Below are 55463 nucleotides of genomic sequence, written 5' to 3'. Positions count from 1 at the left end.
CGATATCCGGGCGGCGCTGCAGGCGGGTGCACAGGCCGTGCAGATGGGCACGGCTTTCCTTGCCTGCGCTGAAGCCGGGACATCGGCACCCTATCGTAAAAAGCTGCTCGAAACGCCGGAGCGAAAGACGCGGACGACACGCGCCTTTTCGGGCCGCTTTGCGCGCGGGATCGAGAACCGCTTCATGGAAGAAATGGATGGGAGGCCTGACGCCATTCTTCCCTTTCCGGCGCAGAACAAATTCACGCGGGACATGCGTGGTGCATCGACGGCAAAGGGATTGCCGGATTTCCTGTCTCTCTGGTCGGGAACCGGCAAGGGCGAGCTGTGGCAGGGGAGTACGGCTGAATTGATCCATCGCCTTTTCGCCGAATGACACTCAAAAAGAAAGGAGCCGGCAAGCCGGCTCCAGATCGTTCTGCGAGGCTCAGAAGCCTCGATTATTCCATGCCGAGTGCGGCCATGTAGGTCTGCAGGATGGATTCTTCTTCCAGGCGTTCGTTCGCGTCCTTCTTGCGGAGGCGGATGATGGTGCGGATCGCCTTGGTGTCGTAGCCGCGGCCTTTGGCTTCGCCCATGACATCCTTGATGTCGGACTGGATGGCGGCCTTTTCTTCTTCGAGGCGCTCGATGCGCTCGATGAATTGACGCAGTTCCGCCGCGGCCACGTTCTCGACGCTGTTCTCTTCCATGCAATTCTCCTAAAGGGTCTCAAAGGGGTCGCTTGCAGCCCGTCGCAGATGAGATCGGTCGGTCACCGATACGGCACATCGCTTCATGGCTTGCGCGGGATTTCGAATTCGATCGGGCAGTTGACCTGCCGCGAATGGCGCGCAAGGTCAAGCCGAATTGGTGAAGGGAGCGTTAATCTTTCGGCTTGTTCTGCTCGAAAGCGGCTTTTTGCACAGGAGAGGCTTCTTTCTGGTGCAGGTTCTTCCAATCCTCATAGGGCATGCCGTAGATCACCTCGCGCGACTCATCCTTGCTGACCGGCAGCCCGGCCTCTTCGGCCGCTTCGCGATACCAGTTGGAAAGGCAGTTGCGGCAGAAGCCGGCAAGATTCATCAGGTCGATATTCTGAACATCGCTGCGTTCGCGCAAATGCGCAACGAGACGGCGGAAGGCGGCAGCCTCGAGCTCGATCTCTTGTTCCTTGGTGAGCGTCGTCATCTCTTTCTCCTCAATTCGCTTGCCGGCTCATGCCTCATAAGGGCCAGTGCGCGAAGGATGGCGCTTATATTCATGGAGCGCGGCATCGGCATTGATCTCTGCGAAGATCGGCGCGAGGCGATCGGCCCATTCGGCAATGCCGGCCTCGTCGCCGATCAGATCCTGCCGAACCTCCAGCAGCGCATGCGCAATGCCTTTCATCATGCAATGGCGGAACATGGTGTCGTTGCGCAGCGCACCGTCATAAGGCTCGTTGTCTCCGATAACGAGATCGGTATCGGCGCCGAGCTTTGCAAGGAGCGGCACGACGGCGCGGTCGTCGCTATCCCACAGCACGCTGGCATGCCAGGGTCGCGGCACGCCTTTCCATGCCGGTGTGAAGGAGTGCATCGAGAAAACCAGGGGCGCCTTGCCCGTCGCCTCGGTTACGGCGGAAATCGTCTCGTCCACCGCCTTGTGATAGGGCCGGTGGAAGGCTTCTATGCGGTAATTCCATTCCTCGTCCGTAATCCGATGATTGCCCGGAATGATGGCTCCATCCGAGATCTTCATGATGAGCGTCGGGTCATCCTCGCCGCGGTTCGGATCGATCAGCAGACGGGAAAAGCCGCCCAGCACGCCGGGCACGCCCAGCCGCGCGCAGAGATGGCGGCATAGCCCTTCGATACCGATGTCATAGGCGATGTGGCGGGAAAGAGCGGTCTCCGGCAGGCCAAGGCTGCCGTAACGCTCGGGCAGGCGCCGCATGGCGTGGTCGCCGAGAATGACCATGCCTTTGTCACGATTGCCGGGTATGAATTCAAACGGTCTGAAATCGGTCATGCGGATTGTCGATTATTGAAATTTTCAACTCTTTGTTTGATTGCATGTGCGGATGGAAGGTGCAAGGTTTGCAGCTTCGATCGGATGGAGAGCGGCGCATGGTGCCGTCACCATCCCGTGAAGAAAATATAATCGATTAGAGTTGCGTTGACATTCATGGGATGGCGGCGCAAGAAGACGCAACAACGAATAACCGGGAGCCAATTGGAAGCCGTGTCCAGCCAAGTCGCGCCACGTTTCGTTAAGCGGTCAGGCCCGCTCGCCCGAATCGCCTTCCTCATCCTTGCTGCGGCCGCGCCGTTCTTCTTCATGCCGAATGCCGCCCATGCCGATTTCCGAACGTGCAACGGTACGCAGAACCTTGTTGGCGTGGCGATCGGCTATCGCGCGAAGGATGGCTGGGTGACGGAGGGCTGGTGGCAGATTCCGGCCAACACCTGCGCGACTTTGATCGAGGGGCCGCTTCAATCCCGCTATTATTACCTCTACGCAGAAGACGCGGCCCGCGGCGGCCGCTGGACGGGCGACGTCGAAATGTGCGTGGCGGAAAACGAATTCAAAATCCCAGGCGTCAAGGATTGCTACGCGCGTGGCTATCAGAAGATGGGATTCAAGGAATACGACACCGGGCGCCAGGCGAGCTGGATGGTTCAGCTTTCCGAGCCCTCGGGCAGCCAAGAAAGCCAGAATTGATGAGACGAAACCGAAAAGTCAAAATCCTCGCAACGCTCGGTCCGGCCTCCTCTTCGGAGGAAATGATCCAGAAGCTTCATGAGGCCGGCGCGGACCTGTTCCGCATCAATATGAGCCATGCCAGCCATGATGTGATGCGCACGCTGATCCAGCGTATTCGCGCCGTCGAAGCTCGCTGTGGTCGCCCGATCGGCATTCTCGCTGACTTGCAGGGTCCCAAGCTGCGCGTCGGCAAGTTTGCGGAAACCAAGGTCGATCTCAAGCCCGGCCAGACCTTTACGCTCGACAATCAGGATATCCCCGGCGACAACACGCGTGTCTACCTGCCGCACCCGGAAATCCTGGAATCGGTTCAGCCCGGCCACCGCCTGCTGATCGATGACGGCAAGCTGGCGCTGCGTGCCGAAAAGTGCGACGGCAAGAGCATCGTGACAACGGTCATTTCGGGCACCAAGATTTCCGACCGCAAGGGCGTCAGCCTGCCCGATACGCTGCTCGGCGTCGGCGCGTTGACCGATAAGGACCGCGCCGACCTCGACGCCGTTCTCGCGACCAATGAAGTCGACTGGGTTGCGCTCTCCTTCATCCAGCGCCCGGAAGATCTGACGGAAGTCCGCAAGATCTCCCACGGCCGCGTCGGCTTGATGTCGAAGATCGAAAAGCCGCAGGCTGTCGAGCGCATCGAGGAAATCATTGAGCTTTCCGACGCACTGATGGTGGCCCGCGGCGACCTTGGCGTGGAAATGCCGCTGGAAGCCGTTCCCGGCATTCAGAAGCAGCTGATCCGCGCCTGCCGCCGCTCCGGCAAGCCGGTGGTCGTTGCCACGCAAATGCTGGAATCGATGATCTCCGCGCCGGTCCCGACCCGCGCCGAAGTCTCAGACGTCGCGACTGCCGTCTTCGAAGGCGCCGATGCCGTTATGCTTTCTGCAGAATCTGCATCCGGCGACTATCCGGTCGAAGCCGTTTCCATGATGGCCTCGATTGCCGGCACCATCGAGCGCGAGCCGCATTATCCGGGCATCATCTATGCCCAGCGCGCGCTGCCTGAGGCAACTGGCGCCGATGCGATCTCGCTCGCCGCCCGCCAGATCGCCGAGACGCTGAAGCTTGCCGCCATCGTCTGCTACACGTCATCCGGCACCACCGGTCTGCGCGCTTCGCGCGAGCGTCCGCAAGTTCCGATCCTGGCGCTGTCGCCGATCATCCAAACGGCTCGCCGCCTGTCCGTGGTCTGGGGCATGCACTGTGTGGTCACTCATGATGCCACCGACCTCGACGACATGGTCAACAATGCCTGCCGTATCGTTGCCGAAGAAGGCTTCGGCAAGCCGGGCGACCGCATCATCATTTCGGCCGGCGTTCCGCTCGGCACGCCGGGCGCCACTAACATGCTTCGCATTGCCTATATCGGTTCGGACGGCCAGTCCGGCGTGTGATTGCCGACATCCGATTGCGGCAGCACCTGAAACATCCGAAACCCGCTGTCGAAAGACGGCGGGTTTTTTCTTGAAGCCGAAGCGCCTGCGATCCTCAAGCAGGCGGATTGAGAAGGAGATATGCCAATGAAAGTCGGATTTATCGGATTGGGTCAGATGGGCAGCGCCATGGCCGTCAATCTCATCAAGGCCGGGCATGAGGTGACCGTCTACAATCGTTCGCGCGACAAGGCCGAGGCTCTGGCCGGCGAGGGCGCCAAGGTTGCGGCGACCGTAGCGGATGCGTGCGGCGGCGAGGCTGTCTTCACCATGCTCGCTCATGACGATGCGCTATCGGCCGTCGTCCATGGCGATGGCGGCGTTCTGGCAAGCCTTGGCAAGGGTGCGGTTCATATTTCCGCCAGCACGATCAGCGTGGCGATGTCCGAGCGGCTCACTAAAGAGCACACCGCGGCGGGCCAGCGCTTCGTTGCCGCGCCCGTCTTCGGTCGCCCGGAAGCTGCTGCCGCGGCGAAGCTTTTCGTTGCCGCCGCGGGTGCGCCAGACGCCATCCAGTCGGTTACGCCGCTCTTCGACGCCATCGGTCAACGCACCTTCGTCCTCGGCGAGGAGCCGAAGTCTGCCAATCTCGTCAAGCTCAGCGGCAATTTCCTCATTGCTTCGGTCATCGAGTCGCTCGGCGAAGCCATGGCGCTGGTCGAGAAGGGTGGCGTCGACCGGCATGCCTATCTCGATCTCTTGACCTCGACGCTGTTCAACGCGCCTGTCTACAAGACCTATGGCGGGCTGATTGCGGATCGCAAGTTTCAGCCGGCGGGTTTCACCGCGCCACTCGGCCAGAAGGATATCCGGCTGGCATTGGCTGCCGGCGAGGCGCTGAACGTGCCGCTGCCGTTGGCGAGCCTGCTGCGTGATCGGTTCCTCAACCTGCTGGCGCATGGCGGCGAAGAGCTGGACTGGTCGGCGATTGGCGCGTTGGCGGCGAAGGATGCGGGGTTGGTGGGGTAATTGGCGGGCCTTGGAGGTGTCACCGTCGGCGATTGAGTTCGTGGAGGGTGTGCACCCCCCTCTGTCACTTCGTGACATCTCCCCCACAAGGGGGGAGATCGTTGGGAGCTTGCTGCTCTTCCTTTCGAACCGACGAATTGCAGTTTCTGCAGATACGATGTGCCTTGGGGCTCATGGGTGCCGCCCCAATCTCCCCCCTTGTGGGGGAGATGTCCCGACAGGGACAGAGGGGGGTATCACAGGTGCGGCAAACTGGTGGAAGCCAGGCGAACGGAGCGACCCCTTGCTAACCACCTTCCCACATGCAACCTTCCTCTCTTCAAGAGGAGGGACACCATGCATCTCACCACGTTGCTCGCCTTCGCCGCCGTTTCCTTCATCGGTATCGCAACGCCGGGGCCGACCGTGCTTCTGGCGCTGACCAATGGTTCGCGCTTCGGAGTCAGGCGGGCCCTGCCGGGCATGATCGGTGCCGTTCTTTCCGATGCCGTACTGATCAGCGCTGTTGCCATCGGCCTTGGCGCCCTGCTGGCGGCTTCTGAATTCTGGTTTTCGGCCCTGAAATGGGTGGGTGCAGCCTATCTTGCCTTTCTCGGCATCATGATGCTGCGCTCCAAGGGAAGCATCGACGGCGCGTTGCAGGCGAGCGCGGGCCAGACGAAAGGAACCGCGTTCTCGATTGGGCTGAAGAGCTTCATGGTCGCCGTCACCAATCCGAAGGGCTATCTCTTCTTTTCGGCCTTTCTGCCGCAGTTCATCGATCCCTCGGCGCCGCAGCTGCAGCAATATATCGTCCTCGGTGCGATCTTCGCCGCGCTCGATTTCATGATCATGTTCGGCTATGCGGTCTTCGGTTCGCAGGCCGTGCGTGTGCTGAAGTCGGAAGGGGCGAAATGGCTCGAGCGCGCCTGTGGCGGCGCGCTGCTGGCTCTTGCCGGATCACTGGCGCTCTATCGTCGCGCCGTGAATTAAAGGCCTAGTGACGGCTTAAGGCCGCCTCGAAGACTTCCCTGTCGACATTGCCGCCTGAGGTGACCGCGATCACGGTATCGCCGTCGATGTGCTTGCCGTGGAAAAGTGCCGCAGCAAGCGCGACGGCGCCGCCCGGCTCCACCACGATCTTCAAACGGGTGAAGGCGAGCGCCATGGCCTTCTGTGCTTCCTCATCCGTGACGACGAGACCAGGGCCGCAGAGGCGCTTCAGGATCGGGAAGGTGATGTTGCCCGGTTGTGGCGTGATGATGGCGTCGCAGATCGAGCCCTGTAGGGCGGCATTACGCTCGATCTTGCCCGAGGCCAGCGAGCGGGCAGTGTCGTCAAAATTTTCCGGCTCGCATGGATGCACCTTCAGGCCCGGAGCGCGGGATTCGAGCGCCAGTGCAATCCCCGAAGTCAGGCCTCCTCCGCCGCAGGGAACAAGGACGCTGGCCGTCTCGATGCCTTCCTCGGCGGCCTGTTCGGCAATTTCCAGCCCGGTCGTTCCCTGGCCAGCGATCACCTGCGGCTCGTCGAAAGGCTTGATGAGTGTCAGACCGCGCTCGCTGGAAATACGTGCGCCGATCTCATCGCGATCTTCCTTTACGCGATCGTAGAGCACGACCTCGGCACCGAAGGCACGGGTATTGGCGATCTTCAGCTTCGGCGCGTCGGTCGGCATGATGATGACGGCGGGGATGCCATGAAGCTTTGCGGCCAGCGCCACGCCCTGGGCATGGTTGCCGGAGGAGAAGGCGATCACGCCTCTGGCCCGCACGTTTGGCTCCAGCGCTGAAACAGCCGACCAGCCGCCGCGAAACTTGAAGGAGCCGGAGTGCTGCAGGCATTCGGCTTTCACGAACAAGCGGCGCCCGGCGATTTCATCGAGAAAGGGCGAGGAGAGCAGCGGCGTGCGGCGCGCCCGGACGCCGAGGCGAGTGCGGGCTGCTTCGATCATTGCGATATCGACCATGGAGGGATCACTCTTCTGATTTAGAAAGGCTTTCCATCCATAAAGCGCCGGACCTTCCTTTAAAATAGAGAGATTGTCTCCGTGACACTTCAGGCGATGCCAGGCAGCGAAAGATGCCCGACATTGTAGGTTTGGACACCCGGCCTGGCCGCATCTTTCGGCGGTTCGGCCAGGAGGCGGAAGCGCACCAGCGTCCAGTGCGTCGGCTCGAAGGCGGCGACCGATGCGAGCGCTTCGCCGTTCGAGATGACTTGCGCTGCTGCTTCGATCTCCTTCGCGCGGAGTTCGCCGAGCGATGTCTCGGCATCGATTGTGACCACCTCGCGTGTCGCGAATTTGGTGCGGCGGATACCCGCAGATGCCTCGGCGTGCCAGGCGATCCAGGTATTGACCTGGGGGCGACCGAAATTCTCCGTCAAGGCTTGGAAGCCTGGGCCGCAAACGAAATCGCTGAGACCTTCCTCCTGCTGCCAGACATAGAAGGGCGAGTAGAAATTCTGCCGGCTCCCCGTGATGGCATCGCCCTTTCTCGCCGTCAGGTAGGCCTTGAATTTCAAGCCTGGAAGATTGTCGAGCAGGGGACCTTTTTTGCGGATACGGCGATCGATGATCGCCATGTCGTAATCCGCGGGAAGGGGGAAATTATATTGCATGGCGATCATCGGTCATTCCTCCAGCCAGGTCACGGCGCTTCCATTCTCTGTCGCCTGGATGCTGATATAGGAGAAGGCGTTCTCCGGCCCCGCGCCGTGCCGGTGGCGCTCGTTCGGGGCGAAAGTGATGCAATCGCCGGCGCGCAGCTCTTCGGGCGGGCCGCCGAAACGCTCGGCAAGTCCGAGGCCGGATAGAACGTAGAGGATCTGTCCGTGCGGATGCGTATGCCAGCGTGTCATGATGCCGGCTTCGAGTTCGCAGCGCATGGCCGTGAAGCCGCCGTTTTCGGCGTTCTCCACCAGCGACTCCACCAGAAAGGAGGCCGTCGCGATGCCTTCGGGCGACGGTCGCATGTTCGTGCCGGCGCGATGGATGGCGGGCGATGGGGTAGATGTGGTCTGAGGCATCGCTCTTAGACCTGCTCGATCATCTGCGCGCGGCCGTCAGAGAAGGACCAATCCTCGCGCGTCGCAGTGGTGATGGTAATCATGATGTCTTCGGGACGGACGCCAGGCGCATCGCCAAGGAGTTCAGCGACGCGTCGATAGAAGGCTTTCTTGACCTGCGTGCTGCGCGGCTTGCCGATCGTGACATCGAAAAAGACGTAATCATCCGAGCGCGGCTTGCTGGCGAAATAGGTCCGATCGAAGACGAGTTCATGCGGCTCCAGCTGATGAATGGACTGAAAGCGGTCGGTCGGCGGTACATCAAAGGCCTCGACCAGAGCGCGGTGGAAATTATCCGAAAGTGCCTTGAGATATTCCGGCGACTTGCCGCGCAGAAGGGTGATGCGGGTGAATGGCATGGGGATCGCTCCTGTTCCGTGTCACTTGACGATCATAGAATGCCAGCGGATAATCATCCTGAAAATCAGATAATTCCAAATATATAGTCCCAAAAATATGGATGGTTATCCATGCGAAAAGTCATCTTCGATCTCGATGTGCTGCGCAGCTTCGTTACCGGCATGGATCTCGGCAGTTATGCCAAGGCGGCCGACAGGCTAGGGCGTTCGACCTCGGCGATCAGTGCCCAGCTGAAGAAGCTGGAAGAGCAGGCGGGTATGCCGATTTTCCGAAAGGCGGGGCGGGGGTTGGCGTTGACGGAAGCCGGCGAGACGATGCTTGGCTATGCCCGGCGGCTGCTTGATCTCAACGACGAGGCGGCCACGGCGCTGCATGGGACGGAGCTTGAGGGCTGGGTGCGGCTCGGCTTGCAGGAGGATTTCGGCGAGACGCTGCTGCCGGACGTATTGGGGCGCTTCGCCCGTGCTCATCCGAAAGTGCGCATCGAGGCGCGTGTCGTGCGCAATGCCGAGCTTGTGGAGCGGGTAACGTCAGGCAAGCTCGACTTGGCGCTTGCCTGGAGCGACGGCTTTCGCACGGCCTACACAGACCGTATCGCCGAAGTGCCACTGTGCTGGGTCGGTCCGGCCAATGGCATGATGCACTGGCATGCCGACAGCGGTGAGGTCATGCCGTTGGCTTCGCTTGAGGCGCCATGCCTGCTGCGCAACATCGCCACGAAGACGCTCGATCGCGCCGGCATCGGCTGGCGGATATCCTTTGTCAGCCCGAGCCTCGGCGGGCTCTGGGCCGCGACGGCGGCGGGTCTCGGTCTGACACTGCGCACGCCGCTCGGCTTGCCGCCAAAGGTACGGCAATTGACGCCTGGCGAGGCGGGCCTGCCGGCGTTGCCGACGCTCGATCTCGTTCTGCATCGTGCCGAGGCGGAGGGAAGCCCGGCGACGGAGCGGCTGGCATCCATCATGTTGCAGACAGTGCGGCAGACAATCGAGACCGTGCCGCAGAGCCGCATATTCGAGGATGCGCCCAGTCACGATGTCGTCATGGCCTGAGATATGGCAGAGGATTCCGCAGATTCCTCCGTCAGGCTGGCGATGCGGATTTCAGCCTGGGCGGCAAGCACTTGCAGATCGCGCGGCTGGCCCGCCAGCCTTTCCATGGCGGCGATCGCGACATCCGTCGTTACATAATCCGGCTTGTGGCCGAGATTGCGGATGGTGATGAGTTCGGCGCCTGCGATATCGCGGGCGAGCCCGCGCGAATGCAATTCCTCCAGCACGACATCATCACTGTCGCCGGTGATGATGATGGTGGGCGCCTTGATCTCGCTGTAGCGCGGCGCGTGAGCGGAGACATAGGCAAAGAGATTGACCACGTCGATTGCGTTGTTGCGGAAGGTCTGGGGCCGCAACACCAGTTCCGGTGCCGTCTTCATGATGTAGTCCGCTGGTCGCGCATTTGGGCGGAAGATGCTGAGCGTGCCGGTCTCGACCCGGCGCAAGCCGAGCGGGATGACGAAAAGCTGAGTGAAGAGCCAGCCGAAGACGGGGGTGGCGGCAAGCGTATAGTACCAGTCGACGCCGCCCGACCAGGGGTGCGTCGCCGGGGAGAGCGACTGTCTTGGATGTCAAGCGTTTTGCCATGGTTTGTTGTCTCGGATGATGGCGTTGAGGATTGTGATCAGTTTTCGCATGGTTGCGACGATGGCGACGATCTTCGGCTTGCCTGATGCGACCAGCTTGTCCCTGAAGGCCTTGAGGCCTGGGTTATGACGGCTGGCGACGAGAGCTGCCATGAAGAGGACGGCGCGCACCTTGCCGCGGCCGCCGCCGATGAAGCTCTTGCCCTTCCATTTTCCCGATTGCCGCGTCCAGGGCGCAAGGCCTGCCAGCGCGGCGATCTGGCGGCGGTCGAGACTGCCAAGTTCCGGCAGTTCGGCTAACAGCGTGCGCGCCGTTGTCGGCCCGACGCCCGGCACGGAGGTCAAGAGTGCCTCGCGCACCCGCCAGACCGGTGATTTACGGATATGATCGTCGAGATCCGCATCAAGGCTTTCGAGCTCGCGGCGCAGGGCCGCAAGCAGGCGCTTGACGCTTTTCTGCGCCTGCTTTGCCAGCACCATGCGCAACCGGTTCTCTTCGGCCACGATCATCTGCACGATCTGGCGCCTGCGCGCCACCAGTTCGGACAAAGCCTGGGTCTCGGCATCGCGTAACGGCCGCACCTCCGGCTTCGTCGCCAGCACGAAGGCAGCGATGACGGCGGCATCGATCGGATCGGTCTTGGCCCTGCGGCCAATGGCATGGGCATAGGCGCGCACTTGCGCCGGATTGACGACGAGGACCGTCAAGCCCGCCGATGACAGCCCGGCCACCGCCAGGGTCTCGAAACCACCTGTCGCCTCAAGCGCGATCGCATCGGCGCCGATGGCTTTCAGCCGAACAATCAGATCATCAATGCCGGCATGGTCATTGCCGACGGCAAAAACCTCACCCTGCGGTGCGACAGCCACATCGAGCCGGTCCTTCGAAACATCGATGCCAACAATCTTCTCCATCTGATCCCATCCTTGCCTAAGCGGGCTTTGCTTGCGCAAGCGGCCCTGGCGACTGTTCGGGTTCAATGGAACGGCGGATGAAGACCCTCGCTCTCCCACGGGCTTCGTGTCCCAAAGGTGCATCGGTCTTCCATCCGCCACCGCAACAGGCATTACAGCCTCAATCGCGGATAAAGGGAAGTTACAAGGAAGAGCAGCCCCTCGGTCTTCTCCGGATGGCGCATGCCGAAGGCGGCCGCGATCGCACCGCCGAAGGAGTGGCCGATGATGATGGCGCTCCTGATGCCGCGCTTCTCCATGAGCTTGGCAATGGCATCGGCCTGACCTGAGGGAAGGGCGTTTTCGGCAGGCCCGCGTTCGGAATAGCCATGACCTGGACGGTCGACGAACAGCATTTCAGCGCGGCCGGCCAAAGGTGCGGCAAAGGCTTCGAACTGATCTCGCAGATTGCCGCTCGCCCCATGGATAAAGACCAAGGCCGGCAGATCAGCTGTTGCCGGGCGCGACAGATGCACGGCGTTGAGGCGATAGCCGCCGATATCGGTAAGCTCGCCAATATTGGGATGGGCCTGCTCGATGGCACGGGTTTTGTAGGCGGAAAAGCCTGCGGCGAAAACGATAAGGATAACGGTGACGGCGAACAAAGAATCGATCATTGCGGCACGGATCAAATATCTTAAGACGCTAATCTAGCGCGATATTGCGGCTTTTCATCCCTCCAAATGCGATTTCCGCCGGGAGACCGCCGCATGCAATCAGGTGCGGCTGCCGGCAAGTTTTTCCGAGAGCTTGCCCGCTTCTTCCTGGGCCGATCGATTCGCCGGGTAGACCTCCAGAAAGCGGTCCCAGATCTTCAGAGCCTGTGCGTCGTTGCCGCGCTCGGTCAGCATCGCCGCCATGCCGGCCAGCGCGCCGAAATGACGCGGCTCGATGCGCAGCACCTGATTGATGTCTTCCATCGACTTGCGATAGTCGCCGATCGCAAAATTGAGCGTGGCGCGTCGGTTCCAGCCTTCGACATAGTCGGGCTTCAGCGAGATCACCTGATCGAGATAATCCATCGCGGCGGCATTACGCTTTTCCTGAATGGCCTTGTCGGCCCATTGCATCAGGAGATTGATGGTGGCGCTGCCGGAATCGCTGAGCTCGGCACTGATCTGGTCCGCAATCAGGCTTGCCTGGTCGGGATCACGCTGCCGCCTGAGCGCTGTGAACAGATTGTCGAGCTGCTGCTTGGGTGACAGGGTGCCGGAGGAGGAGCCGGAATTCTGCTTTTCCACAGGGTTCGGCTCATCAGCCAGCGCCGCATGGGGCGCAGAGGCAGCCAGGGCAAGGAGAATCGGCAGGGCCAGATATGACAAAGCAAAAACGCGCATGGCGGGCATAGTAGCCCGCCAATGTCGAAGATCAAAACAAATTTGATGCGATCAACTAAAACTGAGGCCCGATCCATGGGATCTGAGCCGCGCGCTATATCAGCCCTGACGAGCCTTGTAGCGCGGGTTCAGCTTGTTGATGATGTAGATGCGGCCCTTGCGGCGGACGAGACGGTTGTCACGATGGCGCGCCTTGAGCGACTTGAGCGAATTCTTGATCTTCATTTTTCTGATCCGCGATCTCTGAGGGGGAATGTCACATTCGCCCGGGTCTTTTAACAATCAAAAGCGCGCTCGGGGCGCGCTCTTTAGGGTGGGGAGCAAATACCCTGTCATACCGGGCCTGTCAACCATGTCAGGGCTTTTTCCCGCTGCTCTTAGCGGAGAAGCTGTGTGACATGGCCCATCTTGCGGCCCGGCCGGGCTTCGGTCTTGCCGTAGAGATGCACGAGCGTGTCGTCAAGGCGCAGCCATTGCGGCAGTGCCAGGATGTCGTCGCCGATCAGATTCGTCATGACACAGTCCGAATGGCGCTGGGGATTTCCGAGTGGCAGGCCGGCGACGGCGCGGATATGCTGCTCGAATTGCGAGATGACGCAGGCGGCTTCCGTCCAGTGGCCGGAATTATGGACGCGCGGCGCCATTTCATTGGCGATCAGGCTGCCGTCGGCCAGCACGAAGAACTCAATACCGATGACGCCGACATAACCAAGCGCCGTCAATATCTTCTCCGCAGCGTCGCGCGCAGCCGCGGCCGTCTCCCGCGAAATGCTCGCCGGCAGCGTCGAGGTGTGGAGAATGCCGTTGTGATGAACGTTCTCCGCCGGATCGTAGCAGGCGACTTTCCCGTCGCTGCCGCGAGCAGCGATGATCGAGATTTCGCGCTCGAAGGATACGAAGCTTTCCAGAATCAGCGGCACGCTGCCCAAGGCTGCATAGCCGCCTTCGGCGCTGTCGGCGGCGGAGCGATAAACGCGCTGGCCTTTGCCGTCATAGCCGAGACGGCGCGTCTTCAGCACGCCCTGACCGCCGAAATCGGCGAGCGCCTTTTCGAGATCGTCCTGGCTATCGACGGCATGAAAACGGGCCGTCGGAATGCCGCAACCATTGATGAAGCTCTTTTCGGTCAGCCGGTCCTGCGCCATTTCCAGTGCCTTGGGCGGCGGATAGACCTTTACCTGCAAGGCAAGATCCTCGGCGGCGGTCACGGGCACATTCTCGAATTCATAGGTCACGACATCGCAGCGCTTCGCCAGCTCGGCAAGCGCGGCCGCATCGTCATAGGCGGCCGCTATCTGCGCGTTGGCGACATGGGCGGCCGGGCAATCCGCCTGCGGCTCGAGGATGACGGTGCGAAAATTCAGGCGTGCGGCCGCCATGGCCAGCATGCGGCCGAGCTGGCCGCCGCCGATGATGCCGATCGTCTTCGCGTTCATAGGTCGTCCATCGGATATTCGGCGACTGCCGCGCTCTGGCGTGCCCGCCATTCGTCGAGCCGGTCGGCGATCTCTTCATCGCCGAGCGCCAGCACGGCGGCGGCAAGAAGGGCGGCATTGACGGCGCCGGCCTTGCCGATCGCAAGCGTGCCGACAGGAATGCCGGCTGGCATCTGCACGATCGAGAGAAGACTGTCCTGGCCGGAGAGCGCGCGGGATTGCACCGGCACGCCGAAGACGGGCAGCGGCGTCATGGAAGCCGCCATGCCCGGCAGGTGTGCTGCGCCGCCGGCGCCGGCGATGATGACCTTGAAGCCCTCGTCCTTTGCGCCCTTGGCGAAGTTCACCAGCCTGTCCGGCGTACGATGAGCGGAAATGATGCGCGCATCATAGGTGATTTCAAGCGCTTCCAAGGTGTCCGCGGCATTCTTCATGGTTTCCCAGTCGGACTGGCTTCCCATGATGATGGCGACAGGCGGTCTTTCGGTCAGCATCGTTGCGTTGTGCTCCTCAGGCGATGATATCGGGTATAATCTGGTCTTCCAGCTTGGTCAGCTTGTCCTTGATGACGAGCTTCTTTTTCTTCATGCGCTGGATACGAAGGGCGTCGCAGCCCGTCTCGATCATGGCATTGATTGCGGCATCATAATCCTCGTGTTCCTGGCGCAAACGCGCCACGATCAGCCTGATTTCCGCCTGTTCCTGATCGGCCATGTTCATTTCCCCAGCATATTGCGGAATCGCATTCGTTCCGCCTCCTGAATTCCGCAAGCTCCTATCACCAAATGACGATAACGGGAAGTTATCCTTCATCACGAATTTGCCGCCTATAGGCCACGTTTTCGCCTTCGACAAAGGCTCGATCTTATGGCACAGTGGCCGGGTTGACACCTAGAGCCTTGGCGAATGGATGGTCAGGGCTCTTAAGAGGAAGGAAGGGTCATATGACTGTTCAAGCTCATCTTGAATCGCTCGAAAAGAAACATGTCGCGCTTGAGGAGGCGCTGCATGCGGCAATGTCATCTCCCTCTAGCAATGATACGGAAATAGCCGACATCAAACGCAGGAAACTGCGCGTCAAGGACGAAATCCAACGTCTGCGTTCCTCCGTTCACTGAGGCAACGTTCCAAAGTTCAAAAACCATCGATCTTGAGGGCAGAGAGGCGGATCGAAAGGTCTTAAGGCAAATTCCCCGTCAGGATCGATGAGCATTTCCGTCTAACGGATGCGCCAACTTCATAGCGTCGGAGGTAGGGGTTGGCGCAATTTTCCTGAAACAACGTCTTCAGGACCAGAACTGATCCAGCCACAAATTCAGCTTGTCGAAGCCGCGGCTGTTGACCGCATAGATGCGTTTCGTGCCTTCGTTGGTGACGGAAACGAGGTTGCTGTCGAGCAGCGCCTTGAGATGCTGTGAGACGGCCGGGCGGCTGATCGGCAGGCCTTGCGCCAGTTCGTTGACCGTCTTGGGTGCGCGGCGCAATTCCTCCAGCAGATGACGCCGGTTCGGATCCGCGATGGCTGCGAAAGGGTCCATGGTCGACATGGGCGAAAGCTACGTCAAACACCAAAGGGCGGCAAGTTAATTGTGCGCTGCATGATATATTGTGAGAATGGTCGCTTGCGAAGGTTCGCGTCGTAAGTGTCCTCTGCTGCGAATTGCCGGTTTCGGCCGCTGCCCCTTGTCAGAGAGAGCTAACGGATTTACTCACGATTGTCGAACCGGTGCGCCGTCGCTGACGATGGAAGCCGAAACCATGGAAGCTCGCATGACCGTGCCCGAAGATCGTTGCCGCCTCGTTCTCATCGTTCCCGATATTGCCGATATCGAGCAGCGGGCGAAGGCGGTGGCCGATGCCTTGAGGGGCGGAGACGTCGCCTCGGTGATCATTCCTCAATATGGTCTCGATGACAGCACCTTCCAGAAACATGCGGAAAAGCTGGTGCCGGTCATCCAGGCCGCAGGTGCGGCGGCACTCATTGCCGGGGACAGCCGCATCGCGGGTCGTGCCAAGGCCGACGGGCTGCATATCGCCGGCAATATTGCCGAGCTTACGGAAGCCGTCGAAAAATTCGTGCCGAAGCTGATCGTCGGCGGTGGCAGCGCGGCCGACAGACATAGCGCGCTGGAGGTCGGCGAGCTCAGGCCGGACTATATCTTCTTCGGCAAGCTTGACGGCGACATCAAGCCGGAGGCGCATCCGAAAAACCTGGCGCTTGGCGAATGGTGGGCCTCCATGATCGAAATTCCCTGCATCGTCATGGGTGGCACCGATCCGAAGTCGGCACTGGACGTAGCCCTGACGGGTGCGGAGTTCGTCGCGCTGCATCAGGCGGTTTTTGCCGACCCTGCGGCAGCCCCCTCCGTCGTCGCCGAAGTGAATGCGCTTCTGGACGAAAAAGCGCCACGGTTTGAGGATTGATAGCGATTCATGTCGTCAGCGCCTCGATTCCGCCATCGATCCTTCCTTGCCGTGCTTGCAGCCGGGCTCGCGGCATTTCCGTTGCTGGCCGCAGCGCAATCAGGCAACAGTGATACGTCGCTGCCCGGTGTTTCGCAGCCGGCGGAGAAGGGCGCGCGTCCCGATGACAATGCACAATCCGACGACGATACCACCGTGCCGGCTGCACCGCGGCACAACGACAATGTCATGACGCGGCCTTTGGGCGCCGATGCAGGCACCTTCAAGACCGAAAAGATTCAGCCGGGCGCGGAGCCGAAAGCTGACAGCGAGATCAAGCCATCCCAGGGTGTCGGGGTTTTCGAGCGCATGGGGGCAAACTTGCCCGACCTGCCGCCGGAAAAGCCCTTCACCGGCAAGGTGGACGATGCTTATGGCGCCTTCCAGCGCGGCTATTACCTGACCGCCTTCCAAAAAGCATTGCCGCGGGCGCAGCTTGGCGATCCGGCCGCACAGACCTTGATCGCGGAGCTGATGGCACAGGGCCTGGGCGTCAAACGCGACACGAAGGACGCCGCCTTCTGGTACGGCAAGGCGGCCGAGGGTGGCGATCCCACGGCGATGTTCAAATACGCGCTGATCCTGATGGAAGGGCGCGATGTGCCCCGCGATCAGAACAAGGCCGACGACTGGATGAAGAAGGCGGCCGATGCGGGTCAACCTTCGGCGGAATTCAACGTAGCCCAGATGCTGACGGCCGAAAATCCAGGCCCCAAGGGACTGCAGATGGCGCTTCCCTATTATGAGAAATCCGCCGAGCAGGGCATCGCCGACGCGCAATATGCCGTGTCGCAGCTCTATCTCAACCTTCCCGACCTGCCGCCGGAAAAGAAAGCGCGTGCGCGGGAATGGCTGTCGCGTGCCGCCAATGCAGGCTTCGATACCGCACAGCTCGACATGGGCATCTGGCTGATCAACGGCACAGGCGGCGCACAGGATCTCGAAAACGGCTTCAACTGGATGCGGGTTGCAGCCTATCGCGGCAACGTCGTTGCGCAAAACAAGCTGGCGCATCTTTATATCAACGCCATCGGCACGAAGCAGGATCCGGTGGCTGCCGCCACCTGGTATGTCATTTCCCGCCGTGCCGGCCTGAAAGACCCGGAGCTCGAGGATTTCTATCAAGGCATCGAGGACTATCAACAGAAGGCAGCTATCGACGCAGCCAACAAGTATCGGCGCGCGCGATAATCGCGATAATTAAGTGTCGGATTGAGCCCTGGCGGAGCTGATCTGAGGTCAGTTTGTGTCTGCCATGGTCTCGCCACTTGAAATTCCCCCGATTTTATGGTCTTGAGGCCGCCAATCTTTATTTCCGCTGACGCTCCCGCTCCGTCGGGGCCTGCTTTCAGGCCCGATCAGCGCTTTCTGCATTACCCAAGGAAACCCGATGGCCCGTTCTGCTCTTCTCAATGTCATGGTTCAGGCTGCCCTCAAGGCAGGCAAGTCGCTCAGCCGGGATTTCGGCGAAGTGCAGAACCTGCAGGTTTCGGTGAAGGGACCGGGCGATTTTGTCAGCCAGGCGGATCTGAAGGCGCAGAAGATCATCCGCGACGAGCTGATGAAGGCCCGTCCGACGTATGGTTTCCTCGGCGAGGAAAGCGAAGAGGTCAAGGGCACGGATGGTGCTCATCGCTGGATCGTCGATCCGCTCGACGGTACCACCAATTTCCTGCACGGCATTCCGATGTTTGCCGTCTCGATCGCGCTTGAGCGCAACGACGAGATCGTCGCCGGCGTCATCTTCAATCCGGCGACCGACGAACTCTATACGACCGAACGCGGCGGCGGCGCATTCCTCAACGATCGTCGCCTGCGCGTCGCCTCGCGCCGTGTGCTGTCGGACAGCGTCATCGGCTGCGGCGTTCCGCATCTCGGCCGCGGCAATCACGGCAAGTTCCTCGTCGAGTTGCGTCATGTCATGGGCGAGGTTGCCGGCGTGCGCCGTCTCGGTTCCGCATCGCTCGATCTTGCCTATGTTGCTGCCGGCCGCTTTGACGGCTTCTGGGAAACCGGCCTGTCTCCCTGGGACATCGCAGCCGGCATTCTGCTGATCCGCGAAGCAGGCGGTTTCGTCTCGGATTTTCATGGCGGCACGGACATGCTCGGCACCAATTCGATCATCTGCGGCAACGAGCATATCCAGAAAGCACTCGCCGAAGTGGTTAAACGACCGATCCCGACGAAATAAGCCATTCCTTCGTTCGCTTTTTCGAATGACAAAACAGTCTGTTGCCAACGGACTGTTTTGTGCTTTCCGTCTCTTCAATTCGGCACAATGTTGCTCTAGTCTCCGCCTGCGGAAGATGCGGTGTCGGAGTGTGTGATGGAAAATGTGAATCTGTCGGATCTCGGATCGACCGACAACGTATCGGGAAATTACGCCTACAAGCTTTCAAGCCCGATGGCTTTCTTCTGGACGATGGTTCTTTTCCTGGTCATCGTCGGCTTCATCGTGGCAATCCTTTTCCGCCAGGCGCAGGTCGCCTTCCTGCACAATCCCGGCCTAAATGGCCTGATCGTCGGCGTTCTGGTGGTCGGCATCCTCCTGGTCTTCAACCATGTGCTGATGCTGAGGCCGGAGGTTCGCTGGTTCAATCATTTCCGTGCCGTCGGCAATGCGGACAAGGTCGGGCGCAACCCCCGGCTGCTGGCCCCGATGCGGGCGCTGCTCGGCAACCGCCGGGCGATGCAGCTATCCACCGCGACCCTGCGCTCGATCCTCGATTCGATCGCCACGCGTCTCGACGAATCGCGCGATACCTCGCGCTATCTGATCGGCCTCCTCGTCTTTCTCGGCCTTCTCGGCACTTTCTGGGGTCTGATCGGCACGATCGGCTCGATCAACGACGTCATTCAGGGCCTCGATGCCGGCACCGGCGACACCGGCGATATTCTGGGCGCTCTGAAGACTGGGCTTTCCGGTCCGCTGGTCGGTATGGGTACGGCCTTCTCCTCCTCGCTGCTCGGTCTTTCCGGCTCGCTGATCCTCGGTTTCCTCGATCTACAGGCCGGTCGTGCGCAGAACCGTTTCTACACGGAGCTCGAGAACTGGCTTTCCTCGGTCACGGATGTCGGATCCGATATCGCTCCGGTCATTGAAGGCACGGCGGGCGCTTCTTCGGAGGATGTGCGGGCGCTCTCCGACTATCTGCGCAAGATCGCGGAGGAGGGCGGCGGCCAGCGTTCGGTGACCGCCATGGCAAACCTCGCCGAAGGCATTCAGGGCCTGGTCAAGAACATGCGCAACGAGCAGCAGATGCTGCGGGACTGGATCGAGGCGCAGCAGGAAGAGGCGAAATCGATGCGCCGCACGCTCGATCGGCTTGCAGACCGGATTAGCCATACCGAGAAGTCCGGGAGCAAGTAGGCCATGGCGCTCGCCCGCAACCGACGCCATCAGAGAAGCGTCGACTACTGGCCCGGCTTCGTCGACGCGTTGTCCACGCTGCTGATGGCGATCATGTTCCTGCTGACGGTATTCGTCGTTGGCCAGTTCATCCTCAGCCGTGAGATTTCGGGGCGCGACGAGGTGCTCAATCGACTCAACAGCCGCATCAACGATCTGGTGCAGCAGCTGGCGCTGGAGAAGGGCGGCAAGCAGGATCTGGAGGATGCCGTCGCCAATCTGCAAGCGTCGCTGTCCTCGGCGGAGACCGAGCGGTCGCGGCTGCAGGCCCTGCTCGCAGCGGGTTCCGGCAGCAGCCAGGCTGCAGAGCAGCGGGCCGGATCGCTTTCGCAGGAGCTTGACGAGCAGAAGCAGGTGAGCGCGCGGGCGATGAGCCAGGTTGATCTGCTCAACCAACAGATTGCCGCCCTGCGCAGCCAGATCGCCGCTATTGAAGCTGCCCTTCAGGCTTCGGAAGCGAAGGATCAGTCATCGCAGGTGAAGATTGCCGATCTTGGCCGGCGGCTGAATGTGGCTTTGGCGCAGCGCGTGCAGGAACTGAACCGCTATCGTTCCGACTTCTTTGGGCGCCTGCGCGAAATCCTTTCCGACCGCGATAACATCCGCATCGTCGGCGACCGCTTCGTCTTCCAGTCCGAAGTGCTGTTTCCGTCCGGCGCTGCCGATCTCAATCCGGCGGGGCAAGCGGAGATGACCAAGCTTGCAGCCGCTCTCATCGATCTTTCCAAGGAAATTCCGCCCGAGATCAACTGGGTGCTGCGCGTCGATGGCCATACGGATAATGTGCCGCTTTCAGGCAACGGGCGTTACCCGGACAACTGGGCTTTGTCATCCGCGCGCGCCATCGCCGTCGTCAAGTTCCTGATCTCTCAGGGCGTGCCTGCCGACAGGCTTGTCGCCGCCGGTTTTGGTGAATTCCAGCCGATCGCACCGGGCGATACGCCGGATGCCCGCGCCACCAACCGCCGCATCGAGCTGAAGCTGACGGAGAAGTAATCGGTCATCGCTCCGGCGATGCGACACTATCGAGGCGTGCCTGCAGGAATTGCCGCACGGCTTCGCTGTCACTGAGGCCGATTGCGGTGCGGTATGCGTGGGGGGCGTTTTCCATATCGCCAGTCTCGGTCAGCAGATGAGCGCGCACGGCCCAATAGGGCTGATAGTTGACGATGTCGCGCCCAGCCATTCGGTCAAGAAGAGCCAAGCCCGCAGCAGGGCCTTCCACTTTGCCCGTCACAGCGGCGTGGCTGACGCGCGCGCCGGTCGTCGGCTTCATGATCACAAGCGCTTCATAGAGCCTGGCAAGAGCGGCCCAGTCGGTCATGCCCGAGCGTCGCCGGTCGGCATGCACGGACTGGATCGCAGCCTGACACTGGAATGGACCGAAACGGCCGAATGCACCCGCCCTTCGCAACAGATTGTCGGCTTCCACGATCATTTCGACATCCCAAAGGGCCATGTCCTGCTCGTCGAGAGGGACATATCGTCCATTCGCGTCGCGCCGCGCTTCACGACGGGATTGGCTGTAGAGCATCAGCGACAACAAGCCCGCCGCTTCCGGCTCCTCGGGCAGGGTCGCAAGCAGAGTGCGGCCGAGCCAGATGGCCTCATCCGCTAGGAATCCCTGCTTGCCGATCTCTCCGTCGACCCCGTCCCAGCCGAGGCCATAGGCGGCATATATCGCCGAGAGTACGCTTTCCAACCGGTCCGGCAACACGGACCGTTCCGGAACGATAAAAGGGATATGTGCGTCGCGGATCTTGATTTTTGCCCGCACCAGCCGCTGGCTCATGGCTTGCGGCGAAACGAGGAAGGCCTTGGCTATGGTTGCGGCATCGACGGCCAGCACGGATTGCAGCATCAGGGGAGTGTGGGCCGAGCGATCCAAAGCCGGATGGGCGCAGACGAAGAGGAGCTTCAGGCGCTCGTCCGGAAAGGCGGAATTGTCGGCATTCATGCGTTCCTCCGCTTCTTCGAAGGCCATCATGATCCTCTCGCGGGCTCCGGCCCTGACGTTCTCGTGCCTGACCCGGCGAAGGAGGTTGCGCCTGGCCGCAACCAGCAGCCAGGCTTCCGGATTGTCGGGGATGCCGCGTTCCGGCCAAGTACTCAGCGCTGCAGCGATCGCATCGGACAAAGCATCCTCGGCCGCCGGCACGTCGCGGAAGCGCGCGGCGAGAAAGGCAATCAGCTTGCCGTAGGATTGACGCGCCGTTTGCTCGGCGGCGCGTCCGGCATCCAGCGTCATTTGGTGGCTACATCTGCAATCGCGGCCGTATCTCGACCGAACCTTGCTGGGAGATCGGTACGCGCAGAGCCCATTCCAGCGCGGCATCGAGATCCGGCACATCGATCAGATAGAAGCCGCCAAGCTGCTCCTTACCGTCAGGGAAGGGGCCATCCTTCACCTCATGATCCTCGCCCTGGCGACGGACGACCGTTGCCGTTTCCGGCGCCGTCAATCCCGCGCCCCCCGTCATGATGCCAGCCTGGACAAGGGCCTGAGTGTAGGCGATCCAGCCGTTCTTATAGGTCGGATCGGCGCGACGCCCAAAATCCTCGGCTGATTCACGGATGATCAAAGCATATTGCATGAGACAGATCTCCCATTTGCAGTTTTGACGATGGCCGGGCGGTGCACGCCGGAAAGCTGAATGCCGGAATATACAACACCGCTGGCAAAACGGCTTCCTGCCGCTTCGATATGATGAGTCGTGAGCCCGCGTGAATTCGACACTCGCGGAAAGATTTTTTCAAATTCGTGGCCGAAAAATCAAAACGGCCGGCATGCCCGAAGGGCAGCCAGCCGTTGATGGCTTTGCAGCGAGTGCGTGACGCGAGAATTATGCGGTGGCGGTGGTCTGGTCGTCGATAACGGCGCCGCCGACGTGAGCCTTGATCGATTCGATGGCATGCAGGGCCGAGGCCTTCGCCTTATAGCCTTCCGAACCGAACATGGTTTCGCCGTTCGAGGCCTTGAAGCGGAAGCGAAACTCGCCAGCCTTGTCCTTGTAGACTTCAAATTTATACATGGTTCTCGTCTCCTAGAATCGCGTCAGCGCGGGATAACGCCGAAAATCTAGCTCAACTTTGAAACTATTTCCACAAGGTTGTATTTGGCACGACTTGCCCGATTATCGTTATTTCGCAATGAGCATATGCTCCTCGATGCCGGCATCGAATTGCAGGCGGGCGAGCTTCGCATAGATGCCGCCGTGGCGGATCAGGCTCTGGTGCGTACCTTCCTCGATGATACGGCCCTGATCCAGCACCAGAATGCGGTCAGCCTTGAGGACGGTCGCTAGGCGATGAGCGATGACGAGGGTCGTGCGTGCCTCCATCAAGCCCTCCAGCGCCTTCTGAACGAGCGTCTCGCTTTCGGCATCGAGAGCGGAGGTCGCTTCATCAAGCAGCAGGATTGGCGCATTCTTCAGGATGGCGCGGGCAATGGCGACGCGCTGCCGCTGGCCGCCTGAAAGGGTGACACCGCGCTCGCCGACCTGCGTATCGTAGCCCATTTCGAGGCGCGAAATGAATTCGTCCGCCTGCGCGGCGATGGCGGCGGCGCGCACCTCGTCGCGCGAGGCGCCCGGGCGGCCGAAGGCGATGTTGTCATGGATGGAGGCTGCGAAGATTGTGGTGTCCTGAGGGACGATGGCGATGCGCTCACGTAGGGCGTCCGGCAATACGTCACGCGCATCGATGCCATCTACGGCAACACGGCCTTTTTGTGGATCGTAAAAGCGCAGCAGCAGCGAAAAGATGGTGCTTTTGCCCGCACCCGACGCGCCGACGATCGCGACCGTCTCCCCCGGCTTGACGGAGAAGGAGAGCCCGTGCAGCGCCGATCTGTTCGGTCGCGACGGGTAGGAGAAGTGGACATCGGAGAATTCCACGCGGCCCTGCGGCGGCTGCGGCAAGGACAGGGGATTGGCGGGGGCGGCGATGGGGGACACTTCGGCAAGTAATTCGCCGAGGCGGTCGGCGGCACCCGCAGCCTGAGAGAGCTCGCCCCAGACTTCCGATAGTGAGCCCAGCGAAGAGCCGGCGATGACGGAATAGAGGAGAAACTGGCCGAGCGTGCCGGCAGACATGGTGCCGGCAAGCACATTCTGCGCCCCGACCCACAGAACCGCGACGATGCTGCCGAAGACCATGGCAATGGCGAAGCCCGTCAGCAGCGAACGGGATTTGATCGCGGCGCGCGCCGCCTGATAGGCATCCTCAACGGCGCCGCCATAGCGATGCGCCGCGGCGTTTTCGCCATTATAGGCCTGGATGGTGCGGCTGGCCGCGATGGTCTCGTTGGCATAGGCCGATGCCTGCGCCAGCGTCTCCTGCGCGGCTCGCGAGCGCTTGCGTACGGATCGGCCGAAACTGACCAGCGGCAGAACGATGATCGGGATCGCGATCAGCACGATGCTCGAGAGCTTCGGACTGGTGACGATCATCATGATCACGGCCCCGAGACAGAGGATCAGGTTGCGCAGCGCAACGGAGGCTGTGGCACCGACCGCGGACTTGATCTGCGTCGTATCCGCCGTCAGCCGCGAGACGATCTCGCCGGATTGATTGATATCGAAGAAGGAGGGCGACAGCCGCGTCACATGGTCGAAGACCTCGCGGCGCATATCGGAGACGATGCGCTCGCCGATGGAGATGACGAAGTAATAACGCAGCGCGCTTGCAGCCGCGAGCAACAGGGCCATGATCATGATCGCTATGAAGTAGCTGTCGATCAGACCGCGGTCGGCCTGATCGAAGCCGTGATCGATCATGCGGCGGACGGCGACCGGCAAGGCGAGCGAGGTAACGGCGGCGATGACGAGCGATATGATCGCGCCTGCCACCATGCCCCGATATCGCTTGAGGTATGGCGCCAGTCGTCCGAGAGGACGGATCGAACGGTTTTTCTTTTCCTCAGCCTGGCCAGTCTCTGACAAGTCGTCTCCAATCCCCATATCAGCAAGGGACTCGACGTTTTCGCCCCTTGTTATCGCCGCTGCCTTCATGTATAGGCACGCCATCTTAATTGGAAGCCGTGGCCTTTAACGGACTGCGGCTTCATTTATTCAATCGGTTCGGTTGCCGCAATGCCTTGCGACAAATGGACCCTGGCATGACAGGAAGATTGTTATGAAGGCCAACATCCATCCCGACTACCACACCATTAAGGTGGTCATGACCGACGGCACCGAATATGAAACCCGCTCGACCTGGGGTTCTGAAGGCGCTGTCATGAACCTCGAAATCGACTCCAAGTCCCATCCGGCTTGGACTGGCGGCAACCAGCAGATGATGGACCGTGCCGGCCGCGTTTCGAAGTTCAACAAGCGCTTCGGCGGTCTCGGCATCTAATCGCATTGCGATTTGCTGTTTGAAAAAGCCCGGCTTGGCCGGGCTTTTTGCGTTGATTTTTTGCGTTGATTGAGTGTCCGGCAACCTCATCGCACACGCCGCAGGTAATCCGCGCGATCGAACGGATTTGCCGCTGCGCGCTCCCGTACACGGTACGGACCCGATAGGCGCGTATAGTGATCGAAGGCGTGCTCCAGAACGCCGGCTCCGCCCGACAATACCGGCAGTTGCCTTTGGATCGTGTGGATCATCGATGATGCCACCGTGCCCTCCAGCCGTGCGATACCATCGTCGATCAGCGATCTTCTCATCGATGCGCCGGATTTTGCGAGCAGGCTGTGCACGCCAGCCAACGCCGTTGCCGGTATCTCGACGTGAAAATGCTCGATAGGCTCGCATAGGATCGTCTGTGCGGAGGAAAGCGCGGATGCGAGCACCAGCGGCGTCAGCTTGCGGAAATCGACCGCCGTGCTCGCCGGCGAACTTTGCCGTGCCGCTGTCATGGCGACGTGGCAGTCGATGATCTGCCAGCCGAAAAGACCTTCCTTCAACGTTTCGAACGTAGCTTCCTCGACCGCCCGATAGAAGCTTGCGGGCATCTGGCCGACATCCACCTCCAGGGCAAAGCTGTTTCCGCTGCCTTCCGGCCGTGGCTCGACGCGCAATCCGACGGTTGCGAGAAACGGATTGGGCTCCTTGAATATGTGCTCGACCGCGCTTCCCGTTCCAGCCAGCCTTTCGACATAGATGACGGTGCTTTCCTCGAAGGCGATGTCGAGGCCGAATCCGGTCGAGAGGGTTGCCTGGATGACCTCCTTCTGCACTTCGCCATAGAGCGAGACATATATGTCGCCTGTTTCCTCATTGGCGCGCAGGTTGATGAGCGGATCCTGCTCTGCAAGTTGCCCCAGAGCCAGCCAGAGTGCTGCGTTTTCTGACGGGCGCAGGGCGCGAATGCGGGTTTCCAAGGTCGGCGGCGCGAAGTGGCGAAGCGTGCCGGGGGCGCTTTCGGTGCCGATCCAATCTCCGATACGGGCATTTGCGAGCCCGCCGACCTTGGCGATCTGCCCTGCGTAAACCTGCGAAACCTTGTCCGCTTTGCCATCGCGGAAAAGCTGAAGACTGCCAATCTTCGCCGAGCCGAGAGGAGTTTCGATGTCATCTCGAAGGTTGATCGTGCCCGATGCCAGATAGAGATAGGCGAGCTTCTCGCCGCCCCACCCGCGTTCGATCTTGAAGATTGCTCCTGAAACCGGGCCACCAGGATTCGGACGCCTGCTCGGTAGCAGGGTCTCGATTGCCGAGATCAAGGCAGAAATGCCGATGCCCCGCGTCGCCGCACCGGCAAATGCCCGATGGATAGAGGACTTCGCTACCTGATCGGCCAAGGCTTGTTCCAGCCTCTGTCGTGTCAGGCGCTCGGGAGCCAGAACATAATCTTCCAGCAAAGCCTCGTCGTTGAGTGAAAGTGCTTCGCACAGGCGCGAGAAATGCGGATCGCCGCCGAGATCAGCAGCTTCCACCGTGGCGAGCCTGCTGCCGGCAGCATGGACGATCGACATTGCGATGGGGCGGACCGCCAGCTGGGTCGCCATATCCTCAAGCACCTCATCATAGCGTGCGCCGAGGCGGTCGACCTTGTTGACGAAGAATATGAAGGGTATCCCGAGGCGTCGCAATGCTTTCACAAGCACGCGCGTCTGGGGCTGCACGCCCTCGACTGCCGACACGACGACCACGGCCGCATCGAGCAACTGCAGGATCCGTTCGATCTCGGCGATGAAGTCGGGATGGCCCGGCGTGTCGATGAGGTTCACCATCACATCACCGATGGTAAAGGAAACCACCGCCGCGGCGATGGTGATGCCGCGTTGTCTTTCGAGTTCGAGACTATCGGTCTGCGTGCTGCCGGCGTCGACGCTGCCGAGTTTGTCGATTATGCCGGTGTCAAAAAGGAGCCGTTCCGTGAGGCTGGTCTTGCCCGCGTCTACATGGGCAAGGATGCCCAGATTCAATGTGCGCATGGTTCATCATCTTCTCAGAATTTCGGATTTGATTTTCGTGAGAAGTGAGTCGGCGCATTGGGTTCTCCACGCACATTCGATATCGGCTTGCTCCTCCCTTGAGAGAAGCGCGCAGTCTTTTTTACAGAGGTTTCACGGAATCCGTCAAGTTTGGCCCGGCTTCAACTTCTGGCCTAACTCTGCGCACGGCTTTTCGGAGGGCTGGATCATTGCTTAAAACAAAACCGGCCACGTCAGGCGCGACCGGTTTGAAATCATTACGGATTGTCTGAAGGTCAGTTGCCGCCAAATGCGGTCTGCAGCAGGGTTAGCTGTGCCTTGACGCTGTTCTGGTTGTCCGGAACGATAGCAGCTTCCGTCGGTCGGTAGATTTCGCGATCGAGAATGGCGACGCGGTTCTGCAGGCGCAGCGAACGCTCGACGAGATCGCGGAAGGATTCCGGCAAATCATTCCAGCCGGGTGCCGTCCGGTCGACATTGAAGCCGTCCAGGCGAACCTTGTTCTTTTCAGCCAATACCTGATCGCGCGACATTTCGCCATTGTTGACGGCGCGCTGGAGGAGTAGCCAGGAGGCCATCTGCATCAGGCGGGTGGTCAGTCGCATGGATTCGGCGGCATAGAGCACGGAAGCCATGCGCGGCAGAACCTTGGAAGCAGCGCGGCCCTGGCCGTCGAGATAGCCGGCGGTTTCTTCGACCAGCGACATGCCTTCAGAATAAAGCGCCCTGAACTGCGCCGACGATGCGGCGTGGCCAGCAAAGCTGATCGTGTTCAACCCAAGTTCCGACATCGAATAAATCCCTGCTTCACGCAACACTTTTGTTCAGGAAAAGCCGGTCAAGTCCCTAAGAGCTTTCGGCATCCGCTTTTATGACTTTAAGATGGGTGTTTTAACTGAAATTCGCAAGGCGATTCTTAAGAAAGGGTTAATCTCCACAGTTTCGCGGAGGTCCGCGATACAGGACAAAAAAGAAGAGCCGCAAAAGCGGCTCTCAAGGTAAAACAGGGAGAAAAATCAGACCAATTCGCCAAGTGGAGGAACTGTCTGAGTCCAGAGCGAATCTGGATGGTCATAGTAATATGTCGTAAAGCTTAATATTGAGTTGACCATGCCTTGATCCTGGACTCTCCCGTATGGATTTCGTGCTGCGGCAGGCCACCTTGGAACGGTGCGTCAGAAGCGGAAAAGACTATCCGCCGCCTTTCGGCCGGAGGTCTTGGTGGCGATTTCCTCTTCCAGCCGGGCTATCTCGCCCTGGAGCAATGCTACGCGGCTTTTCAGCTCGTCCACCGACAGTAACGAGAGGTCGCTGCCGATCTCGTGGGCGGACGGCTGCTTGGGACGATCATCATCGAATAGGCTCATTTCGGTTCCTCCTTTCCCTTGTCGAGGGATCAGGTGCCGTAATTTACAGTTATATCGTCCTTTTTTGAAGTCTCGCTACGCGCGAGCGCCATGCTCTCCGGCGTGATCATCTGCGCGTTGGCCGACGGCATGGTCGTGTAGGCGTCGCGATCGCCCGCCGGCTTTGCGGCGCGCATGCGGCTGCGGAAGATCGAATAGGAGGTAATCAGCACATGGGCGATGGCGGTGACGAAGAACAGTGAGTAGGGGCCGATGGAGGACATGACCGGGCCGCTCAGAGTCGGTCCGATGATCGTGCCGATACCGTAGAGCAGCAGCAGGCCGCCCGAAACCTTGACGAAATCCTCGGGCGCGGCGAAGTCGTTGGCATGGGCAACGGCGATCGGATAGAGGGTGTTGGCGACGGCGCCATAGATGACGACCATGCTGATGAGGAAAGCCGGGCTGCCCGGCTTCAACAGGAAGAGCAGCAGGCCATCGAGAGCGGCGATCGCAGCCATGCCCGCAAGCACATAGCGGCGGTCGATGCGATCGGACAGGCGGCCGGCCGGCAGCTGCATCACGGCGCCGGCAAAGATGGTCGAGCTCATCATCAGCGCGATGTCGCCTTCGGAAAGGCCGGCTTTGGCGCCGAAGACGGCGCCGAGCGTGCCGTATGCGCCATTGGCGATGCCGACGAGCAGGATGCCGATCGAGGCGACCGGCGAATTGCGGTAGAGCGCCCTCAGGTCGAGGCTGACGGCCTTGAGCGGTTGCGGCGAGGCGGCGTTCGACAGCGTGGTCGGCAGCATGGCGATACAATAGCAGATGCCGCACACCATGAAGAGGATGGGCGTATGGACATCGGCGAAGGGCACCATCATCTGCCCGGCGACGGCACCGATCAGCGTAATGCCGATATAGAGCGAGAAGATCGCGCCACGGCTTTCATTGGTGGCGCGTTCGTTGAGCCAGCTCTCGATAATCATCGAGGTTCCGGCCGTGCAGAAGCCGGTCACCGCGCGCAGCGCCACCCACCAGATGGGATCGACGATGATGCCGGTCAAAAGCGCGATAATGGCGATGACGGAGATGAAGCCCGAAAAAGCGCGCACATGACCTATGCGCCGGACCAGTTTCGGCGCCGTCAGGCAGCCGAGGACGAAACCCGTCGCCCAGGTGGTGCCGAGCAAACCGAGCGTCGTCGTCGCATAGCCTTCGGCCGTGCCGCGCACAGGCAGCAGCAGGCTGTGCAGGCCATTGCCCGTAAACAGGAACAGCGTGCCGAACAGCAGAGCGAGTACCGGCAATATGTTTCTTTTCATGCTCCCCACCTTCATGCCGCTCCATTTAAGGAGCCGAAAGACAGGAATCGCGCCCTGCCTGCATTCGCTATTGATTGTGTCCCGGATTGCCGCTATCGGCCTGTAGAAACAGTCTGTTGGCGCGGAAAAATGTCCGTCCTATGACGATTAGAGCATGATCGCGAAAGGCGTGCAGCGGTTTTTGGTCGCGGCTGCCCTCACTCTTGCATAAACGGGGAAAAATAGCGTGACAAAAGCCATAGCGGTGCTGCTTCTGCTCGCCATGGCGGTGCACATCATCAAGCCTTTGGGGCTGCCGGGCCTGAGGCGCAGGGCCGATTTCTGGAAGATCGCTATCTTCGCCTTTGCCGTCTGGACGGTGGCGCTCGTTATCAACGAGGCGTTTTAGCGCATTTCAGGCTGGATTCAGGGCTTCAGCGCCGCCACGCGCGGCTGCCTAAAGTTGGATCTCTCCGCGCATGACGGAGATGCTGCTGCCCGACAGCAAGACTTCGTTTACCGTGCCGGCAGATTTCCTGACATCAACGCCGATAAGGCTGCGTCTTCCCATTTCCACGCCCTGTTCGATGGTGATTTTTACCTCCGCATCCTGTGCCGGCAGCAGGGAAGTCAGGTAGGCGCTGATCGCGGCAGAGGCGCTGCCGGTCGCCGGGTCTTCCGCGACGTTGTCGAGCGGCGCGAACATGCGGGCGCGAATAGCCCACGGATTTTCCGTCGAGCGTACATAGAGAAAGAGTGAAAAGCCGGTCTTGTCTTCCTTGTGGCGTGCGGCCGCTTCAGCAAAAACGGCGGCGTTCGGCCATGCCTTGGCGAGCGTTTCGAGGCTATCCAGCTCCGCGAAGGCGAAAGGCAGGCCGACGGATGCGAAAGTCGGCCCATGGGTTGTGTGGCGGATCGATTGCGGATCGATCTGCACGCAAGCGGCAATCAGTTCGTCGGCAATGGTTTCGCCGATCGTAAGCCTGCCCGGTGCGCGGATGCTTGCGCCGGAGACGCCGCCACCGTTGCGCAACAACGTTACCTCGACAAGCCCGGCATCCTCCTCGAAGATCAGCCTGTCGCTTATGGGTTTTCCGAAGATCGCTTGCTGCTGGCCGAGGACGAAGGCGGTGCCGACATTGGGATGGCCGGCAAAAGGGATTTCGGCCGTGGGCGTGAAGATACGGACGCGGGCCGTATGCTCCGGGTTTTCCGCCGGCAGCACGAAGGTCGTTTCCGAATAGCAGAATTCGGCGGCGATCTTCTGCATGGCGCCGCTGTCGAGACCGCGGGCATCGGGAATGACGGCCAGGGGATTGCCGACGAAGCGTTCGGATGTGAAGACGTCGACGGTGACATAGGCAACGGTGTTCATGACGGCTCCGGGCAGCTTTGGTGGAACTGCCAGGATTTAGCCGCTGCTCGGGCAAGCTTGAAAGCCGGAACTTGTGTCCGTGACAAGTTGGCTAACGGTTCTGGCGAAGAAGCCTCTTATCCCAATCCCTTCTCCTCAACGGGAGAACGGGTTTTCTGCAGCACGCGCGAAGATCGCTTCAATTGCTCTGGAACTGTTTGAGCACGCTGGACCAGAGTTCGACGAGTTCGGCACTGCCGACATCGCCGGGCTTCGCACGGACCGCAGTGTGTACGAGAACCAGATGTGTCGTCGGATCGACCAGGATGCGCTGGCCGGCTTTGCCGTCCAGGAAAAACGTTCGGCGCGGACCGGGCATCAGCCAGGTCTGATAGCCGTAGCCCCAGGGGTTCGTTTCATGATTGACCGCCAGGAATGAGCCTTGCTTGACCGGCTCCGTGGCATCCAACAGCCATTGGCGGGGTATGATCTGCCGGCCGTTCAAGGCGCCGTCATGCGCGAGCAGCAGGCCAAAGCGGGCATAATCGCGAAGTGTCGCGCTGAAGCAGCAGTAGCCGACCTCTTGGCCGGTGCTATCGACCTGCCAGTTCGCGCTGGCTTCCGCACCCATCGGCTGCCAGATGCGGGTTTGGAGATAATCCGCCATGCTCATATGAGTGGCGTGGGTCAGGACGAGGCTCAGGCCCTCCGTATCGAGATTGCTGTAGTGCCAGACCGTATCGGGAGGCGCGACCCGCTTGTTAAAGTGGGATATGGCTGTGATGGGATCGAGCTTTTCCGGGCCAAGCAGTGAATTGCTGAGATGAACGTTGTCGTCGGGGTTGCCGAAGTTTTCGGTGAAGGCAATGCCGGAGGCCATATGCAGCAATGCGCGGATCGGCGTAACGCCCATCTCCGTGCCTTTCAGCTCCGGCACATAGGTCTCGACCGTATCGTCGATCGAATGGATGGCGCCCTCGGAAATCGTGATCCCAATCATCATGGCGGTCAAGGTTTTCGCCATGGATTGCGAGACAAGCCGGTCGCGGTCGGTGCGGCCATATTGGTAATGTTCGAACAGGATCGTGTCGTTGTGGGCAATCAGCAGGCCAGTGGTGGGATTGGTGTCGAGATATTTCGACAAGGAGCCGGTTTCCGTGCCGAACGTGAACTTGACCGAAATCTCGGAGGCCGCGCGTAAGAGGGGTAGCGGATGCTCGGCGGCGGCGATCATATGCGTTGGCGCAAGCTTATCGGCGTGACTGAAATTGCCGATCATGTTCCGTTGTTCGCTCAGCGGCAGGCCGACGGGATAGCCGAGTTTCTCACCGTAAGCCTCTGCATCCGGTCCTGTCGCGGAAAAGACGGGAACGGCCGTCTGCAATTGTTGGGCGCGAGCAATGTCTATTTGTGCAACTAAGAACACAGAAAAAACAGCAACAAAACTGCGCCAAGCAAGCATATGGCAACCCCTCTATTGGGCCCCTTTTATTATAAGTGGGACAATCCAGTGCCGCGTTTTCGCAACATCCATTTGACACGGATTGTTTTCCGATATCACGGCAAGCCTATTCTTGTCATTGTGACAGATGTGACTTGCTCTGTTCTGAACGCCCAGCTGGCTATTCCCCGAAAGCAAAAAAGCCCCGATCGCATTGCGACCGAGGCCTTTCGTGCATTCGAATATTCAAGTGGTTCAGCTTTTCACAGCGTCATCGAACCACTCTACCCCTTTGTTTCCAAGCAATTCCGAGAAAAATTGCAGTGCCCTTTTCCTGGAATTGCTCCAGCTGACATCAGGCAGCCTTTTCGCGATCCTTCGTCCAGCTACCCTTGGCGGCGAGATAGTTCATCTCGGCACGATGGGTGAAGGCGCGTTGGCCAGCGGCAACGTTTTCCGGCTTGCCGCCCCATGCCTTCAGCGCGCTGTCCTGCAGTGCGCGACCATAGGAGAAGGTCACTTTCCAGGGCAGTTCATAGCCGGAATTGATCGCAGAGAGATGGGCCGTCGCCTCTTCGGTGGACTGGCCGCCGGAGAGGAAGGCGATGCCGGGAACGGCCGACGGAACGGTTTCCTTCAAAACCTTGACGGTGCGTTCGGCGACCTGCTCGACCGAGGCCTTGCGGACCTTCTTGCCGTCGATGACCATGCTCGGCTTGAGGATCATGCCTTCGAGCTTGATGCGGGCTTCTGCGAGTTCCTGGAAGACGATCTGCAGCGTCCAGCGGGTGACTTCCTCGCTGCGATCGAGGCTCTGCGTGCCGGGTTCGCCATCCATCAGCACTTCCGGCTCGACGATCGGAACGATCTTGGCCTGCTGGCAGAGGGCGGCATAACGGGCAAGCGCGTGGGCGTTGGCCTTGATGGCGCCATAGGTCGGCAGCGTATCGGAAACGGCGATCACGCCGCGCCACTTGGCGAAGCGGGCGCCGGCGTCATAATATTTCGCCAGACGATCGGCGAGGCCGTCCAGGCCTTCGGTGACGGTTTCGCCGGGGAAGGCGGCGAGCGGCTTGGCGCCGACATCGACCTTGATGCCGGGAATGCTGTCGGCAGCCTTGATGATATCGACGAAGGGGGTGCCGTCGGCGGCTTTCTGGAAGAGGGTTTCCTCATAGAGGATGACGCCGGAGATGTACTTCTTCATTGCGTCGTCGGAGCGGAAGAGCATTTCGCGATAGTCGCGGCGGCTCTCTTCCGTTGATACGAGAGAGATGGCGTCGAAGCGCTTCTTGATCGTGGCGGTGGATTCGTCCGCCGCCAGGAGGCCCTTGCCACCAGCAACCATCTTTACGGCAATGTCTTCAATTCGTTCGCTCATTTTGTTTCTCCAAGGCGATTTCATTCGGCGACAAGAACAATATAGATCGGCGATAACAGAAGTGTAGAAGGAGGGAAATGGCAGGCTAACTAATTGAAACGATTGAAATGATTTCAACCGTTTGAAAGTCTTTCATGTAATCCTAGCACTCATGGAAAAGCCGCGAAAGCTAAAGCTTTCGCGGCCCGTATCATTCACGGCGATAAGGCTTTTTGTTTACTTGCCGGCCTGCAGCACGGCGACGCCGGGAAGGACCTTGCCTTCCATCCATTCGAGGAAGGCACCGCCAGCCGTCGAGACATAGGTGAAGTCGTCGGCAACGCCGGCATGGTTGAGCGCCGAAACCGTATCGCCGCCGCCGGCAACCGAGGTCAGCTTGCCGGTCTTGGTGCATTCAGCGGCATATTTGGCGACTGCAACGGTTGCGGCATCAAAAGGCGTGATTTCGAAGGCGCCGAGCGGGCCGTTCCAGACCAGCGTCGTGGCGCGGCCGATCCAGTTCTTGACCGCTTCGACCGACTTGGGTCCGACATCGAGTACCATGGCATCGGCGGGGATGGCGTCGATCGCGACGACTTCGTTGTCCGCTCCGGCCTTGAATTCGCGGGCAACAACGCCGTCTTCCGGCAGCACGATCGCGCAGCCGGAGGCAGCGGCTTCGATCATGATCTGCTTTGCCGTATCTGCAAGGTCATGCTCGCAGAGCGATTTTCCGACATTGGTGCCGCGGGCGGCGATAAAGGTGTTGGCCATGCCGCCGCCGATGACAAGCGCATCGACCTTCTTCACGAGGTTCATCAGAAGGTCGATCTTGGTGGAGACCTTGGCACCGCCGACAATGGCGACGACTGGACGTACCGGATTGCCGAGGCCCTTTTCCAGGGCTTCAAGCTCTGCCTGCATCGTGCGACCGGCATAGGCCGGCAGCAGGTGGGCAAGGCCTTCCGTGGAAGAGTGGGCGCGATGCGCAGCCGAGAAGGCGTCGTTGACGTAGATATCGCCATTGGCGGCAAGCGCCTTGGTGAAGGCTGCGTCGTTCTTTTCCTCTTCCTTGTGGAAGCGGGTGTTTTCCAGTAGCAGGATGTCGCCGTTGTTCATCTTGGCGACGGCGTCGGCGGCCGGAGCGCCGATGCAATCGGAGGCGAAGAGAACGGCATGATCCAGAACCTCTTCGACGGCCGGTATGATGAGGCCGAGGGAGAGGTCCGGGGAGGGGCCATCCTTCGGGCGGCCGAAATGCGCAAGCAGAATGACCTTGGCGCCCTTTTCTGACAATTCGAGAATCGTCGGGGCGACACGCTCGATGCGGGTCGCATCGGTGACCTTGCCATCCTTGACCGGCACGTTGAGGTCGACGCGCACCAATACGCGCTTGCCGGAGATGTCGGTGAGATCGTCGAGGGTTTTGAAGGCTGCCATGGGAGGATCCAATATTGTTGGTGGCGAAAAGCGGGCCGACCATACTACGGATGATCGCAGACGCAAGGCGTTCAGACGTCGTTTTTGCCCGTCGTCGAATCGCTTGAAACGGCTTCATGCGCGCGCTCGCGGCGCTTCTGCAGGTAAGCGCGGATGCTCTTCAGGATATCATGGAGATTGATGAAGATCGGCATGATGACGGGCGGTTCCACCGCCTCGAGCGACATTCCGACGGATTGGATATGATCGTTCTCGTCGAGATCGCGGACGATGAGGATAATCTCGCCCAGACGAACGCGATCCGCATAGTCGGCCTTGCCACCGAGGCGATGGCGCATGAGCTCCGCTATGGTCAGTCCCTTCTCCTGCTCACTCAGCAGTCCCGGCCCGTAGGCAGCATCGAGATCGGCGGCAGGGCGGAGCGGTGAGATCGAGAAGGCGCCGAAGAATTCGGCATCCTCGGGATCGACCGGCGCGCGGCTGGCGAAGAGGCGGTCGAGCAGGCGCGAATAATTGGGGGAGACGAAAAGATAGACGATATCATTTTCGCGCAAGCGGCCGGCATATTGATAGCGCATGGACTTGCCGTCGCGAACGATCAGCGATGGTGTCGCCCAGCGCGGAATGCGCTCGCCGCGCAGGACCGGACTGTCCTTCACGACACGATAGGAGAGGAGTTCGTGGTTGACCGTGCCCGGCAGGTCGACCTCGACCTTGTCGATCGCCCCCATGCGTGGGGGAATGATGAGGCCAAGCCGGCGCGCCATCGGCTTGATGGTCCAGCCCTGTACGAGCAGCGACACCAGCACGACGATGAAGGCGACGTTGAAATAGGTTTGGCCAGCCTGCAGGCCGCCGAGGATCGGCATGATGGCCAGAAGAATGGAGACGGCACCACGCAGACCGACCCAGGCGACGAAGCCGGTTTCCCGCTGCGTATAATCGAACGGCAGCACACAGAGCCAGACTGCAATCGGCCGGGCAACGAAGATCAGGAACAGCGCCAGCGCAATGGCGGGGATGGCGATCGCCGGAAATTCCGAGGGCGTGGCGAGCAGACCGAGCACGAGGAACATGATGATCTGCGCCAGCCAGGTCATGCCGTCCTGGAAACGCTTGATCGAAGCGGATGCGGGCAGCTTGCGGTTGCCGGCATAGATGCCTGCGACATAGACGGCCAGGAAGCCGCTGCCGCCGACGGCACCGGTAAAGGAGAAGACGAGGAGTGCCAGTGCTAGCACGAAGATGGGAGTCAGGCCGCGATCCGTCTCGAGGCGGCTGACGATGAGGACGATCATCATGCCGCCGAGCAGGCCGAGTATGACACCCAGCCCCATCTGCTGGACAAAGGTGGCAAGCATGGCGAGGTTGATGCCGGCATAGCCTTCACCGTTTGCCAGGAGTTCGACCAAGGCAAGCGTCAGAAAGATCGCCATCGGATCGTTGGTGCCGGATTCGACTTCCAGTGTCGAGCGCACCTTGTCACGGATATTGATGCCGCCGATGCGCAGAAGGAAGAAGACTGCCGCCGCGTCCGTCGAGGCGACGATGGAGCCGAGCAGCAGACCCTGCAGCCAGGTGAAGCCGAGCAGCCAGCTGGCGGCAAGGCCGAACAATGCCGCCGTTACGACGACGCCGACGGAAGCGATGGTCAGCGCGGGTGCCGCAGCGAGCTTGAAGGCCTGGATCGGCGTGCCGTAGCCGGAATCGAAGAGGATGATGGCTAGCGCCAGAGAGCCGAGAATATAGGCGAGATAATTGTTGGAGAATTCGATGCCGAGGCCGTCCGTGCCGGCGGCAAGGCCGATCATCAGGAAGAGCAGCAGCAGGGGAGCGCCGAAACGAAAGGCGAGGAGGCTGGAGAAGGCTGCAATCAGTATGAGAACCGTGCTGATCAGCACGATAATGTAAAATGCCTCCACCTTTTCTTCCCCTTTTCCGTGCGCCGCCACCGGACCAAAAGCCCGGATGCCGGAAATCCCCACCTCCTATCATGCCGTCGTATCAGCCGGATTGGCAAATACTGAGATCGTTCGGAGTAGGGCTCGAACAGGAGACCCTTTCCGACGTCGATAACGTCATTGTGTGATGCGCCCGCCAGAGCGGCAAAGCGGTTTGGAATGCCTGGAGACTTCCTGATTCAAAATTTACTGGTAAATCTGGACGATAGCAGGGCAGGACGATGAAAATCGAAATGTTTTTAAGAAGATGCAGGGTGGATACTGCGGTCCCTTTACGTGCTTACCGGCGGGGCACTATTCATCAACATAGCAACGCCGGCGGCGCGGAAAATCGCACCGCCGGCATTTATGTCACTCGGGTCTGAGCCGCAATCAGATCGTCTTGGCGAAGGCGACTGCCGTGTCCGACATGCGGCTCGAGAAGCCCCATTCGTTGTCGTACCACGACAGGACGCGCACGAAGTTGCCTTCCATGACCTTGGTCTGGTCGGTCGCGAAGATCGACGAGTGGCTGTCATGGTTGAAGTCGCGGGAAACCAGCGGCTCGTCGGTGTAGCCGAGGATGCCCTTCAGCTTGCCGTTCGATGCAGTCTTGATGGCTTCGTTGATTTCACCGACCGTCGTTGCCTTCTTGGCCACGAACTTGAAGTCGACGACCGAGACGTTCGGCGTGGGAACGCGGATCGACGTGCCGTCAAGCTTGCCCTTGAGGTGCGGCAGAACGAGGCCGACAGCCTTTGCGGCGCCCGTCGACGTCGGGATCATGGACAGGGCTGCGGCGCGGGCGCGGTACAGATCCTTGTGCATGGTGTCGAGCGTCGGCTGGTCGCCGGTGTAGGAGTGGATTGTCGTCATGAAGCCGTGGTCGATGCCAACTGCGTCATCGAGAACCTTAACGACCGGAACCAGGCAGTTCGTGGTGCAGGATGCGTTGGAGATGACCAGATGCTCCTTGGTGAGCTGGTCATGGTTGACGCCGAAAACGACGGTCAGGTCAGCACCGTCGGCAGGAGCCGAAACGATGACGCGCTTGGCGCCGGCCGTCAGGTGAGCGGCGGCCTTGTCGCGGGCCGTGAAGATGCCCGTGCATTCCATCGCGATATCGACGCCGAGATCGCGGTGTGGCAAGGTTGCCGGGTCCTTGATCGCCGTGACTTTGATCGGCTTGCCGCCGCCAACGATGATCGTGTCGCCTTCGACCTTCACTTCGGCGGGGAACTTGCCGTGGATGGAATCGTAACGCAGCAGGTGGGCGTTGGTCTCGACCGGGCCGAGGTCGTTGATGGCAACGATCTCGATGTCGGTGCGGCCGGATTCGACGATTGCGCGCAGAACGTTACGGCCGATACGGCCAAAGCCGTTGATAGCAACTTTTACAGTCATTGAATGTCACTCCCGTTCACTCAGGGTGTTTATCTATTGGATTTGAGAGCGCTTGTCAGCGCCCTCAGGAAAGCTTTGCCTCAGCGGCGGCGACAACGGCCTCCGTCGTGATGCCGAAGTGCTTGTAGACGTCCTTGTAAGGAGCGGAAGCGCCGAAGCCCTTCATGCCGATGAAGGCGCCTTCCGGTCCGATGAAGGCATCCCAGCCTTCGCGAACGCCGGCTTCGACGGCAACCTTGACCGGCGAGTTGCCGATGACTTCCTTGCGGTAGGCGTCCGGCTGCTCGAAGAAGAGTTCGGTGCAGGGAACGGAAACGACGCGCGTGGAGACGCCCTTGCCTTCCAGGACCGCGCGGGCAGCAACGGCGAGTTCAACTTCGGAGCCCGAAGCGAAGATCGTGACCTTGGCGTCGGCATTGCCGGCCAGCGTGTAGGCGCCGAGTTCGCAGAGGTTCTTCTCGCTATATTCCGTACGGGCGGCCTGCAGGTTCTGGCGCGTCAGGGCGAGGCCGGACGGGCGGTTCGTGGTCTTGATGGCGATCTGCCAGCATTCGGCCGTTTCCGTGGCGTCGGCCGGGCGGAAGAGCTGGAAGTTCGGGATAGCGCGCAGGCTGGCGACCTGCTCGACCGGCTGGTGGGTCGGGCCGTCTTCGCCGACGCCGATGGAATCATGCGTCAGGACGTGGATGGCGCGGATGCCCATCAGGGCGGCGAGGCGCAGCGGAGGACGGCAATAATCCGAGAAGATCAGGAAGCCGCCCGAATAGGGGATCAGGCCGCCGTGCAAGGCGATGCCGTTCATGGCAGCAGCCATGCCGTGTTCGCGGATACCCCAGTGCATGTAACGGCCGGAGAAATCGGTCGGGGTGATCGACTTCATCTGGCTGGTCTTGGTATTGTTCGACGGCGTCAGGTCGGCCGAACCGCCGAGCGTTTCCGGAATGAAGCCGTTGATGACTTCGAGCGCGTCTTCCGAAGCCTTGCGGGTTGCGACGGTCGGCTTGGTGTCAGCCAGTTTCTTTTTGTAGTCGCTGATGGCGGCGTCAAAGCCGGCAGGCAGCTTGTGATCGAAGCGGCGGGTGAATTCAGCCTTCTTGGCAGCGTCGGCGCTAGCAAGGCGGCCTTCCCATGCTTCGCGGATGCCGATGGAGCGTTCGCCAGCAGCGCGCCATTCCCCGAGGACCTCGTTCGGGATGACGAAGGGCTCGTAGGGCCAGTTGAGCGCGACGCGGGTAGCGGCAATTTCCTCGGCGCCGAGCGGCGAGCCGTGGACCTTGTGCGTGCCCTGCTTGTTCGGAGCGCCGAAGCCGATGATCGTCTTGCAGGCGATCAGCGTCGGGCGGTCGGACTTATGGGCGGCTTCGATGGCGGCAGCGATGGCGGCCTGGTCGTGACCGTCGATTTCGATCGTGTTCCAGTGAACGGCCTTGAAGCGCATGATCTGGTCGGTCGAATCCGACAACGAGACGGCGCCGTCGATGGTGATGGAGTTGTTGTCCCAGAACAGGATCAGCTTGTTGAGTTTGAGGTGGCCGGCCAGCGCGATCGCCTCATGGCTGATGCCTTCCATCAGGCAGCCGTCGCCGCACATGGCGTAGGTGTAGTGATCCTGAAGTTCCGAGCCGAACTCCTCGCGCAGCTTGCGTTCGGCGATCGCCATGCCGACGGCATTGGCAATGCCCTGGCCGAGCGGGCCGGTGGTGGTTTCGATGCCGGTGGCGTGACCGTATTCCGGATGGCCGGCGGTCTTGGAACCGAGCTGGCGGAAGCGCTGGAGCTCTTCGACCGTCATGTCGGGATAACCGGTCAGATAGAGCACCGAATAAAGCAGCATCGAGCCGTGGCCAGCCGACAGGACGAAGCGGTCGCGGTCCGGCCACAGCGGGTTCTTCGGATCGAAGCGCAGATATTTGCTAAAGAGAACGGTGGCAACATCAGCCATCCCCATCGGCAAACCGGGGTGACCGGAATTGGCCTTCTCGACAGCATCCATGGCAAGGAAACGGATCGCATTCGCCATCCGGTCGTGTTGTTCGCGAGAGTTCATGGGTTTTTCCGCAGTGTTCCGGGTTCGGGGGATGGCCACACGCTTGGGAGGGAGGGCCATCGGTTGAAAGGCGGGTGAAGGGGAGACGCTCTTCCGAACGCCATTTTCAACGTCGCCTCAGGCGGTCGAGACATAGCAGTTAGGGCGAGCAAGTCAATAAATCGAGGGCTCAATACGGGCCTCTCGGGGCAAATTTTTGACATTTGCCCGTTCACTTTTACAAAAGACGACAATCATGCGACAAGGCCTGTGTGAGCGGCAAAGGCGGCATTCATCCACAGAATAGGGGGGCTGCCACATGACAGCCTTTATTGACGTGCTGTTGCCGAGTTGAATATTGTTGCGAAATCAGACAAGTGGCCGGATGTTTTGATTCGGGCCTTGCGCGGAGATGCGAAGGGTATGACACCTTCAGGCAAAACGGTGGACGCGGCGCTCGCCCAATTGCGCCAGGCGCTTTCGACTTTGGAGAGCGCGGTCGACGGACGGTTCGAGCGGGAACGGGCGCAGAGCGATATAGAAGGCGAGGTCCGTAGGGTTCACGCCGATCGATCCCGCCTTGCCCAGGAACTGGATCAGGCCGAGTTCCGCGCGAACCGGCTGGAAGAGGTCAATCGCGAAGTGTCGCGCCGGCTCGTGACGGCGATGGAAACCATAAGAGCCGTGCTGGACCGCTGATCCCTCGGGAGGCAGCCGTCGCAGTGCGGCAGTGATCGGAAAGTCGAATGGCACAAGTAACGGTAACGATCGACGGCAAAGCCTACCGGATGGCCTGCGAAGAGGGCCAGGAAGACCATCTGACGGATCTTGCCAATCGCTTCGACCGCTATGTCATGCATTTGAAGAGCCAGTTCGGTGAGATCGGCGATCTCCGGGTGACCGTCATGGCCGGCATCATGATCATGGATGAGGTGAGCGAATTGACCCGGCGCGTGTCTTCGCTGGAGGCCGAGCTGGAAACCCTGACCAGCAGCCGTGATACGACAGTGGCAGCCAATGCGCGGGCCGAGGAGACGCTGGCAAGCGTCATCGACGAGGTGACGACGCGCATTCACGGCATCACCGAGAAGCTTTTAGAGCGGCCGGGCGTCGAGCAGGCTTGAGTTATTTCTGGGGCTGCCCGTCGCAGCCCTCTGGTAGAAAGCTTCAAAGCTCTTTATATAGTTCAGGCGGTCTGCGCTTCCCGACAGGAACCACAATCCCTGGGGCCATACTCGATCCAAAGGGAGCTGTCCCTGACCAGGCCCGTGGGCCTGGACACACGGTGCCCACCTACGTTTGTAGGCACCCAGGATCGTAAACATCCATCGGTCGTCGTGGATCGCTCTCAAATTTTCTGGCTGATCGCCAATTTCCTGGCAGATGCCAAGGAAGGCGCCACGCAGTTCTTCCGCCGCGTTGACGCCAATCCTCCCCCTTAGCCTTTGGATCGCAGGTAAGCGCCGCGCTCGAGTTCGGCGCGATTGGTCGCGCTGCGCAGCCGCAGCAGGTCCTTGCGCGCGATGAGGCCGACGAGGCGGCCGGTCTGCGGCTCGACGACCGGAACACGTCCCGTATCGGCATGGATCATGATATCGGCGACGCGCCCCACCGTATCTTCGATATGGGCAACTGGAAGAGATGTATCCGAGATCACGTCATAGAGCGATTGATCCATGAGGTCCGGTTCGCTCTGCCAGCGCAAGGCATCGGCGCGCGAGATCATGCCGACGAGGCGGTTATTCTCCCCGACGACGGGATAGAAGCGATGCGCATCCGGCCGCTCCGTCATCCGCGCCAGCGCTTCCGACAGGCGCATGGAGGCTGGCAATGTGTCCACCTCGGCGATCATGATGTCCCGGGCACGGGTCAGTTCGAACGGGTCGATGCCGTATTCGCGGGTAATGTGCTGGCCACGCCTTGCGATCTTTTCCGTCAGAATCGATCGTTTCAGCAGAAGGACGGTGACGGCATAGGCCGCGACCGTTGCCGCCAGCAACGGCACCAGCGCACTCGTGTCTCCCGTCAGCTCGACGGCGAAGAAGGTGCCCGTCAGCGGAGCGCGCATGGTGCCGCCCATCATCGCCGCCATGCCGAGCATCGCCCAGAAGCCGGGATTGCCCGGCAGGGCGAGGCCGACGAGCCAGCCCAGCGCGCCGCCAAGGATGAGCAGCGGCGCGAGGACGCCGCCCGAGGTGCCGGAAGACAGCGCCACGAGCCAGATGCCCGCCTTGACCAGCAGGATCGCGAGCACCGCAGCAACGGTGATATGGCTATGCAAGAGATCGGCGATGATGTCGTAGCCAACGCCCAGCGCACGCGGTTCGATCAGGCCTCCGAGCCCGACGACGAGGCCGCCGAGCGCCGGCCACCACATCCAGTGGATCGGCAGCTTCTCGAAGGCATCCTCGATCTTATAGAGCAAAGTCGTCAGCAGACCGGATTGCAGGCCGGAGATGATGCCGAGGCCGGAGGCGAGCAGAATGCCCCACCAGGAGAGCGACATCTCGAAATGCGCGGGGAAGAGTGCGCCGCTGCCGATCAGCAGCGGCCGCCAGACGACTGAAACGCAGGCTGCGACCGCGACCGGAATGAAGCTGCGCGGCTTCCATTCGAAGAGCAGCAGTTCGACGGCAAGCATGACGGCCGCGATCGGTGTGCCGAAGACCGCGGTCATGCCCGCCGCGGCGCCGGCGACAAGCAGGGTCTTTCTCTCGGCGGCGCTCAGATGGAAGAGCTGCGCGAAGAGCGAGCCGATGGCGCCGCCGGTCATGATGATCGGACCTTCCGCGCCGAACGGCCCGCCAGAACCGATCGAGATCGCCGATGACAGGGGCTTCAGCACCGCCACCTTCGGCGACATGCGGCTGCCGCCAATCAGGATCGCCTCGATGGCTTCGGGAATGCCGTGGCCGCGAATCTTTTCCGAGCCGAAGCGTGCCATCAGGCCGATGACGATGCCGCCAAGAATGGGAGCAGCCACCATCCATGGCGAGCGTGCCACAGTGGCGAAGGAGAGCGGCTCGGTGCTGATCTTGAACAGCCAGACGCCGTTGCTGACGAGAGCGATGAGATTGATGAGCACCCAGGCGGCGAATGCGCCGCCGGTGCCGACGACGAGAGCCATGGCAATCAGAACCAGGACGCGCTTGTCCGTAGTGAAATCACCATTGTCCTTGCGAGAGGCCCCGCCGGAGAAATCATGGCTGTGACTTTGTGAGGTGCTGGTGTCCTGCATTTAAGGCCTTCTGTGCCGGAGCATTTCCGCTTTTCTTCGAATAGCGAAAGCGCTCTATCTTCGTATTCTTACGCATTCCGGACGGAAAACCGCTGCGCACTTTTCCTGGAATGCTCCAAGCGTGCGGGCTGTCCTTCAGCCGCTCTCCGCTTCGAGATGGCAAATATATCGTAATGCGATATAAATCAACTCAAGCGCATTGCGATCTGCAAGATTCGTTTTCGGCACTTTTGGTCCTTGATCCGGAGCATGCGGTTGCCGCAAAACCGCTGAAGATTTTGCGCGACATGCTTTAGGACCGCGAACAGCGGCAATGAGGACGATTTGATGGTGAGACGTGTGGATGAAGCTCTTTCGCAGGCTGACTATGAGGCGCTGGCGACGCTACGCTACACCCTGCGCAAGTTCATGGATTTCAGCACGTCGGCTGCGCAGGAGGCAGGCCTCCCGCCGCAACAGCATCAGGCGCTGCTGGCAATCAAGGGCAATGGAACGGCCGAGGCGGTAACGATCGGCATGCTCGCGGAAAAGCTGCTGATCGCACCGCATACGGCGACGGAACTTGTGGGACGCCTGATCGACGGCGGCTATGTCACCCGCCATCCAGATCCAACGGACAAGCGCCGGCAGACGCTGCAGTTGACGGAAAAGTCCGAAGAGGTTCTGCAAACATTGAGCTCGATCCATCTGGTCGAAATCCGTGAGATGGCACCTCGGCTGATCGAGATCCTCACGCAGCTTCAGGCCGGCGTTCGCAGCGACTGAGGGCGCCATAGCCTGGTGATACTGGCAATGGCGCGGGGCGATTATTGGCCGAAACGGATGCCGCCGTCGCAGATCAGCGTGTGACCGCTGGTGAAGCCGTTACCGATCAGGAAGGCGATGGCTTCGGCGATCTCCTCAGGGCGGCCGACACGGCCAACGGGCGTGCGGGCTGCAAATCCGGCGAAGGTCTGCTCCCTCTGCTCCGCGGTGAAATCCCACCAGGGAGTATCGACGACGCCGGGCGACACGCAATTTACCCGGACCGGCTTGAGCTCGACGGCGAGGATCGGCGCCAGGGCGGCTATGGCGGCATTGATGGCTCCGAGCCCTGCGGTTCCGGGCATCGCCGCCTGTGCCGAGACGGCAGAGACGAAGGTGATGCTGCCTTGTTTCGAAAGATGCGGAAGGCAAGCCTGGGCGCAGGCGAAATGCGCCATCATTTTCTGCTCGAAGCCTTTCCTGAGATCGGCGAGGTCTACCGTGGCGAAAGGGCCGGCGCCATTGCCGCCGCCCAATGCCAGGACGAGATGATCGATCGGTCCGATTGCCTGGAAGGCCTCGGCGAGGCCGGCAAAGTCGGCAGCATCCATGGTCACGGTGGCAATATCGCCGTTGAGGCTTTGCCCGGCTGCCTGAAGTTTGGCGGCATCGCGACCCGTGATGGTGACACGATAGCCTTTTTCGAGAAGATGGGCGGCGGTCGCAAGACCGATGCCGGAGGAGCCGCCGATAATAGCGACGTGTTGAGACGACATGCGTGTCTCCTTTCGAGGACAGAGAGCGGTGGGAGCGTGTGGTTCAGGCGAGGCCGGAAAGGCTTTGGCTGAGTGTTCGCAGGCGCTGTCGCGCCGTCGCGTCATAGGCTTGAGCAGAGGCGCGAGATGGGCGCAGTCCGTCGTAATAGAGGCCGGAGTGTCCCTCCAGGGCGGCGCCGGCGGCCAGATTGAGGATGGCATCCGCCCCTTGTTCGACGGAGCTTATCGGTGAAACGCCTGCCTGCCGCACCATGGTCGTGTCCATATAGGTCGCGGGGTGCAGGCAGTTGGCGGTGATGCCGGAGCCGGCAAGCTCCTCGGCGAGATCGAAGGTGAACATGATCTGCGCCAGCTTGCTCTGGCAATAGGCGCGCACTCCGCTATAGCCGCGCGTCAGCATGACATCGGAGAAGTCGATCGCCTGCTGGCCAACAGAGGATACATTGACGATGCGGGCGGGAGCACTTGCCTTCAACAGAGGCAGGAGCCGGTGCGTCAGCAGGAAGCCCGCGAGATAATTCACCGCGAAGCGCAACTCGTATCCGTCTTGGCTTACCTGGCGTCCGGCGCCGCCGCCACTGGTACCGATACCCGCATTGTTGATCAGAACATCGAGGCGATCGATGTCGCGCTCGATGGCATCGGCCAGAGTGCGGACCTCTTCCAGCGAGGAAAGGTCGGCGAGATAATAGGCCGCTTTGCCGCCCTTATCCTGGATGCGGGAGACCAGTTCTTCCGCGCGGGTCCCGTCGCGGCCGTGAACGATCACCGTCGCACCTGCCGCTGCCAGTCGTTCCGCAACCCGGCGCCCGACGCCATCCGTCGAGCCTGTAATCAGGACCGTCTTGCCACTCATATCCATAGCAACCGCCTTCTCGTTGTCTGCATGATGATCTGTGGCAGCTTGCGGACGCGGCAAACAGTTCTGACTTTATCCTAGTATTGATCCTGCTATGATGGGGCATGAACATCAATCAGAGCCAGACCATCCTCGAAGCCAGGCGTCGCGAGTTCGGCGCCTTTCTGCGCTCGCGTCGGGAAAAGCTGACGCCCGCCGGCGTCGGACTTCCGGAAGGGTTCCGGCGGCGCACACCGGGGCTCAGACGAGAGGAAGTGGCGCTTCTGGCCGGTGTCGGCACCACCTGGTACACATGGCTGGAACAGGGCCGGGACGTCCGCCCTTCTGCAGAGGTTCTATCTGCGCTGGCTGATGCGCTGCGGCTCGATCCGGTCGAGCGGCGGCATCTCTTCACCCTCAGCGATCGGCCGTCTGTTGATGTTCCGTCGCGCGGGCCTGAGGAGGTACCGGACGCGCTGGTGCGCATGCTTGCGAGCCTTGCCGGCCAACCGGCCTATGTTCTGGGCAGGCGTTGGGACGTGCTCGCCTGGAATGCGGCAGCCGTCGCGCTTTTCGGCGATTATGCCTTATTGCAGGGGGATGCGCGCAACAGCGTCCATCGGGTGTTCACCGATCCCGCGCATCGGCAGCTTCTTGTCGATTGGGAGATCGTAGCGGCGAATTCGCTGGCGATGTTTCGCGCCGACAGTGCCCGTTATGCCGGCGATCCCGATTTCGAACGGCTGATCGCCACCTTGACGCAGGTGAGTCCCGAATTTCGCGCCTGGTGGCCGAGACAGGATGTGTTGCGGCCGCTGACAGGTCACAAGCGGCTGCGCCATCCGGAGGGCGGCTTGATGACATTCGAATATACCGCGCTTGCCGTCATGGACTGTCCCGACATGAAGCTGGTCGTTTATACACCGCTCGAAGAGGACGGGACGAGCAAAAGGCTGAAACGGTTGTTGGGCGGCACCGGCGCAGCCTAAATCCAGTTTTCTCCAAACCCAACCATTTCTCTTAGCCTTCCAGATCGTTCTTCAGTTGATCGAGAATGGAGAGGGCATGGCCGGCATAGGCGCTGATCCAGCGATCATGGATCTGTTTGATCGGCAAGCTGTTCAGATGGTTCCAGCGCTCGCGTCCTTCTTTCCTGGCGATCACGAGGTCTGCATCTTCAAGCACTTTCAGGTGCTGCATCACGGTGCAGCGGTCCATATCCGTGAAAGCCTCGCAGAGCATGCCTGTCGTGCGCGGCGCATCCTTGAGCATGTCCAGGATTTCGCGCCGGCGACGATGCGCAAGGGCCTTGAAAATGAGGTCGCTATCCGATTCGTTTGACATGTTATATTTTTATAACATAATAGGGTCATTCGCAATGGAGCGATAACGACAGACAAACAGTGGAGGAGATGCCATGACATTGAATGTTCGGATTTCAGGACGGATCGGCCGCAAGGTGGATGAAGTCTTCGATGCTGTCGTCAACCCGAAGAAGCTCTCGAGCTATTTCACTACCGTCGGCGGGGCCAGCGCGCCCCTGGTGGCGGGCACGACCGTCATCTGGTGGAAGAACGCCCCCGTCGAGGTCAATGAAGTGGAGGCCAACAAGCGCATCGTCCTACACTGGGAAGGCGGCACCGGCGAGGACGGCGTCCGTTACAGAACCAAGGTGGAGATGACCTTCGACGCGCTTGACGATGGCGGCACGCTTGTCATCATCGAGGAATCGGGCTGGCGGGAGGACGAGGCCGGCCGCCGCGGCACCTATCTGAACTGCGAGGGCTGGACGCAAATGCTCTGCTGCATGAAGGCCTTCGTCGAATACGGTATCAATCTGCGCGAAGGGTTTTTCCTCAGCGAGATGCGCGGCGAACCGGCGGAAGCGCCCGATCGCTGAATTCCGGCAAATCCTTATCGACGGTCACCGCCGTCCCGATCCCTTTCGCGGCTATCAGTCAGTGGCCCGGTGCCGATTTTGGCGCCGGGCCTATCTGTTTCCGGATTCAGCCACTCGGAAGTACGGTTGACGGCATGCGATGGATATCCATCTCACGTTGTAGTAGGCTTTGGACAATCGGAAGAAGGGCAGCGGCGTCGGCGAGGGCGCTCAGGACGGGATGGGAAGATCACTTTTGTGTGTGGATAAGCTCAAAAGCCGAGTGAATGACAAAATCCTTTAAATAATAACAGATTCATTGCAGCAGGGACGGGGGCTGCGCCAAAATTGCCTAAATTCAGAAGGATGGGAGCGCGCGTCACAACGGGCTTGTCGAAAGAAGTGTATACGGCAACTCGAAGACGCGGCGCCGATATTACTGATTATCCGAACAGTCGGAACCGGCGAAGATCACTAAAAACAGGTAGAGCATGTCGAGCCCAATCGATCTGGAAAATGCCGATGAGGAATTGGAAGAACGTGGCGGTATCGTCGGTCTGTTGAATCGCTACCGGGCGCTGATCGTCGCTCTCCTCACTGTGGCCGTCTTCTGCATTGCCGCCTATGCGATCTACGACCTGACGACCGAGGTGCGCTATGACGACGTCGTCCACGCCCTGACGACAACGAAGATCTCCTCGGTGCTGCTGGCGCTGCTGTTTACCGGTCTGAGCTTCGCCTCCCTGATCTTCTACGACCAGAATGCGCTCGAGTATATCGGCAAGCGGCTGCCGTTTCCGCATGTGGCGCTGACCTCCTTCAGCGCCTACGCGGTCGGCAACACGGCTGGTTTCGGTGCGCTCAGCGCCGGCGCGATCCGTTACCGTGCCTATACCAGGCTCGGCCTGTCGCCCGACGATATCACCCGCGTCATTGCTTTCGTCACGCTCGCCTTCGGTCTTGGCCTGGCTGCCGTCGGTGCTATCGCGCTTCTGGTCATTGCCGATGAGATCGGCCCGCTGATCAGCGTCGATGGCCTGTGGCTGCGGTTGATCGCCATCGCCATTCTCGCGGCGCTCGCCTTCGTGGTCTATGCCGGCCGCAACGGCCGCGAGGTGCGCATCGGGCCGGTCGAAGTTCGGCTGCCGGATTCGCGCACTTGGTCGCGGCAGTTCCTGGTCACCGCATTCGATATCGCGGCCTCGGCCTCCGTGCTCTATGTGCTGCTGCCGGAAACCTCGATTGGATGGCCCGGCTTCTTCGCTATCTATGCCATCGCTGTCGGCCTCGGCGTGCTCAGCCACGTTCCGGCCGGCTTCGGCGTGTTCGAGACGATCATCATCGCCTGGCTCGGCAGTTCCGTGAATGAAGACGCCGTTCTGAGCTCGCTGGTTCTTTATCGCGTCATTTACAACGTCATCCCGCTCGTTATCGCGATCGCCGCGATCTCGGTGGCGGAGCTGCGTCGTTTCGTCGATCATCCGGTGGCTTCCAGCATGCGCCGCATCGGTGCCCGCGTCATGCCGCAGCTCTTGTCGGCCTTTGCGTTGCTGCTCGGCATGATGCTGGTCTTCTCGAGCGTCACGCCGACGCCGGATCAGAACCTGATCGTGCTGTCCGACTATCTGCCGCTATCGCTGGTCGAGAGCGCGCATTTCCTCTCGAGTCTTCTCGGGCTGACGATCATCGTGGCCGCGCGCGGTCTCAGCCAGCGTCTGGACGGCGCCTGGTGGGTGTCGAGCTTTTCGGCGCTGCTTGCTCTGTTCCTGTCGCTGCTGAAGGCCATCGCCATCGTCGAAGCGGGATTGCTGGCCTTCTTCGTCTTCAGCCTCGTCGTCAGCCGCCGCCTGTTCAAGCGGCCGGCCTCGCTGCTCAACCAGACGCTGACGGCCGGATGGCTGACGGCCATTGCCGTCATCTGCATCGGCGCGATCGTGGTGCTGTTCTTCGTCTATCGCGATGTCGGATACAGCAATCAGCTCTGGTGGCAATTCGAATTCGCGGACGAGGCGCCGCGCGGACTTCGTGCGGCCCTCGGTATTTCCATCCTGTCCTCGGCGATCGCGATCTTCAGCCTTCTGCGCCCGGCGACGAAGCGCCTGGAGCCCGTTACGGACGATGCGGTAGCGCGTGCCGTCGAAATCGTCCGTAAGCAAGGCGTGGCCGATGCCAATCTGGTGCGCATGGGCGACAAGAACATCATGTTCTCGGAAAAGGGCGACGCCTTCATCATGTACGGCAAGCAGGGGCGTTCGTGGATCGCGTTGTTCGATCCGGTCGGCCCACGTCAGGCGTTGCCCGATCTGATCTGGCGTTTCGTGGAGGCCGCACGCGCGGCAGGTTGCCGCTCGGTGTTCTACCAGATCTCGCCCGCACTTCTGTCCTATTGCGCCGATGCGGGCCTGCGTGCCTACAAGCTCGGTGAATTGGCCGTGGTCAATCTTGCCAATTTCGAGCTCAAGGGCGGCAAATGGGCCAACCTCAGACAGACGGCGAGCCGCGCGGTTCGCGACGGACTAGAATTTGCCGTTATCGAACCTCAAGATATACCTGAAGTCATGGATCAGCTTGCCCATGTGTCCGACACGTGGCTTGCCGATCACAATGCCAAGGAAAAGAGCTTCTCGCTTGGCGCGTTCGATCCGGACTACGTGTGCTCGCAGCCGATCGGCGTGTTGAAAAAGGATGGTAATATCGTCGCTTTTGCGAATATCCTGATGACGGAGACCAAGGAGGAGGGCTCCGTCGACCTGATGCGTTTTTCGCCCGATGCCCCGAAGGGTTCGATGGATTTTCTGTTCGTGCAGATCCTCGAATACCTCAAGGGCCAGGGCTTTCAGCGTTTCAACCTCGGCATGGCACCGCTATCGGGCATGTCGAGACGGGAATCGGCGCCGGTTTGGGATAGGGTCGGGGGGACTGTCTTCGAACATGGCGAGCGGTTTTATAATTTCAAAGGGCTTCGTGCCTTCAAATCCAAGTTCCATCCCGAATGGCAGCCGCGCTACCTGGCTGTTTCGGGAGGTGTAAGTCCAATAATCGCGTTGATGGATGCCACATTCCTCATCGGGGGCGGACTTAAGGGGGTCGTGAGGAAATGATCTTGAAATACGCAATGTCATTGGCTTTCGCATGCATGATGTCGATGGGCCTGCTGGTGTCAGGTCCGGCACGCGCGGAAGCCGACGATGCCAAATACGATCTGGGCATGATCCCGGCTCCGCACATCATGCGCCCGCAGGGCAAGGTTTCGAACGAAGTCGTGCTGATTTCCGATCTCGCCGGCTGGGGCGACAAGGAAAAAGCGGTCGCCGACAAGCTGGTCGCCAACGGTTCGCTCGTGATCGGTATCGACTATCCTTCCTTCCTGGATTCGCTCAACAAATACGATGTCAGCCAGAATGACGGCTGTATCTATATCGTCTCGGATCTGGAATCGCTGAGCCAGCAGGTGCAGCGGTCCTTTGCCGACAGCACCTACCAGCTGCCTATCATCGCCGGCGTCGGCGCCGGTGGTGCCATGGCGCTGACCATCGCCGCCCAGACCCCGGATGCGACGGTTGCCGGTACGTTGGCCGTCGATCCGACCGGCGGCATCGGCCTGAAGCAGGAGCTTTGCACGCCGGCCGAGAAGAAAACCGATGGCGACATGGTGTCCTTCGGCCTGCAGGAAGGCGCCTTGCCGAACCCGATCCTCGTGACGTTCACGGCCAATGCGCCGAAGGACGGACGCGACCATGTCGAGGAGATCCAGAAGGACCATCCCGAAGTCCAAACCACGGATTCGGACAATGCCGATACCTATGCGACGCTTGAGGCATCGCTCGCCGATCTGATGAAGACGATCGACAGCTCCAAATCGCCGCTTGGGCTGCCCGTCGACGTCATGGAAACGACGCCGACCGAAGATACGCTTGCAATCGTCTATTCGGGCGATGGCGGTTGGCGTGACATCGACAAGGAAGTCGGCAGCTATCTGCAGGACCAGGGCATTCCGGTCGTGGGCGTCGATACCCTACATTATTTCTGGACCGAGAAGGACCCGCAGCAGACTGCGAACGACCTCGGCCGGATCATCGATTTCTACACCAAGCGCTTCAAGGTCAAGCATGTGGTGCTGGTCGGCTATTCCTTTGGCGCCGATGTGCTGCCGGCGAGCTACAATCGCCTGCCGCAGTCTGAAAAAGACAAGATCGTGCAGATGTCGCTGCTGTCCCTGTCGCAGAAGGTCGACTACGTGATCTCGGTCATGGGCTGGCTTGGTGCTTCGAGCGAGGGTAAGGGCGGCAATCCCGTCAACGACCTCAAGTCGATCAATCCGAAAATGGTGCAATGCGTCTATGGTAAGGATGACGACGAAGATGTTGCCTGCCCGCTGCTGAAGGGCACCGGCGCGGAGGTCATCGCCATGAATGGCGGTCACCATTTCGACGACGACTATGAGGCGCTGGCGAACCACATCATCAATGGTCTGAAGAGCCGCCTCGGCGAATAATGCTTATGGCGCGCGGCATGTATCATTGCCGCGCGCCCTTTCTCGTCTTTCCCCACCGTCTCCAGCCGACTTTTCCCGAGCGTCCTGCGCAGCATTTATTTGCTTCTTTCGACGGCTGCCGTTAGTCGAGAAGGGCATATCATGAGCGCCGCGTTTGCCGCAGGTGCTCACCGTCTCATCCAGAAAGGTCCGCCCTTGTTCGCCGCATCGTCCTCCGCCTTCACCAAGACCTATTCCGGCTTCCTGTTCGACATGGACGGCACGATCATCAATTCGATCGCCGCCGCCGAGCGCGTCTGGGGCAACTGGGCTCGCGCTCAGGGTCTTGATGTCGAGAAGTTCATGCCGACGATGCATGGCAAGCGCGGGGTCGATACGATCGGCCAGTTGAACCTGCCTGGTGTCGATCCGGTCGCGGAAGCGCTGAAGATCACCGAAGCCGAGATTGCCGATGTCGAGGGTGTCGTCGCGCTACCGGGCGCCGTCGATTTCCTCGCTTCTTTGCCGCCGGAGCGCTGGGCGATCGTCACCTCGTCGCCCTACCGGCTGGCGCTGGCGCGGCTGGACGCGGCCGGGATCCCGGTTCCGCGCTTCATGGTCACCGCCGAAGACGTGAAGGTCGGCAAGCCTGATCCGCAGGGCTATATTCTCGGCGCGCAACGCCTCGGCCTAAGCCCGTCCGAATGCCTGGTGTTTGAGGATGTCTTGGCCGGGGTCAAGGCGGGCGAGGCGGCTGGTGCGGATGTGGTGGTCATCACCGCAACGCATTCGCATCCGATCGAAACCAATCACACGATGCTGCGAAATTACGAAAATGTCCGCGCGCATGCGGATGGCGACGGAAAATTGTCGATCATCCGCAAGGATTGAAAGAGCGGACTTCCTGCTGCGACGGCTGGATGTCGCTTTCGCGCTTTGCAACGGGCTGCCGGCTCATTATGTTTTCGTGATATCATAGATATTCGCGAAAACCCGATGAGCCTCAAAGAGCTGAAAACCCAATATCGCAGCGAGCGCCTGGCGGCGCGAGACGCTATTCCAGCGGAAGATCGTATCGAAAAAGCCCTCGCCATGGCGACGCATGGCGGACAGGCAATCGATGTCGGGCCGGGGGAGATCATCTCCGGTTTCCTGCCGATACGCTCCGAAGTGGATATAAGGCCGTTGATGGCGCGGTTGCGGGAGCGCGGCGCGCGGCTTTGCGTGCCTGTCATTCTTGATCGCAACACCATCGTCTTTCGCGAGCTTGTCGCAGGCGCCCCCTTGGTTCCGGTCGGATTCGGAACTTTCGGGCCGGGGCCTGAAGCGGTTGAGCTGGACCCCGATGTCATGCTGGTGCCGCTTTCCGCTTTCGACAGGACCGGCCATCGTATCGGTTACGGAGCGGGTCACTACGACCGCGCAATCGAACGTTTGCATCAAAAAGGCCTGAATCCGCGGCTGATCGGCATTGCATTCGATTGCCAAGAAGTGCCATCAGTGCCGGCTGAGCCGCATGACGTCCGTCTTGACGCGATTTTGACCGAGAGCGGGCTCAATTTCGTTTCGGAAGTGATTGGATAGCGAATGCGGCTGCTTTTTCTGGGAGATATGGTCGGCAAGACAGGACGGACCGCGGTGTGGGAACGCCTGCCGGGCCTCGTATCCGACCTGAAGCTCGATTTCGTCATCGTCAATGGCGAAAACGCCGCCGGCGGCTTCGGTATCACCGAGGATATCTTCCTGGAAACGATCAATGCCGGTGCCGATGTGGTGACGACGGGCAACCATGTCTGGGATCAGAAGGAAGCCGTTGTTTTCTGCGAGCGCCACGACCAGTTCCTGCGCCCCGCCAACTATCCGGCCGGCACGCCCGGCCGAGGCTCCGGCCTCTATTATGCGCGCAACGGCGCTCGCGTTCTTGTCGCGAACATCATGGGTCGCGTCTTCATGCATCCGGAGTTGGACGATCCCTTCAAGTCGGCCGAGGCCATCCTCGATGCCTGTCCGCTGAAGGAACAGGCCGATGCCATCGTCTTCGATTTTCATGCGGAAGCGACGAGCGAGAAGCAGTGTTTCGGCCATTTCGTCGATGGCCGCGCCAGCTTCGTCGTCGGCACGCATACGCATGTACCGACGGCGGATGCGCAGATCCTGAACGGCGGCACCGCCTATATGTCGGACGCCGGCATGTGCGGCGATTATGATTCCTCGCTCGGCATGGAGAAGGAGGAGCCGCTGAACCGCTTCATCTCGAAGATGCCGAAGGGACGTTTCGAGGCGGCTTCGGGGCCGGCCACCATCTGCGGCGTCGGCGTCGAGATCTCCGATGCCACGGGATTGGCTGAGAAGATCGCGCCGCTGCGGCTGGGGCCTCGGCTTGCGGAGACCATTCCGGACTTCTGGCGCTGATCGCTGCACTAGAGCCGGATGATTTTAGGTCAGGTCGACCTAAAATCTGAATCCGCTCTAGAATGAAACAAGTAGAGCGTGATGTCGTCCGAAAACGGCATACACTTTTCGGCATCACGCTCTATAATTCATCATCACCATATGATGACGCGATTGTGAGCAATCCTGTCTGATTGCCGCTGGACCCGTTTCCGGTCATGCCGCATCCTTCGGCCACTATCTGGCTTGAGGGGATGGCATGTTACAGCGATTTCCTGTCTTTGCCGCGTTTTTCCTGGCGCTGATTTTTTACTGGAGCGCGGCTGACGCCCAGCAAAAACCTTC

General features: G+C 60.5%; 58 protein-coding genes, 1 other RNA gene and 2 pseudogenes (2 of these 61 running past the window's edge). 26 read left to right on the top strand and 35 right to left on the bottom strand.

The window, feature by feature from the left end; all coding sequences use genetic code 11:
• Window positions 1-376 carry the final stretch of a nitronate monooxygenase gene (locus I8E17_RS12940; protein WP_069613240.1) on the top strand. Its footprint begins 665 nt before the window's first position, so 376 of the gene's 1041 nt are visible here — the last part of the coding sequence; its start codon lies beyond the left edge, outside the window; its stop codon occupies window positions 374-376.
• Window positions 377-440: 64 nt separating this feature from the next.
• Here I8E17_RS12940 and I8E17_RS12935 read toward each other — a convergent pair whose 3' ends face one another.
• The 3 genes from I8E17_RS12935 to I8E17_RS12925 form a co-directional block, all read right to left on the bottom strand.
• Window positions 441-692: a DUF2312 domain-containing protein gene (locus tag I8E17_RS12935; protein WP_069613239.1), complete on the bottom strand. Its 252-nt coding sequence runs from the start codon at window positions 690-692 to the stop codon at window positions 441-443.
• A gap of 172 nt (window positions 693-864) precedes the next feature.
• Entirely contained in the window at window positions 865-1170 is a 306-nt protein-coding gene (locus tag I8E17_RS12930; RefSeq protein ID WP_069613238.1) for a DUF1244 domain-containing protein, read from the bottom strand.
• Window positions 1171-1197: 27 nt separating this feature from the next.
• Window positions 1198-1992, bottom strand: a complete 795-nt coding sequence (locus tag I8E17_RS12925; protein ID WP_069613237.1) for an N-formylglutamate amidohydrolase — start codon at window positions 1990-1992, stop codon at window positions 1198-1200.
• 204 nt (window positions 1993-2196) lie between these two features.
• Here I8E17_RS12925 and I8E17_RS12920 point away from each other — a divergent pair, with 204 nt between their 5' ends.
• The 4 genes from I8E17_RS12920 (at window position 2197) to I8E17_RS12905 (ending at window position 6104) form a co-directional block, all read left to right on the top strand.
• Window positions 2197-2685, top strand: a complete 489-nt coding sequence (locus tag I8E17_RS12920) for a DUF1036 domain-containing protein (RefSeq protein WP_069613236.1) — start codon at window positions 2197-2199, stop codon at window positions 2683-2685.
• Window positions 2685-4124 carry a pyruvate kinase gene (gene pyk, locus I8E17_RS12915; protein WP_069613235.1) on the top strand — a complete coding sequence of 480 codons (1440 nt, stop codon included), beginning with the start codon at window positions 2685-2687 and terminating at the stop codon, window positions 4122-4124. The genes I8E17_RS12920 and pyk overlap by 1 nt, the downstream gene beginning before the upstream one ends.
• A 126-nt stretch (window positions 4125-4250) precedes the next feature.
• The gene (locus tag I8E17_RS12910) at window positions 4251-5132 is read left to right on the top strand and encodes an NAD(P)-dependent oxidoreductase (protein WP_069613234.1); all 882 of its coding nucleotides are present in this window, start codon (window positions 4251-4253) and stop codon (window positions 5130-5132) included.
• Window positions 5133-5468: 336 nt separating this feature from the next.
• A complete protein-coding gene (locus I8E17_RS12905; protein ID WP_069613233.1) occupies window positions 5469-6104 on the top strand; it encodes a LysE family translocator in 636 nt (211 codons plus the stop codon).
• 4 nt (window positions 6105-6108) lie between these two features.
• Here I8E17_RS12905 and I8E17_RS12900 read toward each other — a convergent pair whose 3' ends face one another.
• The 4 genes from I8E17_RS12900 to I8E17_RS12885 all read right to left on the bottom strand — a co-directional run bounded on the left by I8E17_RS12900 (window position 6109) and on the right by I8E17_RS12885 (window position 8539).
• The gene (locus tag I8E17_RS12900) at window positions 6109-7080 is read right to left on the bottom strand and encodes a threonine/serine dehydratase (RefSeq protein ID WP_069613232.1); all 972 of its coding nucleotides are present in this window, start codon (window positions 7078-7080) and stop codon (window positions 6109-6111) included.
• A gap of 89 nt (window positions 7081-7169) precedes the next feature.
• Complete coding sequence (locus I8E17_RS12895) at window positions 7170-7742, bottom strand: DUF4865 family protein (protein ID WP_069613231.1); 573 nt, start codon at window positions 7740-7742, stop codon at window positions 7170-7172.
• A 3-nt stretch (window positions 7743-7745) separates the two neighbouring features.
• The gene (locus I8E17_RS12890) at window positions 7746-8141 is read right to left on the bottom strand and encodes a cupin domain-containing protein (protein ID WP_069613230.1); all 396 of its coding nucleotides are present in this window, start codon (window positions 8139-8141) and stop codon (window positions 7746-7748) included.
• A gap of 5 nt (window positions 8142-8146) precedes the next feature.
• Window positions 8147-8539 carry a tautomerase family protein gene (locus I8E17_RS12885; protein ID WP_069613229.1) on the bottom strand — a complete coding sequence of 131 codons (393 nt, stop codon included), beginning with the start codon at window positions 8537-8539 and terminating at the stop codon, window positions 8147-8149.
• A gap of 111 nt (window positions 8540-8650) precedes the next feature.
• Between I8E17_RS12885 and I8E17_RS12880 the strand changes: the two genes are divergently transcribed.
• The gene (locus I8E17_RS12880; protein ID WP_069613228.1) at window positions 8651-9592 is read left to right on the top strand and encodes a LysR substrate-binding domain-containing protein; all 942 of its coding nucleotides are present in this window, start codon (window positions 8651-8653) and stop codon (window positions 9590-9592) included.
• Here the strand turns inward: I8E17_RS12880 and I8E17_RS12875 are convergent.
• The 8 genes and pseudogenes from I8E17_RS12875 to I8E17_RS12840 all read right to left on the bottom strand — a co-directional run.
• Window positions 9571-10152 (bottom strand): annotated as a pseudogene (locus I8E17_RS12875) (alpha/beta hydrolase); the annotation flags it as partial. The gene I8E17_RS12880 and the pseudogene I8E17_RS12875 overlap by 22 nt on opposite strands.
• 15 nt (window positions 10153-10167) lie before the next feature.
• On the bottom strand, window positions 10168-11097 hold the full coding sequence (locus I8E17_RS12870; protein WP_112723452.1) for an IS110 family transposase: 930 nt from the start codon (window positions 11095-11097) through the stop codon (window positions 10168-10170).
• Window positions 11098-11282: 185 nt separating this feature from the next.
• A pseudogene (locus I8E17_RS12865) lies at window positions 11283-11753 on the bottom strand (alpha/beta fold hydrolase); the annotation flags it as partial.
• Window positions 11754-11852: 99 nt separating this feature from the next.
• The gene (locus tag I8E17_RS12860; RefSeq protein ID WP_069613226.1) at window positions 11853-12482 is read right to left on the bottom strand and encodes a hypothetical protein; all 630 of its coding nucleotides are present in this window, start codon (window positions 12480-12482) and stop codon (window positions 11853-11855) included.
• 90 nt (window positions 12483-12572) lie between these two features.
• A complete protein-coding gene (ykgO, locus tag I8E17_RS12855) occupies window positions 12573-12698 on the bottom strand; it encodes a type B 50S ribosomal protein L36 (protein ID WP_003582204.1) in 126 nt (41 codons plus the stop codon).
• 152 nt (window positions 12699-12850) lie between these two features.
• On the bottom strand, window positions 12851-13909 hold the full coding sequence (locus I8E17_RS12850) for a 5-(carboxyamino)imidazole ribonucleotide synthase (RefSeq protein WP_219511446.1): 1059 nt from the start codon (window positions 13907-13909) through the stop codon (window positions 12851-12853).
• Window positions 13906-14403, bottom strand: a complete 498-nt coding sequence (gene purE / locus I8E17_RS12845; protein WP_173002428.1) for a 5-(carboxyamino)imidazole ribonucleotide mutase — start codon at window positions 14401-14403, stop codon at window positions 13906-13908. The genes I8E17_RS12850 and purE overlap by 4 nt, the downstream gene beginning before the upstream one ends.
• Before the next feature lie 16 nt (window positions 14404-14419).
• Window positions 14420-14623, bottom strand: a complete 204-nt coding sequence (locus tag I8E17_RS12840; protein ID WP_015341042.1) for a DUF465 domain-containing protein — start codon at window positions 14621-14623, stop codon at window positions 14420-14422.
• Window positions 14624-14853: 230 nt separating this feature from the next.
• Between I8E17_RS12840 and I8E17_RS12835 the strand changes: the two genes are divergently transcribed.
• The gene (locus I8E17_RS12835) at window positions 14854-15027 is read left to right on the top strand and encodes a DUF465 domain-containing protein (protein ID WP_069613224.1); all 174 of its coding nucleotides are present in this window, start codon (window positions 14854-14856) and stop codon (window positions 15025-15027) included.
• 168 nt (window positions 15028-15195) lie between these two features.
• Here the strand turns inward: I8E17_RS12835 and I8E17_RS12830 are convergent, their stop codons facing one another.
• Window positions 15196-15456: a metalloregulator ArsR/SmtB family transcription factor gene (locus I8E17_RS12830; RefSeq protein ID WP_015341040.1), complete on the bottom strand. Its 261-nt coding sequence runs from the start codon at window positions 15454-15456 to the stop codon at window positions 15196-15198.
• Between the two features lie 223 nt (window positions 15457-15679).
• On the opposite strand from I8E17_RS12830, the gene I8E17_RS12825 reads away from it, so the two are divergent.
• The 5 genes from I8E17_RS12825 (at window position 15680) to I8E17_RS12805 (ending at window position 20777) form a co-directional block, all read left to right on the top strand.
• On the top strand, window positions 15680-16333 hold the full coding sequence (locus I8E17_RS12825; RefSeq protein ID WP_069613328.1) for a thiamine phosphate synthase: 654 nt from the start codon (window positions 15680-15682) through the stop codon (window positions 16331-16333).
• Window positions 16334-16342: 9 nt separating this feature from the next.
• A complete protein-coding gene (locus I8E17_RS12820; RefSeq protein WP_069613223.1) occupies window positions 16343-17563 on the top strand; it encodes a tetratricopeptide repeat protein in 1221 nt (406 codons plus the stop codon).
• A 199-nt stretch (window positions 17564-17762) separates the two neighbouring features.
• Window positions 17763-18563, top strand: coding sequence for an inositol monophosphatase family protein (locus I8E17_RS12815; protein ID WP_069613222.1), 801 nt, complete (start codon window positions 17763-17765; stop codon window positions 18561-18563).
• A 135-nt stretch (window positions 18564-18698) separates the two neighbouring features.
• The gene (locus I8E17_RS12810; RefSeq protein ID WP_069613221.1) at window positions 18699-19742 is read left to right on the top strand and encodes a flagellar motor protein MotA; all 1044 of its coding nucleotides are present in this window, start codon (window positions 18699-18701) and stop codon (window positions 19740-19742) included.
• A gap of 3 nt (window positions 19743-19745) precedes the next feature.
• The gene (locus I8E17_RS12805; RefSeq protein WP_069613220.1) at window positions 19746-20777 is read left to right on the top strand and encodes a peptidoglycan -binding protein; all 1032 of its coding nucleotides are present in this window, start codon (window positions 19746-19748) and stop codon (window positions 20775-20777) included.
• A 4-nt stretch (window positions 20778-20781) separates the two neighbouring features.
• On the opposite strand, the gene I8E17_RS12800 is transcribed toward I8E17_RS12805, so the two are convergent.
• The 4 genes from I8E17_RS12800 to I8E17_RS12785 form a co-directional block, all read right to left on the bottom strand.
• Window positions 20782-22029, bottom strand: coding sequence for a DUF6596 domain-containing protein (locus I8E17_RS12800; protein ID WP_069613219.1), 1248 nt, complete (start codon window positions 22027-22029; stop codon window positions 20782-20784).
• A gap of 7 nt (window positions 22030-22036) precedes the next feature.
• A complete protein-coding gene (locus I8E17_RS12795; RefSeq protein WP_069613218.1) occupies window positions 22037-22375 on the bottom strand; it encodes a YciI family protein in 339 nt (112 codons plus the stop codon).
• Between the two features lie 249 nt (window positions 22376-22624).
• A complete protein-coding gene (locus tag I8E17_RS12790; protein WP_015341032.1) occupies window positions 22625-22813 on the bottom strand; it encodes a YegP family protein in 189 nt (62 codons plus the stop codon).
• A 108-nt stretch (window positions 22814-22921) separates the two neighbouring features.
• Window positions 22922-24724, bottom strand: coding sequence for an ABC transporter transmembrane domain-containing protein (locus I8E17_RS12785; protein WP_229002028.1), 1803 nt, complete (start codon window positions 24722-24724; stop codon window positions 22922-22924).
• Between the two features lie 193 nt (window positions 24725-24917).
• Between I8E17_RS12785 and rpmE the strand changes: the two genes are divergently transcribed.
• Window positions 24918-25139, top strand: coding sequence for a 50S ribosomal protein L31 (gene rpmE / locus I8E17_RS12780; protein ID WP_034503571.1), 222 nt, complete (start codon window positions 24918-24920; stop codon window positions 25137-25139).
• Window positions 25140-25225: 86 nt separating this feature from the next.
• Here the strand turns inward: rpmE and I8E17_RS12775 are convergent, their stop codons facing one another.
• From I8E17_RS12775 to I8E17_RS12760, 4 genes are all read right to left on the bottom strand, one after another.
• Entirely contained in the window at window positions 25226-27163 is a 1938-nt protein-coding gene (locus I8E17_RS12775; protein ID WP_219511448.1) for a TetM/TetW/TetO/TetS family tetracycline resistance ribosomal protection protein, read from the bottom strand.
• A 275-nt stretch (window positions 27164-27438) separates the two neighbouring features.
• Window positions 27439-27954 carry a DUF1465 family protein gene (locus I8E17_RS12770; RefSeq protein WP_069611865.1) on the bottom strand — a complete coding sequence of 172 codons (516 nt, stop codon included), beginning with the start codon at window positions 27952-27954 and terminating at the stop codon, window positions 27439-27441.
• Window positions 27955-28338: 384 nt separating this feature from the next.
• On the bottom strand, window positions 28339-28530 hold the full coding sequence (locus tag I8E17_RS12765; protein WP_069611864.1) for a DUF1192 domain-containing protein: 192 nt from the start codon (window positions 28528-28530) through the stop codon (window positions 28339-28341).
• Window positions 28531-28559: 29 nt separating this feature from the next.
• Window positions 28560-29834, bottom strand: coding sequence for an MFS transporter (locus tag I8E17_RS12760; RefSeq protein WP_069611863.1), 1275 nt, complete (start codon window positions 29832-29834; stop codon window positions 28560-28562).
• A gap of 226 nt (window positions 29835-30060) precedes the next feature.
• Between I8E17_RS12760 and I8E17_RS12755 the strand changes: the two genes are divergently transcribed.
• Window positions 30061-30222, top strand: a complete 162-nt coding sequence (locus I8E17_RS12755) for a hypothetical protein (RefSeq protein WP_176727998.1) — start codon at window positions 30061-30063, stop codon at window positions 30220-30222.
• A gap of 48 nt (window positions 30223-30270) precedes the next feature.
• On the opposite strand, the gene I8E17_RS12750 is transcribed toward I8E17_RS12755, so the two are convergent.
• The 7 genes from I8E17_RS12750 to tkt form a co-directional block, all read right to left on the bottom strand.
• Window positions 30271-31188, bottom strand: coding sequence for a PhzF family phenazine biosynthesis protein (locus tag I8E17_RS12750; RefSeq protein ID WP_069611862.1), 918 nt, complete (start codon window positions 31186-31188; stop codon window positions 30271-30273).
• A 178-nt stretch (window positions 31189-31366) separates the two neighbouring features.
• A complete protein-coding gene (locus I8E17_RS12745; protein WP_229002027.1) occupies window positions 31367-32551 on the bottom strand; it encodes a serine hydrolase in 1185 nt (394 codons plus the stop codon).
• A 412-nt stretch (window positions 32552-32963) separates the two neighbouring features.
• Entirely contained in the window at window positions 32964-33989 is a 1026-nt protein-coding gene (locus tag I8E17_RS12740) for a class I fructose-bisphosphate aldolase (protein WP_069611860.1), read from the bottom strand.
• A 216-nt stretch (window positions 33990-34205) separates the two neighbouring features.
• A complete protein-coding gene (locus tag I8E17_RS12735) occupies window positions 34206-35408 on the bottom strand; it encodes a phosphoglycerate kinase (protein WP_069611859.1) in 1203 nt (400 codons plus the stop codon).
• Between the two features lie 71 nt (window positions 35409-35479).
• The gene (locus tag I8E17_RS12730; protein WP_069611858.1) at window positions 35480-37330 is read right to left on the bottom strand and encodes a potassium/proton antiporter; all 1851 of its coding nucleotides are present in this window, start codon (window positions 37328-37330) and stop codon (window positions 35480-35482) included.
• Window positions 37331-37741: 411 nt separating this feature from the next.
• On the bottom strand, window positions 37742-38752 hold the full coding sequence (gap, locus tag I8E17_RS12725) for a type I glyceraldehyde-3-phosphate dehydrogenase (protein WP_069611857.1): 1011 nt from the start codon (window positions 38750-38752) through the stop codon (window positions 37742-37744).
• Between the two features lie 64 nt (window positions 38753-38816).
• The gene (gene tkt, locus I8E17_RS12720) at window positions 38817-40799 is read right to left on the bottom strand and encodes a transketolase (RefSeq protein ID WP_112720694.1); all 1983 of its coding nucleotides are present in this window, start codon (window positions 40797-40799) and stop codon (window positions 38817-38819) included.
• Between the two features lie 402 nt (window positions 40800-41201).
• Between tkt and I8E17_RS12715 the strand changes: the two genes are divergently transcribed.
• The 3 genes from I8E17_RS12715 (at window position 41202) to ssrS (ending at window position 42126) form a co-directional block, all read left to right on the top strand.
• Window positions 41202-41477: a DUF4164 domain-containing protein gene (locus tag I8E17_RS12715; protein WP_015341018.1), complete on the top strand. Its 276-nt coding sequence runs from the start codon at window positions 41202-41204 to the stop codon at window positions 41475-41477.
• Window positions 41478-41524: 47 nt separating this feature from the next.
• On the top strand, window positions 41525-41902 hold the full coding sequence (locus I8E17_RS12710; protein ID WP_069611855.1) for a cell division protein ZapA: 378 nt from the start codon (window positions 41525-41527) through the stop codon (window positions 41900-41902).
• A 65-nt stretch (window positions 41903-41967) separates the two neighbouring features.
• Window positions 41968-42126: non-coding RNA, 6S RNA (ssrS, locus tag I8E17_RS12705), on the top strand.
• 90 nt (window positions 42127-42216) lie between these two features.
• Here ssrS and I8E17_RS12700 read toward each other — a convergent pair.
• Window positions 42217-44016 carry a chloride channel protein gene (locus I8E17_RS12700; RefSeq protein ID WP_069611854.1) on the bottom strand — a complete coding sequence of 600 codons (1800 nt, stop codon included), beginning with the start codon at window positions 44014-44016 and terminating at the stop codon, window positions 42217-42219.
• Window positions 44017-44343: 327 nt separating this feature from the next.
• Here I8E17_RS12700 and I8E17_RS12695 point away from each other — a divergent pair, with 327 nt between their 5' ends.
• Window positions 44344-44781 (top strand): helix-turn-helix domain-containing protein, encoded by a 438-nt coding sequence (locus I8E17_RS12695; RefSeq protein ID WP_083258140.1) that lies wholly within the window; start codon window positions 44344-44346, stop codon window positions 44779-44781.
• Window positions 44782-44822: 41 nt separating this feature from the next.
• Here the strand turns inward: I8E17_RS12695 and I8E17_RS12690 are convergent, their stop codons facing one another.
• Window positions 44823-45536, bottom strand: coding sequence for an SDR family oxidoreductase (locus tag I8E17_RS12690; RefSeq protein WP_069611852.1), 714 nt, complete (start codon window positions 45534-45536; stop codon window positions 44823-44825).
• Window positions 45537-45579: 43 nt separating this feature from the next.
• The gene (locus tag I8E17_RS12685) at window positions 45580-46398 is read right to left on the bottom strand and encodes an SDR family NAD(P)-dependent oxidoreductase (protein ID WP_069611851.1); all 819 of its coding nucleotides are present in this window, start codon (window positions 46396-46398) and stop codon (window positions 45580-45582) included.
• A 101-nt stretch (window positions 46399-46499) separates the two neighbouring features.
• Here I8E17_RS12685 and I8E17_RS12680 point away from each other — a divergent pair, with 101 nt between their 5' ends.
• A complete protein-coding gene (locus I8E17_RS12680; protein WP_069611850.1) occupies window positions 46500-47363 on the top strand; it encodes a helix-turn-helix transcriptional regulator in 864 nt (287 codons plus the stop codon).
• A 31-nt stretch (window positions 47364-47394) separates the two neighbouring features.
• On the opposite strand, the gene I8E17_RS12675 is transcribed toward I8E17_RS12680, so the two are convergent.
• Window positions 47395-47718 (bottom strand): metalloregulator ArsR/SmtB family transcription factor, encoded by a 324-nt coding sequence (locus I8E17_RS12675; RefSeq protein WP_069611849.1) that lies wholly within the window; start codon window positions 47716-47718, stop codon window positions 47395-47397.
• Between the two features lie 73 nt (window positions 47719-47791).
• On the opposite strand from I8E17_RS12675, the gene I8E17_RS12670 reads away from it, so the two are divergent.
• The 7 genes from I8E17_RS12670 to I8E17_RS12640 all read left to right on the top strand — a co-directional run.
• Window positions 47792-48274, top strand: a complete 483-nt coding sequence (locus I8E17_RS12670; protein WP_069611848.1) for an SRPBCC domain-containing protein — start codon at window positions 47792-47794, stop codon at window positions 48272-48274.
• A 470-nt stretch (window positions 48275-48744) separates the two neighbouring features.
• A complete protein-coding gene (mprF, locus tag I8E17_RS12665; protein WP_069611847.1) occupies window positions 48745-51354 on the top strand; it encodes a bifunctional lysylphosphatidylglycerol flippase/synthetase MprF in 2610 nt (869 codons plus the stop codon).
• Entirely contained in the window at window positions 51351-52748 is a 1398-nt protein-coding gene (locus tag I8E17_RS12660) for an AcvB/VirJ family lysyl-phosphatidylglycerol hydrolase (protein WP_069611846.1), read from the top strand. Before mprF ends, I8E17_RS12660 begins: the two co-directional genes overlap by 4 nt.
• A 141-nt stretch (window positions 52749-52889) precedes the next feature.
• On the top strand, window positions 52890-53618 hold the full coding sequence (locus I8E17_RS12655) for an HAD family hydrolase (RefSeq protein ID WP_069611845.1): 729 nt from the start codon (window positions 52890-52892) through the stop codon (window positions 53616-53618).
• A gap of 105 nt (window positions 53619-53723) precedes the next feature.
• A complete protein-coding gene (locus I8E17_RS12650; protein ID WP_069611844.1) occupies window positions 53724-54311 on the top strand; it encodes a 5-formyltetrahydrofolate cyclo-ligase in 588 nt (195 codons plus the stop codon).
• 3 nt (window positions 54312-54314) lie between these two features.
• Window positions 54315-55139: a TIGR00282 family metallophosphoesterase gene (locus I8E17_RS12645; RefSeq protein ID WP_069611843.1), complete on the top strand. Its 825-nt coding sequence runs from the start codon at window positions 54315-54317 to the stop codon at window positions 55137-55139.
• 238 nt (window positions 55140-55377) lie between these two features.
• Window positions 55378-55463, top strand: partial view of an MBL fold metallo-hydrolase gene (locus tag I8E17_RS12640; protein WP_069611842.1) — the 5' end (the start) only. It continues 757 nt past the right edge of the window; the window shows 86 of its 843 coding nt (coding positions 1-86); it begins with the start codon at window positions 55378-55380; the stop codon falls past the right edge of the window.

Origin of the sequence: Rhizobium sp. AB2/73, from assembly GCF_020871915.1 — a bacterium.
GTDB lineage: Bacteria > Pseudomonadota > Alphaproteobacteria > Rhizobiales > Rhizobiaceae > Rhizobium > Rhizobium dioscoreae.
Note: the sequence above shows the minus strand (reverse complement) of the source record. Positions and strands in the feature narration are given on the sequence as shown.

Coding starts and splice junctions, on each gene's coding strand:
- I8E17_RS12935 (WP_069613239.1), bottom strand. CDS start 692: ATGGAAGAGAACAGCGTCGAGAACGTGGCCGCGGCGGAACTGCGTCAA.
- I8E17_RS12930 (WP_069613238.1), bottom strand. CDS start 1,170: ATGACGACGCTCACCAAGGAACAAGAGATCGAGCTCGAGGCTGCCGCC.
- I8E17_RS12925 (WP_069613237.1), bottom strand. CDS start 1,992: ATGACCGATTTCAGACCGTTTGAATTCATACCCGGCAATCGTGACAAA.
- pyk (WP_069613235.1), top strand. CDS start 2,685: ATGAGACGAAACCGAAAAGTCAAAATCCTCGCAACGCTCGGTCCGGCC.
- I8E17_RS12910 (WP_069613234.1), top strand. CDS start 4,251: ATGAAAGTCGGATTTATCGGATTGGGTCAGATGGGCAGCGCCATGGCC.
- I8E17_RS12905 (WP_069613233.1), top strand. CDS start 5,469: ATGCATCTCACCACGTTGCTCGCCTTCGCCGCCGTTTCCTTCATCGGT.
- I8E17_RS12900 (WP_069613232.1), bottom strand. CDS start 7,080: ATGGTCGATATCGCAATGATCGAAGCAGCCCGCACTCGCCTCGGCGTC.
- I8E17_RS12895 (WP_069613231.1), bottom strand. CDS start 7,742: ATGATCGCCATGCAATATAATTTCCCCCTTCCCGCGGATTACGACATG.
- I8E17_RS12890 (WP_069613230.1), bottom strand. CDS start 8,141: ATGCCTCAGACCACATCTACCCCATCGCCCGCCATCCATCGCGCCGGC.
- I8E17_RS12885 (WP_069613229.1), bottom strand. CDS start 8,539: ATGCCATTCACCCGCATCACCCTTCTGCGCGGCAAGTCGCCGGAATAT.
- I8E17_RS12880 (WP_069613228.1), top strand. CDS start 8,651: ATGCGAAAAGTCATCTTCGATCTCGATGTGCTGCGCAGCTTCGTTACC.
- I8E17_RS12870 (WP_112723452.1), bottom strand. CDS start 11,097: ATGGAGAAGATTGTTGGCATCGATGTTTCGAAGGACCGGCTCGATGTG.
- I8E17_RS12860 (WP_069613226.1), bottom strand. CDS start 12,482: ATGCCCGCCATGCGCGTTTTTGCTTTGTCATATCTGGCCCTGCCGATT.
- ykgO (WP_003582204.1), bottom strand. CDS start 12,698: ATGAAGATCAAGAATTCGCTCAAGTCGCTCAAGGCGCGCCATCGTGAC.
- I8E17_RS12850 (WP_219511446.1), bottom strand. CDS start 13,909: ATGAACGCGAAGACGATCGGCATCATCGGCGGCGGCCAGCTCGGCCGC.
- purE (WP_173002428.1), bottom strand. CDS start 14,403: ATGCTGACCGAAAGACCGCCTGTCGCCATCATCATGGGAAGCCAGTCC.
- I8E17_RS12840 (WP_015341042.1), bottom strand. CDS start 14,623: ATGGCCGATCAGGAACAGGCGGAAATCAGGCTGATCGTGGCGCGTTTG.
- I8E17_RS12835 (WP_069613224.1), top strand. CDS start 14,854: ATGACTGTTCAAGCTCATCTTGAATCGCTCGAAAAGAAACATGTCGCG.
- I8E17_RS12830 (WP_015341040.1), bottom strand. CDS start 15,456: ATGTCGACCATGGACCCTTTCGCAGCCATCGCGGATCCGAACCGGCGT.
- I8E17_RS12825 (WP_069613328.1), top strand. CDS start 15,680: ATGACCGTGCCCGAAGATCGTTGCCGCCTCGTTCTCATCGTTCCCGAT.
- I8E17_RS12820 (WP_069613223.1), top strand. CDS start 16,343: ATGTCGTCAGCGCCTCGATTCCGCCATCGATCCTTCCTTGCCGTGCTT.
- I8E17_RS12815 (WP_069613222.1), top strand. CDS start 17,763: ATGGCCCGTTCTGCTCTTCTCAATGTCATGGTTCAGGCTGCCCTCAAG.
- I8E17_RS12810 (WP_069613221.1), top strand. CDS start 18,699: ATGGAAAATGTGAATCTGTCGGATCTCGGATCGACCGACAACGTATCG.
- I8E17_RS12805 (WP_069613220.1), top strand. CDS start 19,746: ATGGCGCTCGCCCGCAACCGACGCCATCAGAGAAGCGTCGACTACTGG.
- I8E17_RS12800 (WP_069613219.1), bottom strand. CDS start 22,029: ATGACGCTGGATGCCGGACGCGCCGCCGAGCAAACGGCGCGTCAATCC.
- I8E17_RS12795 (WP_069613218.1), bottom strand. CDS start 22,375: ATGCAATATGCTTTGATCATCCGTGAATCAGCCGAGGATTTTGGGCGT.
- I8E17_RS12790 (WP_015341032.1), bottom strand. CDS start 22,813: ATGTATAAATTTGAAGTCTACAAGGACAAGGCTGGCGAGTTTCGCTTC.
- rpmE (WP_034503571.1), top strand. CDS start 24,918: ATGAAGGCCAACATCCATCCCGACTACCACACCATTAAGGTGGTCATG.
- I8E17_RS12775 (WP_219511448.1), bottom strand. CDS start 27,163: ATGCGCACATTGAATCTGGGCATCCTTGCCCATGTAGACGCGGGCAAG.
- I8E17_RS12770 (WP_069611865.1), bottom strand. CDS start 27,954: ATGTCGGAACTTGGGTTGAACACGATCAGCTTTGCTGGCCACGCCGCA.
- I8E17_RS12765 (WP_069611864.1), bottom strand. CDS start 28,530: ATGAGCCTATTCGATGATGATCGTCCCAAGCAGCCGTCCGCCCACGAG.
- I8E17_RS12760 (WP_069611863.1), bottom strand. CDS start 29,834: ATGAAAAGAAACATATTGCCGGTACTCGCTCTGCTGTTCGGCACGCTG.
- I8E17_RS12750 (WP_069611862.1), bottom strand. CDS start 31,188: ATGAACACCGTTGCCTATGTCACCGTCGACGTCTTCACATCCGAACGC.
- I8E17_RS12740 (WP_069611860.1), bottom strand. CDS start 33,989: ATGAGCGAACGAATTGAAGACATTGCCGTAAAGATGGTTGCTGGTGGC.
- I8E17_RS12735 (WP_069611859.1), bottom strand. CDS start 35,408: ATGGCAGCCTTCAAAACCCTCGACGATCTCACCGACATCTCCGGCAAG.
- gap (WP_069611857.1), bottom strand. CDS start 38,752: ATGACTGTAAAAGTTGCTATCAACGGCTTTGGCCGTATCGGCCGTAAC.
- tkt (WP_112720694.1), bottom strand. CDS start 40,799: ATGAACTCTCGCGAACAACACGACCGGATGGCGAATGCGATCCGTTTC.
- I8E17_RS12715 (WP_015341018.1), top strand. CDS start 41,202: ATGACACCTTCAGGCAAAACGGTGGACGCGGCGCTCGCCCAATTGCGC.
- I8E17_RS12710 (WP_069611855.1), top strand. CDS start 41,525: ATGGCACAAGTAACGGTAACGATCGACGGCAAAGCCTACCGGATGGCC.
- I8E17_RS12700 (WP_069611854.1), bottom strand. CDS start 44,016: ATGCAGGACACCAGCACCTCACAAAGTCACAGCCATGATTTCTCCGGC.
- I8E17_RS12695 (WP_083258140.1), top strand. CDS start 44,344: ATGGTGAGACGTGTGGATGAAGCTCTTTCGCAGGCTGACTATGAGGCG.
- I8E17_RS12690 (WP_069611852.1), bottom strand. CDS start 45,536: ATGTCGTCTCAACACGTCGCTATTATCGGCGGCTCCTCCGGCATCGGT.
- I8E17_RS12685 (WP_069611851.1), bottom strand. CDS start 46,398: ATGGATATGAGTGGCAAGACGGTCCTGATTACAGGCTCGACGGATGGC.
- I8E17_RS12680 (WP_069611850.1), top strand. CDS start 46,500: ATGAACATCAATCAGAGCCAGACCATCCTCGAAGCCAGGCGTCGCGAG.
- I8E17_RS12675 (WP_069611849.1), bottom strand. CDS start 47,718: ATGTCAAACGAATCGGATAGCGACCTCATTTTCAAGGCCCTTGCGCAT.
- I8E17_RS12670 (WP_069611848.1), top strand. CDS start 47,792: ATGACATTGAATGTTCGGATTTCAGGACGGATCGGCCGCAAGGTGGAT.
- mprF (WP_069611847.1), top strand. CDS start 48,745: ATGTCGAGCCCAATCGATCTGGAAAATGCCGATGAGGAATTGGAAGAA.
- I8E17_RS12660 (WP_069611846.1), top strand. CDS start 51,351: ATGATCTTGAAATACGCAATGTCATTGGCTTTCGCATGCATGATGTCG.
- I8E17_RS12655 (WP_069611845.1), top strand. CDS start 52,890: ATGAGCGCCGCGTTTGCCGCAGGTGCTCACCGTCTCATCCAGAAAGGT.
- I8E17_RS12650 (WP_069611844.1), top strand. CDS start 53,724: ATGAGCCTCAAAGAGCTGAAAACCCAATATCGCAGCGAGCGCCTGGCG.
- I8E17_RS12645 (WP_069611843.1), top strand. CDS start 54,315: ATGCGGCTGCTTTTTCTGGGAGATATGGTCGGCAAGACAGGACGGACC.